Here is a 41,773-nt window from a genome sequence, read left to right on the forward strand (position 1 = left end):
ATCAGCCCCGAAAGCAAAGGCAGCCGAGAGCCAGCCCGAAGTCGGCTCGTTGCTGGAAGGCGCTGCGGCACGGATCCAGCACCGGGCCAGCCTGATCGCCACCCTGGCGGCTTTGAAGGGCAGCGAAGTGCCGGTCAGCGACATTGCCGCCTTTTTGTGGAGCGAGACCCCTGGCGACCTGTCGCTGCATTCGCTGGCAAAGGCGGTGCAAACCGCTGGACTGCAGCCGAAGATTCTGGACAAGCAAGGCCTGAACCCGGCGCTCTGGCCGGCATTGGCAGTCATGTCCGGCGGCCAGTGCGTGCTGGTGCTGAGCCAGACCGAAGATGTGCTGACCATTTACGACACATCCTGCGCCGACAACCGCACCGAGGTACCGCTGGGCGAGTTCAGCCCCTATTTCACCGGCACTGTGCTGTCGGCCCGCCCCTCGCTGAAACAAATGGCGGCCAAGCACACGCCGCAAATTGACCCCGGCCATTGGTTCTGGAGCGAGTTCCCCAAGTACCGCCGCCAAGTGGGCGAAATCATGCTGGGCTCGCTGGTCGCCAATATCCTGGCGGTTTCGGTGGCATTGTTCAGCCTGCAGGTTTACGACCGGGTGGTGCCCCATCAGTCGCATGCAACGCTTTGGGTGCTGGCCGTCGGCGCCTTCCTGGCGATTGCGCTGGAGGCGATGCTGAAGCTGGCGCGTGCGCGGCTGACCGATGCGGCAGGCCGCCAGATCGAGCTGTCGGTGCAGCACAACCTGATGCGCCGCCTGATCGGCATGCGCTCCGACAAGAAACCGCTGCCGCCTTCGGGCCTGTTTGCAGCGATGCGGGATTTCGGCTCGGTAAGGGAATTCTTCACCTCCTCCACCATTTCCACCCTCGCCGACATTCCCTTTATCGCGGTGTTCCTGCTGCTGGTGGCCTCGATTGCCGGACCGGTTGTCTGGGTGATCATTGCCGGCGGCATTCTGATGCTGCTGCCTGCCTACTTCATGCAGAAGAAGATGATTGCCCTGACCCGCCAGACTCAGGGCGCCAATGCCAAGGCCGGGCGGCTGCTGCATGAGGTAGTTACAGAGCTCGACACCGTGAAAACCCAGCGCGGCGAAGAGCGCGTGCTGCGGCTTTGGGATGAGCTGAACACGCTGTCCTCCCATTCCGCCACCGAGCAGCGCAAGCTGTCCAGCGCCCTCACCTACTGGTCCCAGGGCGTGCAGCAAGCGACCTATATCACCGCCGTTGTGCTGGGCACCCTGCTGGTGTTTGCCGGCGAGTTCACCGTGGGCACCATCATCGCCACCGGCATCCTGACCAGTCGCACCCTGGCACCGCTGACCCAATTTGCTGCAACCCTGGCCCGCTGGAGCAACGTCAAGGCAGCCCTGGAAGGGCTGGACGCCATTGCCCAAGCCCCGCAGGAGAAGGAAAAGGAGCGCACCTATCTGCGCCGCCAGAAGCTCGAAGGCCGGTTCGAACTGCGCGAGATCATGTTCCGCTATGACGACGACGCCGCACCCACCGTGGATGTTCAGGGCGTCGCCATAACCCCGGGCCAGAAAGTGGCGGTACTGGGCGTCAACGGCTCGGGCAAGTCCACCCTGCTGAAACTGCTGTCGGGCCTGTACGCCCCAGACCGCGGCCGCATCATGCTGGACGGCACCGATATGGCCCAGATCGACCCCCGCGACCTGCGGGCGGGCATCGGCTATCTCAGCCAGGACGTGCGCCTCTTTGCCGGCACCCTGCGCGACAACCTGAACCTCAACCAGCTGGAGCGCGATGACGAGCGGCTGATGGAGGCGCTGGAGTTTGCCGGCCTCGGTGCCCATGTGCGCAGCCACCACAAGGGGCTGGATCTGGAAATCAGCGACGGCGGCCACGGGCTGTCCATCGGCCAGCGCCAGTCGATCGGCTGGGCGCGGCTGTGGCTGCAGAACCCTTCGGTTGTGCTGCTTGACGAGCCCACCGCTGCTCTGGACCAAACTCTGGAGCGCACCCTGGTCAGCCGCCTGGAAGGCTGGCTCGAAGGCCGGACCGCGGTGATTGCCACCCACCGGATGCCGATCCTTTCGCTCACCAACCGCACCCTGATCCTGCAGTCGGGCCGGATGGTGGTCGACGGCCCGCGCGATCAGGTTCTGGCGCATCTGGCAGCAGGAGACGGCAAATGACCATGGCTCTGAATGACCCCTACGGCACCGCGGAGACCCCGCGCAGCGCCAGCCGCATCATCTATCTGGCGCTGGCGGCGGTGCTGACCTTCCTGATCTGGGCCGCCTTTGCATCCATCGACGAAATTGTGCGCGGCGAAGGCCAGGTGGTCTCCTCCTCCCGCGCGCAGATCGTGCAGAACCTCGAAGGCGGCATCCTGGCCGAGCTGCATGTGCGGCAGGGCGATGTCGTTTCCGCCGGCCAGGTGCTGGCCAAGCTGCAGGACACCAAGTTCCGCACCGCCGCGGACGAGCTGCAGAACCAGATCGACGCGCTGGAGATCAAGCGCTACCGGCTGGAGGCGCAGATGAAAGGCGCCTTTGAATTCGCCGTGCCGGACATGCTGGCGCAACGCTCGCCCAGTATCCTGGCCTCTGAGCGTGGCCTGCTGACCGCGCGGCAGACCGACTTCAGCAGCCGCCGCGACAGCGCCCGCCAGATTCTGGATCAGCTGAACGGCGAACTCGCCAATATGGAGCAGCTCTACAAGCAGAAGATCGTCGCGCTGATCGAGGTGAACAAGGCCCGCAAGGCCGCCACCGACGCCCGGGCCAAATACAATGAAATCGGCACCCAGGCCGAACTGGAGCAGGCCGAGGAATACTCCCAGACCCTGCGCGAGCTCACCACCCTGCGCCAGGAACAGCGGCTGGCGGTGGATCAGCTGAACCGCACCATCATCACTTCTCCCATGGCCGGCATCGTCAACAGCCTGGCCGTCACCACTATTGGCGGCGTGATCCGCCCCGGCGAGGAAATCCTGGAGATCATCCCGCTGGGAGAGGAGCTGTTTGTCGAAGCGCAGGTCAAGCCCGAGGACATCGCCAGCGTGCAGCCCGGCCAGGACGCCACCATCAAGCTCTCAGCCTATGACTACACAGTCTATGGCTCACTGCGCGGCAAAGTGGACTTTGTCTCGGCCGACACCTTTGAAGACGAGCGCAACCCGCGCGCCGAGCCCTTTTACCGGGTGACGGTGCGCGTGGATAAATCCGGCTTCACCGAACGCCAGCAGGCGATTGAGATCCGTCCCGGCATGCGGGCCACGGCAGAACTGCAGACCGGGGCAAAAACCGTTCTGCAGTATCTGCTGAAGCCGCTGTACAAATCCCGCGAAGCCCTCCGCGAGCCGTAAACAACCCGTAAACCAGTTCGCTTTTGCAGGCAGGCCGCGCAATCTTCACTGCCGGGGCTGTTAACCCGCCCGCCGCATCAGATCCCACAGCGACGCATCAAGTGCGGTTCCGATCGAGACCCGGCGGTTGCCCATTGCCGCTTTGGCGGAGATCACCGACACCAGCCGCGGCGGCAGGCCCGGACGCAGCTCCAGAACCGGCGAGCCCGAGGCCCCGAAATCGACCAGGCAGGACATCACCAGCGTCCGGCTTTGCCGCGCCAGCACGCTGCAGGACTCCTTCAGCCTCTGGCGGGTGGCGTGGCGCCGTGTGTAGGAGAGAACCCCCAGCACATCGCCGCGCGCGGCACCGTTCGACATCGCCAGCGGCTGGATCCGGCTGCGGCTGATCGGACGGTCCAGCTTCAGCACCGCAAGATCACTGCCAATCTGATGGCTGCCGCCTGGACGGTACCGGTATTGCGGATGCATGACCGCCCGCACCACTTGTCGCAATGCCACGGCCTCACGGCCCGACAGCCCTGCCTCGAACCAGATCGTGGCCGGATCAACCCTGCCGCCGGTCCGGGGATCGTACAGGCAATGCGCCGCTGTCAGCACCAGATCTGGCGCGACCAGCGCGCCCGTGCACATGTTCTTGTTACTGATGTTCAGCCGTCCAACGGCCTCCCACCCCTCAATCGACCTGACGCCTGACCGCGTGTCATCCGCGGCCGCGCCAATGGGCATGCCTAAGGACAGGCATGCCGCAATCGCAGCAATAAGAAGTCTCATTACTCACTCCAGCTTCCCACAAAGGCATCGTCATTCAGGCGTGTGGCTGGAATGAGGTCCAATATTGCAAGGCTGAGACGAATCTATGGACAGAATGCGGCAGTGTTAACAATTCCCTAACCCCCCGGTTATTGATGCTTAACCATGGCAAAAAAAACCTGCGCATTTCCAGAAAAACCCGAACAGTCCGGCGTTTTTTCTGGGAAATGCCTCGAAAGCAGGGGGAATTCGCTACGGGCGGCCAGGACTGCTTCATCAGCCCGGCGCAGGCTGCAGCGATTCGCAGCCGGATTTGCAGCAGGACAGCGGCTCGCCCAGCGGCCGGATCGGCCTTTCTGGCGCTGCCAGCCGCTCCGGCACCGCTGCCCAAATGGTTAATTTCTGCCGCTTCGGTTTAGACCGTTTCTGTCATCAGACCGCCGTCCCGCAGCTTTCCGTTCCAGGTCAAGCGAATTGGAAGGCATCATAAAAAATCGAAAACCCATCATAAAACCTCAGGCGTGTTAACTGATCACAAATCCATCTCAAGTTGTATGAGGGCAACTTGCGCCCATAGCATGCGCCGGGGGTCCACTCCGCCGTATGCCTCTCCGCAGAAGGTTAGGAAGCCGTGTTCAAATCGTTGAAGCTCTCCCACAAGCTGCCGCTGCTGATTGTCGGCACCACGCTGACACTTACCGTGATCCTGATTGCCCTCAGCACAAACTACTTCCGGCGCGGTGTGCTCCATGACACCGAAGTCTTTATGCAATCAATGGTGCGCGACCGGGAACTCGCACTGCAGGCATACTTGAAAAGCATCGATGCTGCCATTCTGACCCTTGCCTCGGTCCCGTCCACGGCCAAGGCGATGCAGGACTTGAGCGTCACCTGGGCGACGCGGAGCGGCGCAGATCAATCCGAAGTCCAAAACCTGTCAATGTTTGCCACGGCCGCCTCCCCCTACGACCTGCATTTCGAACGCAGCCACCCGGCGTTCAAAAAAATCATGACACGGATGGGTTTTTACGACGTCTTCCTGATCAGCCCGGAAGGCGACGTGATCTTCTCCGTCACCAAAGAAAGCGACTATGCCACCAACATGGTGTCCGGGCGCTACCGTGAAACCGGTTTGGCCAAGGCATTCCGGATGGCCGCTTCGGGCGAAGCGGAGCGGGTCTATTTCTCGGACATAGAAAGCTATGAACCCAGCCAAGATGCGCCGGCCGCCTTTGCAGCGACCCGCGTCCTGGACGAAAAGGGCCGGTTTGCCGGTGTTTTCGCCCTTCAGATCGCCATTGACGAGATCGCGCGGATTACCACGAATTTCGACGGCGAACTGGAAACACTGGACGTCTACCTGATCGGTAAGGACTTCAAGGCCCGCACCCCGTCCCGCCTGGATGGCGGCCACGATGTGCTCGAGGAATTGCCGCACCTGCCTTATATAGAATCGGCGTTCTCCAGCGGCCCTGAGGCGCAGCCGGACGGCGGCACAGATGGTCGCCACGCGGAACTGTTTCACCCGGAAGTTCAAAAGGAGGACGGCCGCACCGTCACCGCCGTAACCGGCCCGCTCAATTTCCATGGCATTCAATGGGCCGTGATCGCCGAGCTTGACCGGGCGGAAATCCTGGCCCCCGCGGCCCGGCAGCGCCAGGTGATGCTGCTTGTCTCGCTGTCCTGTGCCGCCGCGATCTCCTTCCTGGGCTGGCTGTTTGCCCGCTCGGTGACGAAACCGATCAATCGCATCTGTGAACATATGGAGGCGGTTTCCTCCGGCAATCTGAACACCCGGATTGAAGCAGCATCGCGGCAGGATGAAATCGGCAAGATCGGCAAGACCCTGGTGTCGATGCAGGCTGACCTGAAACAGGCCCGGCTGGCTGAGGAGCGCCGGGACGAATTGCAGCGGGAGCAGCAATTCGTTGTCGAAAGCCTGAGCGCCGGCCTGGTACGGCTGTCTGCGGGGGATTTCTCGCAGCCGATCAGCGAAACCTTTCCCAAGGATCACGAACAGCTCCGCCATGACTACAACCTGACACTGGAAACTCTGAACGAAACGGTGCAGCAGGTTGTCGACGCTGCTGGCAGTATCCGCAACGGCGCCGCTGAGATCAGCCAGGCCTCGGACGACCTCTCGCATCGCACCGAAAGCCAGGCGGCAACGCTGGAACAGACCGCGGCAGCGCTGGATGAGCTGACAGCTTCAGTAACCGAGTCCGCCGAAGGCGCCCGCAGCGTCGAAGCAACCATGGAAGAAGCCCGCGTTGAGGCACAGTCCAGCGATACCGTGGTGCAGAATGCGGTGTCCGCAATGACCGAGATCGAGCAAAGCTCGAACCACATCGGCAAAATCATCGGAGTGATCGATGACATCGCTTTCCAAACCAATCTCCTGGCGCTGAACGCAGGTGTCGAGGCAGCCCGGGCGGGTGAATCCGGCAAGGGCTTTGCAGTGGTGGCAGCCGAAGTACGGGCGCTGGCACAGCGCTCCTCCGATGCGGCGATGGAAATCCAGACGCTGATCAGCGAAAGCTCGCAGCAGGTTGAACGCGGTGTCGACCTGGTCGGCAAGGCTGGCAAAGCGCTGCAGAACATCGTGGCGCGGGTCACACATATTTCGGAGCTTGTTTCCGGAATTGCCGAGGGTGCAGTGAAACAGTCCACCGGTCTCAACGAGATCAATTCCGGGGTGACGCAATTGGATCAGGTTACGCAGCAGAATGCCGCTATGGTCGAACAGGCCACAGCCGCCGGGCATATGCTGAACTCTGATGCCAGCAAGCTTGCTGAACTGGTGGCTCATTTCTCGATCAGCGGCCAGCCGCCTGCAGCGGCAGACGCACCCCCAGCCCCTTCCGAAGATGCCCCCGCGGTGGCGGAGCCGGCCGAAGCATGGGATGATGACGGGAAAGGCCTAGCGGACAGCGACTCCGCCCCGCCCGCCGCCACAGGCACCGAAGGCCTGGTCCGGTGGGAGGACTTCTGACTCCGGCAAACAGGAGTTCGCAGCAGTCACGCCAGACCATTTCAAATAGTCACTCTATGGCCAAGTATTATTCGGCAAAGAACGCGAGGGGCCTGCCGGCAGTTCCGGGCTTGCCTGCTTCGTGGCCGAAGTGTCCGAGTAGAGGCTGCTTAGGTTTCTCTTTCCACCGGCGCAGACGTTTCCCGAACAGCAGCCTTCAATGGCATGGCCTTGCAACGGTGGCTCGCCACCCTCGCAAAAGTTCGGCCTGATAACCAAAGGCACCCTCCGCCCCAAGAGCTTTCTGCGCTGCGCTGATTGCACCGGCGTTTTCTAATAGCCGAGCGGGTTGGCGGATCGCGATCCTATGGGAGTTGAACGTCGTGGCTTTTTCCCGGCACGGCAGCAGTACCGGATCTCAGCGGCGGCGTGCCCCGGGACGGCAGCCAGGGCTGCTTGCCCGGCGTATCAGATCAGCCCCCCGTTCACATGGATAATCTGACCAGTCACATAAGCCGCATCCTTGCTTAGAAGAAACGCGATGGCACCCGCCACGTCTTCCGGTTCCCCCAGACGGGACAACGGAATGCGGGTTTCGATTTGCCGCAAAGTTTCGGCGTCCAAACTGTCTGCGGTTCCGGCGTCCTTGCGGATATAGCCTGGCACCACGCAGTTCACGGTGATCCCGTCCTTGGCAAGTGCCAGAGACAGGCTGCGCACGGCGGTTTCCACGGCGCCTTTGGAGGCTGCAGAAGCAGGGAACTGCGGCATATCGGTGCGAAAGACATGTGCCGTAAAGCTGCTGACTCCCACGATCCGGCCGCGGCCGGAGACAGCCAGCATCGGCTGCGCGGCCTGGGCCAGCTCAAAGAAGCTTTGGCTGTTGCCCTGGAAAGCATAGGCGATGTCAGCGGGTGTCATGTCCTCCAAGGGAACAAGCAATGGAAAACCTGCATTGGCCACCAGCGCATCAAGAGCACCGAACCGCTCGCGATGCGCCTCAGCCACTGATCTGCCGGTACCGGCTTCGGCAAGATCGCCAAGGACCGTTTCCACCTCGGCTCCCCTGGCGCGGGCCTGCTCTGCCACCGCTTGCAGCCGTCCGGCGGACGCCCGCGTGTGCAATGTCAGCCTGGCACCAGGGGCCGCCAGCCGCAGCGCCACGGCTGCGCCAATACCGGACGCGGCGCCGGTTACAACCGCTGCGGTTCCATCGCTCATGCCGGTATCTCCTTCCAATCCTGGCCAGTGACCCAATCACAGAAATTTCCGACTCCGCTGACCCGCCGGTGCGCCCGCGGCAGCACCAGGTAGAAGCCGGGAATCTGTTCCGGCGGCATCGCCAGCAGGGTATCTGTTCCCAGCGGCGCCACAAGGTCTCCGGCCCTGAGATCCCGCTCGGCATCGGCGCGGGAAATCAGGCCTACTCCCATGCCGGACAGCGTCGCCCGGCGCATGGTGGCGGCATCGTGAAAGGCGATCTCCGAGGCCTCTTCCGCCGCCTCCAGCCCAAAGAACTGCAGGATGTCCCGCCACAGGGAATTCTGCAGAACCGGATGCAGCAGAGTCTCGTTCAGAAGGTCGGCAGGTGTCTTGATCCGCGCCGCCACCTCCTGCGTGCAGCAGATCAGCTTGTGGTCTTTCAGCAGCAGCGTGGTGTCCAGATCGCCCCAGCCGCCGTATCCCCATTGCACCGCCACATCGATGTCATCGCGGGTGAAGTCGGGAGTGTCGACCATAGTGGTCATCCGCAGATCGCTTTGCGGCACGAACTCGCGGAACATCTCCAGCCTCGGCAGAAGATAGCGGGTGGCGAAATAGGGCGAGACGTTCAGGGTGATCCGGTCCTTGTACTTGCGGTTGGTAACCCGGCGCACGCCTTCGGCCAGTTCCTCGAACCCGGCCTCGACATAGCGGGCCAGCAGGATTGCGGCCTCGGTCGGCTCAATCGAGCGGCCGCGGCGCTCGAACAGGGTGACCTGCAGCGTGTCCTCCAGCAGCTTGATCTGCTGGCTCACCGCCTGCGGTGTCACCAGAAGCTCATCCGCAGCGCTGCGGATCGAGCTGTGGCGCGCCGCTGCATGGAACGCCTTCAAGGCGTTCAGCGGCGGCAGTTTGAGACGGCTTTGGGTCATGGCATTCTGCGCAAGCGGATCAGATAACAGCTTTTTCCAGGAAAGGTTCGTTTCTCACAACCCGATCATAGCCGATTTCGCTGAGGTCGAGGGCGCGGAATTCGCCATAGATGATCCATTCCGCCACCCCCCGCCCCACTGCAGGGGATTGCTGCAGGCCGTGGCCCGAGAAGCCGTTGGCGAAGATGAAGTTCCGCACTTCGTTATGGGGCCCGGCAATCACGTTGTGGTCCAGCGTGTTGAAGGCATAGTGGCCGGCCCAGAAATTCACCAGCTTGATCGCCTCAAACGCAGGCGAGCGTTCGGCCAGATCCATCCAGATGCGTTCGAATTCCTCGTGCCGCGGCTCGAAGTCGTCCCAGTCCACCGCCGGGTCCTCGGACGGCACGGTGCCGGAGAGGAAATACTTGCCCTCGGGGCGGCAGAAGCTGCCGGAGGGGTCGATCATCAGCGGCAGCCGGCCGTTGTTCACGGCAGCGGTGCCTTCGGGCGTTTGAGCGCAGTCAAAGACAAACAGCGAGCGCTTGCGCGGTTCCACTGGGATGGTGAGCCCCGCCATTGCTGCAGTTTGCGCCGCCCGCGGGCCAGAGGCGTTGACCAGTGTGCCGCAAGCGATGCTCTGGCCGGACTTCAAGGTGACACCGGTGATGCGATCGCCCTCGCGTGCGATATCCGTCACCTCATCAATCAGGTAATCCGCGCCCTGCGCCCGGGCCTTCTTGCGGAAGCCATTCATCAGACCGGTATTGGAGAACCAGCCCTCGCCCGACTGGCCATAGCTCGCCAGCTGCAGGTCATCCACGCGCAGGTGCGGGAAGGCCCTTTTGATCTGATCCGGGTTCCACAGCACCACATCGGCGCCGAGGGATTTTTGCACCTCGTGGTTTTCGCGCAGGATCTGCACCTGCTCGTCCGTCGAGGCGAGGAACAAATAACCGCCTTCGTGGAAGTTCAGGTCAGGCTTTTCCCCATCCACTTCCATGGTTTCGGCGAAGTTGCGGATGAACCGGGTGCCGAACTGGCCGATCTGCACGTTCACCGGATTGGAGAACTGGTTGCGGATCGCCGAGGAACTGAGCGAGGTCGAGGCCTGGGCAAATGTCGGGTCGCGCTCGATGATCAGCACCGAGCCGTCAAAATCCGGATTTGCGGTCAAGAAATAGGCCACTGCCGAGCCGATCACTGCACCGCCGACGATCACCACATCATAGGTGTCACGCATCACTTGGCCTCGTCTTCCGGGTGGCCCAGCTCGCAGAACCAGCCGCCGATGTATTTGACGCCGGGTGCGTTCGGGTCAGGCGTATCCGTCTTGGCTTCCATCGCCTCGCGGAAAGGTTCGGCGCTGTCCTGCGGGTGATAGCCAAGGTGGCCCGCCTTGCTGTCGTCCACCACCTTCAGGCGGTTGTCCGAGATACCGTGGCCGATGGTGTGGCCCAGCCGCGGTGCGGTCAGGCCGCGCTCGACATATTGCACGCAGTCGCGGAACGACAGCCAGCTCCACAGCATCCGCCGGTCGGCAGGCTCCGGGAAAGAGGAGAAGATACGCAGGCACAGGCTTTCGATGCCGAACTTGTCCCAGTAGAGGCGCGAGAGGCTTTCGACGAAGTTCTTGGAGACGCCATAGAGGCTGTCGGGGCGCACCGGGCTATCGGCGTCGATGTGCGCCTCCATTTCGTGATAGCCGATAGCATGCACGGAAGAGGCATAGATCACCCGCTTGGCACCATGTTTCCGCGCGCCTTCGTAGATGTGGTAAGAGCCGCGGATGTTGCTGTCTAGGATGGTCTCGAATTCCACCTCCAGCGGCGCGCCGCCAAAATGCACGATGGCGTCGACATCTTTGGTCAGCGCCATGACGGCCTCGTAATCGCCAAGCTCGCAGACGACGGCTTCTTCGTGCGGCTGCACATCCGCCATTTCGGCACGGTCGGAGATGCGCACATGCTCGGCCAGATGCGCGAGGCCTTTGCGCAGCTCAGAGCCAAGGCGGCCGGCTGCACCGGTGATCAGAATACGGTTGAATGGCTTCATGAAATCACTCCTTAGGCCAGCTTGGCGACCGCATCGGCAATGCGGTTGATGGCGGCGGTCAGCACATCGCCAGACGTTGCGGTGGACAGGCGGAAAAACGGCGACAGCCCATAGGCGCTGCCGGGCACGGCAGCGACGCGGGCTTCATCCAGCAGGAATTGGGTGACCTGGGTGTCATCCTCCAGCAGCACGCCGCAGTGAGTGGTCTTGCCCATGATCCCGGCGCAGTCGATGTAGGCGTAGAAGGCGCCTTGCGGGGCATCCAGCTCCAGCCCTTCGATAGAATTGATGCCCTCCACCACGAGGTCCCTGCGGCGTTCAAAGGCTTCGCGGAAACGCGCCACTCCACCCTGCGGCCCGGTCAGCGCGGCAACCGTGGCGGCCTGAGCAATGGAGCAGGCGTTGGTGGTGGATTGGCTCTGCACCGTGGTCATGCCCTTGATCAGTTCGGCAGGCCCTGCCCCGTAGCCGATGCGCCAGCCTGTCATCGCATAGGCCTTGGAAACGCCGTTGACGATCAGTGTGCGGTCGCGCAAGCCGGGGCAGGCCTTGCCGAAGGAGACAAACTCCAGGCCGTCGAACAGGATGTGCTCGTAGATTTCGTCCGACAGGATGAGCAGGTCCGGATGATCAGCAAGCACTGCACCGAGCGCCTGCAGCTCAGCCTCGGAATAGACCGCGCCGGAGGGGTTGCCGGGCATGTTCAGGATCAGCCATTTGGACCTGGGCGTGATGGCGGCCTGCAGCGCCTCAGGCGTCAGCTTGAACCCATCGGCACGGCAGCATTCGACCACCACCGGCTTACCGCCCAGCATCAGCGCCATGTCCGGGTAGGAGACAAAATAGGGTGCGGGCAGGATCACCTCGTCGCCCTCCTCCAGCGTTGCCATCAGCGCGTTGAAAATGATCTGCTTGGCGCCGTTGGCGACGACGATCTCTTCCGCTGCAAACTCCAGACCATTTTCGCGGCGGAACTTTTCGATCACCGCTTCCTTGGTCGCAGGCGCTCCGCCGGTGGCGGTGTAGCGGGTGTCGCCCTCCATCGCCGCGGTATGGGCGGCGGCGATAATGTGGTCCGGAGTGTTGAAGTCCGGCTCGCCCAGGCCGAGGTCGGCAACCTCCACCCCTTGCGCCACCAGCGCCTTGGCTGCCTGGCTGACCGCCATTGAGGGCGAGGGTTTCACTTGCGCCATTCGTTTTGCCAGCATGGTCATTTGTCTTCCGTCACATATCCGGCCAGCAGGTCGGCGGCGCGCTCTTCGTCGCTGCGCTCCTCAGCAGGGCCAAAGCCGCCACCGCCGGGCGCTTTTAAAATCAACCGCTTGCCTGCTGGCACGTGCTGCCAGCCCTTGGGGCGCAGCTGCGTGCCATCCTCCAAGGCCACCACTCCGGACGCGCCCGCGCCGCCGCCGTCGCGGCCGCGGGCCGGGTGGTTCACCCGGTCGAACATTGCGGAAAAGTCGAACTCATGGCCTTCGGCCGGTGCAATCTCGATGACCTGACCCAGGCCGCCGCGCAGCCGGCCCTCGCCGCCGCTGTCCGGGCGCAGTTCCTTGCGCCAGACCACGATCGGGCCGGTGTGCTCGGTCGCCTCGATCGGCATCGTGTGCACGCCCGAAGGAAAGGCCGTGGCCGACAGCCCGTCCAGCCCCGGCCGTGCGCCGGTTCCGCCGGAGTTGAACATCAGCACCTCTGCGCGGCGCCCCTCCTGCCCGGCCGCGGGGCGGACGGAGATATGGATGTTCCAAAGTGCAGCGGCGCCTTCGGCCATGATCTGGCCCGGCAACGCCTTGGCCAGCGCACCCAGCACCAGATCTGGCACCATGTGCCCCATCACGTGACGCAGAGAGACCGGCGCCGGGCGTTCGGCGTTCAGGATGTTGACCGGCGAGGAGACCGTGAAGGGCTCCAGTGAGGCGGAGTTGTTGGGGATATCCGGCGCCACCACGCATTTCACTGCATAGCAGGCATAGGCCTTGGAATAAATCAGCGGGCAGTTGATGCCCCATTTGCTGGCGCCATCGGTGCCGGTGAAATCGACATTCACCTCGCCGTCCCGAACCGAGAGCGTTGTGGCCAGCTTCACCGACTCGTCATAGCCATCAACGGTCATACTGTTCTGCCAACTGCCCTTGGGCAGGCCCGCGATACGCTCCAAAGTAGCTGCGCGGGAGCGGGAGAAGATGAACTCCCCCAGCTCAGCCAGGCTGTCCATGCCGGTCTCAGCCATCATATCGATCAGACGCCGGTGGCCGACCTCATTGCAAGCCGCCAGCGAGTAGAAATCGCCCACCACCTGGTTCGGCTCGCGCACGTTGCTGCGCAGGATGCTGATCAGGTCCCGGTTCACCTTGCCGCGGTCGGCGAACTTCATGATCGGGATCAGGATGCCTTCCTCATAGACCGACTTGCCATCGGCGCCGAAACCGCGGCCGCCGACATCCACCACATGAGCGGTGCAGGCAAAGAAGGCAACCAGCCTGCCGTCCTTGAACGAAGGCGCCACCATGGTGATGTCGTGCAAATGACCTGTGCCCTTCCACGGGTCGTTGGTCACATAGCAGTCGCCCTCATACATCTCCTCACGCGGGATTTCCGCCAGGAAATGCAGTACGGCCTCGGCCATCGTGTTCACATGCCCGGGCGTGCCGGTGACGGCCTGGGCCAGCATCAGGCCTTCGGGATTGAAGACCCCTGCAGAGAGATCACCCGCTTCGCGGACCGAGGTCGAAAACGCCGTGCGCAGCAGCGTCAGCGCCTGCTCTTCGACCACCGAGATCAGCCGGTTCCACATCACCTGCATGCGGATTTCTGAAATGCCAGCCATGGATCAACCCTCCTTCCGGGTCAAAAGGATGGTGCCGTCGCCCTGCATCACCGCGTCAAAGGGCGCCGTCACAACGGTGGAGGTCTCACGCTCCACGATCACCGCCGGCCCTGTCACACGGGCGCCCGGGGCCAGCGAGCTGCGCTCAACAATGCAGCTGTCGCGCAAATCGTCAGAGCTGGGATCGAACACAGCGCGCCGGCCGCCTTCCGTGGTGGTTTGACCGGCTGTCAGCAGGTCCTGGCGAGCCGGCGCAGGCCGTTCATCGCTGGCTTTCACCGACCAGGTCACGATCTCAATCTCCAGCCCGTCCAGCCCGTCAATTGCCCGGCCAAAGAACCGGGCATAGTTCTCGCGGAACCGTTCGCGGATCAGACCGGCGTCAGCACCTGCCAACTGCCGGTCGGGGATCGCCACCGGGATCTCCCAGCCTTGCCCCTGGTAGCGCATGAAGGCGATGATCTCGCGCTTGATTGCTCCGCCGGTGCCCGCGCGGACAAAGCCTTCCGCCGTCTCGCATAGCTCTGCGAGCATGGCGTTGACGGCGCCCGCGTCGAACTCCGACAGGCGCACCAGGCGGGAGGCCAGCGCCTCATAACCAAACGGCGCCTTGAGGAAGCCGATCGCCGAACCCACCCCTGCCCCCGGCGGGATCAGGCATTGGGAGACGCCCAGCTTTTCGCACAGCCGCGCAGCGTGCAGCGGGGCGGCGCCGCCAAAGGCGATCATCACATTGTCCGAGATGTTCTTGCCGTTTTCCACCGCATGCACCCGGGCGGCGTTGGCCATGTTCTCGTCCACCACTTCGCAGATACCAAAGGCTGCTTCCAGCGGGTCCAGGGACAGCTTGCCGCCGACATCCTTAGCAATCGCTGTGGCGGAGGCGTCCTTGGACAGTTTGATCGCACCGCCCGCGAAATTGTTCGGGTCGATTTTGCCCAGCATCACATCTGCATCGGTGATCGCAGGCCGCTCGCCGCCGCGCTGGTAGCAGGCGGGTCCGGGCTCCGACGCGGCGCTTTCCGGCCCGGTCTGAATGCGGCCCATGGCGTCGACCCAGGCGATGGAACCGCCCCCTGCCCCGATCTCGATCATCTCGATCACCGGGATCGAAATCGGCATGCCCGACCCTTTGCAGAAGCGGTAGGTGCGCGCGACCTCAAAGGTGCGGGCGGTCTGCGGCTCGTAGTCTTCAATCAGGCAGATCTTGGCGGTGGTGCCGCCCATGTCGTAGCTAACGACCTTCTCCAGCCCGAAGCGCGCGGCCACATCGGCGGCAAAGATTGCGCCGCCTGCGGGGCCGCTCTCCACCAGCCGCACCGGGAATTCGATGGCAGTTTCTACTGAGATCAGCCCGCCGCCGGAGTGGATCATAAAGACCGGGCAACCGGCCCCCTGCTCTTTCAGGCGGAACTGCAGGCGGGTCAGGTAGTCCTCCATCTGCGGCCGCACATAGGCATTGGCGCAGACCGTGTTGAAGCGCTCAAACTCGCGCATCTGCGGGCTGACCTCGGCGCTGATCGAGATCGGCATGCCGGGCAGTTTGGCTGCCAGAATTTCGCGGGCCCGTTCTTCATGGACGGGGTTCTGGTAGGAGTGGATAAAGCCGATGGCGACCGCCCCGAACCCGCCTTCGCGGATTTCCCCGGCCAATTCTTCCAGGCGGGCCTCGTCCAGCGCTTGCAGCTCGTTGCCCTGCGCATCGATCCGGCCTTTCACCGGAAAGCGGTCCTGGCGCGGGATCAGGGGCGCGGGCAGCTTCAGGTTCAGATCGTACTGTTCAAACCGGTTCTCGGTCCGCATTTCGATCACGTCGCGGAAGCCTTCGGTGGTGACCAGCGCCGTCTTGGCCCCGCGCCGTTCTATCAGCGCGTTGGTGGCCAGCGTGGTGCCATGGATGATGATGTCCAGATCAGCAAACCCGATGCCCGCCTGTTCAGTAACGATGGCAATGCCATCCAGAATGGCCTGCTCGGGGGCGGTGTAATTAGTCAGCACCTTGGTTGAAAAAATCTCGCCGCGCAGGTCCAGCGCGATATCGGTGAAAGTGCCGCCGATGTCGGCGCCCAAACGGATATCCTGGCGAATGTCCTGTTGGCTCATGCTTGCTCTCCTTTGGCGGCGGCGCGCATCTGGCTGAGGGTCTGGCGCGGGGTCAGCGCCTCAGGCGAGACCGCCAGTTCCAGCACCGCGCCGGTGTCCGAGGCCATGGCGCGTTCAAAGGCGGCGGCAAAGTCTTCGGTTCGTTCCACCAGCTCGGCGTGATAGCCGTAGGACTTGGCCAGCATCACGAAGTCCGGATTTTCCAGCGATGTGCCGGAAACGCGCTCCGGAAAGGTGCGCTCTTGGTGCATACGGATGGTGCCGTAGATGCCGTTGTTCAGGATCAGCACAACCGGCTGTGCGCCGGCCTGCATGGCTGTACCCAGTTCCTGGCAGTTCATCTGGAAATCGCCGTCGCCGGCAAAACAGACCACGCATCGTTCCGGAGAGGCCACTTTGGCCGCCACAGCGGCGGGCAAGCCATAGCCCATGGCACCGGACTGCGGTGCCAGCAGGCGCTGGCCAGGGCCGAATTTGAAGAACTTGTTGGGCCAAACAGTGAAGTTGCCCGCGCCGTTGGTCAGCACAGCGTCTTCCGGCAGCCGCTCGCGCAAGTATTCGGTGACCTTTCCCATGTCGACCGGGCCGGGCTGGTCCGGCAGCTCAAACGCCGCCTCATAATCAGCCCGAGCCTTGGCCCGCCAATCGGCCCAGGGACCGTTGACGCTCTGACCCGCCAGGGCAGCGGCAAAGGCGTTGGGGCCTGCGTGGATCGCCAGATCGGGCTGGTAGACCTTGCCCAGCTCGCGGTCGGAGGCATGCACGTGGATCAGCTTTTGCGCCGGAACCGGCACGTTCAGCAGGGTATAGCCATCCGTTGTCATCTCGCCAAAACGCACATTGATGGCCAGGATCACGTCGGCACTCTTGATTAGCGCCTTGGTGGCCGGCGTCATGCCAACGCCTGCGTCGCCTGCGTAGGTGGCACTGTGGTTGTCGTAGAGATCCTGGTAGCGGAACGCCGCCAGCACCGGGATATCGGAGGCTTCGGCAAAGGCTTGCAGCGCTTGGCTGCCGTCAGCGGTCCAGCCGCCGCCGCCCATCAGGATCAGCGGGCGCTCGGCTACGGCCAGCGCATCGAGAACCGCCCCCGCAGCGGCGGGTGCAGGGGCGGCCTCAAACACGGATACCGGGCCGGTGAGAGCGGGAACAGCCGTGGTATCGGTCAGCATATTTTCAGGGAGTGCGACAACAATGGGCCCGGGACGGCCGGAAACGGCAGCGGTCCAGGCCCTCATCAGGATCTCGGGGATGCGGTCCGCGTCATCGATCTCGGTGACCCACTTGGCAACGGTGCCGAAAGTGGCGCGGTAGTCGATCTCCTGAAACGCCTCCCGGCCCTTCATGTCCGTGCCGACCTGGCCGACAAACAGGATCATCGGCGCGCTGTCCTGCATCGCGGTATGCACCCCGATCGATGCATTTGTGGCACCCGGCCCGCGGGTGACAAAGCAGATGCCGGGAGAGCCGGTCAGCTTGCCATAGGCCGCGGCCATGAAGGACGCGCCGCCCTCGTTGCGGCAGAGGGTGAAATCGAGCTCGCCGCGGGTGTCGTGCAGCGCGTCCAGCACCGCCAGATAGCTCTCGCCCGGGACACCGAAGCTTTGGGTTGCCCCCAAGGCTTTGAGGCAATCTACCAGAAGCTGGCCACCATTTCTCTGTTGCATGTTCGGACCTGTCAGAATGTCGGTTTCTTGATTGAGGCTAGCTGCCGCTTGCGCAGGTGTCGGTGCAGAAAATCTTGGGACTGCCAAGAAATTCTGCCCCCGCCGGATCAGATCACCCCGGAGTAGGGTTTGCGCGCAAGGGTTTCGTGCACGTAGTTGATCATGGTGATGAAATCGAAGACCGGCAAACCGGTGGCGGCTTGCACCGCGTGGGCATAGGGCGGCAGGTCGGAGCATTCGAGCAGGATCGCGCCCAGATCGTCATGCTCCGCCTGCAGCTGCTGCGCAACCTCAATCACGCCTATGCGGATGCCGTCGTCATCCAGCTCGCCGATATTGGCGATGATGCCCTGCATGAAGGCCTCCTTGGTCTCCATTCCGCCGATGGCCAGCGGGATGTCTTCGGAGATGCCCGTGCCGGAGAAATGCGCAGGCTTCAGGCAGGTCGAGTCGGCGGTGATGATGCCGACCCGCTTGCCAGTGATCTGATGCACAAAGGGCACCTGCAGCAGCGAGGAGGCAAAGACCGGGATGTCGACGGCTGCCGCGATCTCTTTCTGGAACAATGCCATGAAGCCGCAAGCGCCGGTGATCGCCTTCACGCCCTCGTCCTGCAGCTTGCGGGCTGCGGTGATGAAGGGGTCGATCAGGGTGGGATCAGCCTGGTAGAGCAGCCGGTCGGCGGTGGCGCCTTCGACCACTGCATAGCGCACCGGGAAATCATAGGTCGTGGCGTTGGCCACATTTCCCGGCAGGAAGGGATAATGGCAGTCGAGCACCAGGATACCGATGGTCTCGCCAGCCCAGCTTTGGCTTTTCAAACGGGATTTGTAGATCATCTGCCGTCCCTTATGCGTAGATATAGCCGCCGGAGACGATGATGTTCTCGCCGGTCATATAGGTGTTCTTGGGACCGCCCGCCATCAGCACCCATTCGGCCATCTCGCGCGGCTCCCCGCCGCGGCCAAGCGGGCTGGCAGAAGCGAGTTCGCCAAGGAACCCGGCTTCGCGTGCCTTCTCCGTCGCCATGCCTGCGGGGGCGACCGAGTTTACCAGGATGTTGTCCGGCGCCACTTCATGCGCAAAGCTCTTGGTCAGGCTCACCACCGCAGCCTTGGTGGCGGCGTAATGGGCGTTTTGGGGATGCGCCTTGAAAGCATCGACCGAGGTGATGTTGACGATCCGCCCCTTGACCACGCTGTCAGCCTCCTGCGCCCGGAACTGTTTGATGGCGGCGACGCACATGTGAAAGGTGCCCTTGATGTTCACCGCGTTGGAGGCGTCCCAGTCGGCGTCGGTAATCTCAAGCATCGGTTTGCGCGGATAGATGGCGGCGGAATTAATCACCGTATCAACCCGGCCCAGACCCTCCGCCACCTGGGCGAAGGCTGCATGAGCCGCCTCGGAAGTGCGGATGTCGCAAGCCGCAAAGGCAGTTTTCAACCCTGCCCTCTTGGCCAGAGCCAGCGCCGCCTCAGCGGCCCCGGCATTGATATCGATGATACCAAGCCCGGTCGCGCCGGCCTCAACCGCCATTTCCGCCAGCAAGAGGCCAAGCCCGGCGCCGCCACCCACGATCACAACAGACAATCCGTCCATCTCAGTCTTCCTTTTTCGCAAAGCCCCCGCCGCCGGTGAACTGGGCGGTGGGCAGAATATCAAAGCGGGTCACATCCACGTGCTGAGGCATCTGCAGCACCGACAGCAGCATCTGCGCCACATCCTCGGGCTGTACCGCGTCGAAGGCCTGGTACATGCCCTTTCGCGCCTGATCGCTCAGCACATCGCGGTAGAGGGCGGTTTCGACCCGGCCCGCAACGATTTCGGTCACCCGCACATTGGAGCCGCACAGATCGCAGCGCAGCGCGGCGGCAAAGCTGGAAATCGCGGCCTTGGAGGCGCCGTAGACCGCCATATTGGGAAACGGCGCCTGCCCCGCGGTGGAGCCGGTGAAGAACAAGTGCCCGCGCTTGCGGGCCATCATTCCCGGAAGCACAAGCCGGGTGACGGCAATGGCAGCGCTCAGGTTCACTTCCAGCGTGGCGTCAATATCGGGCTGCGCCATGTCGGCAAACCCAACCACCGGAGGAATGATGCCGGCATTGTTGACCAGCACATCAATCTCTTCGCCGTCCAGCGCCGAGGACAGCGCCTCGCGGTCGGTCAGATCCACCGCCAGCGGGCGCACGCCTGCGGTGCTTTGCATCTTTTCCAGCGTGGCGGCACTGCGGCCGAGGGCGATGACCTCGTGACCGGCACCAGCCAGAGCGAAGGTGATCGCCTTGCCAATGCCGCTGGTGGCACCGGTGACAAGAGCAAGGGGTTTCTTCTGTGTCATGCTTTCACAACCTTCAAAAGGCGGCCCTCGACAAGGCTGACGGCGCGGGTCAGCGGGAAGCCAATGGCGAAATAGATCAGCGCAATCGCGGTCAGGATTTCGATGGGCCGGGCAACGTTATTGGCAATATTCTGGCCAACATACATCAAGTCCGCCATGCCCACGGCCGACACCAGGGCGCTTTCCTTAAACAATGACACAACGTTAGACAGCAGGTTCGGGATCGCCCGCAGCACAGCTTGCGGCAGGATGACAAACACTGTCTGCACGCCCTGCGGCAGACCCAGCGCCGTGCAAGCATCAAACTGGCTGGCTTCAATGGACTTGAGTGCGGCCCGGAAACTCTCGGAAGTGATCGCTCCGCTGTAAAGCGACAGCGCAATCACCGCCGAGGTGAAACCGCTAAGCTCAACGCCGAGAAACAGCGGCAGGCAAAAGAAGATCCAGAACAGCTGCACCAGCACCGGAGTGCCGCGGAAGAACTCCACATAGATGGTGGTGACCCAGTATAGCCCCTTGTTTGCGGAAGTGCGTCCCATACTGAGGAGAAACCCCCAGATCAGCCCCAGCACGACGGCGATGCCGACAAACTGCAGAGTGGTCAGCAACCCGCGCCAAAGAACACCGGAGTACTCTGCCAGAAAGGAGAAATCGAAGTCCATCTTGAGCCTCCTCAGTTCGCCAGCAAGCGCTTGGTGCGCCGCTCGATCAGGGTGACGGCCTGCGACACCGGAAAGGACACCGCGAAATAGATCAGTGCCACGGTGGTCAGTGTCTCGATGGGGCGGAAGGTCTGGGTTGAGATGTAGCGGCCCTGGTACATCAGGTCCTCTACCGAGATCAGCGCCACCAGCGCCGACTGCTGGAAAATGCCGATGCCATTGGTGATCAGCACCGGCAGTGCCAGGATCAGCGCCTGCGGCAGGATCACGTGGATGATGCGCTGCAGCGCGTTCAGCCCCAGCGCGGTGCTGGCGTCGGTATGGGCGTGCGGGATCGCCTGGATCGCAGCGCGATAGGCCTCGGCGTTGAAGGCTGCGAGGTTCAGGCCGAGGGCGAGAATGCCCATGAACTCGGCGCTCCACCAGACATTGAACAGGATCGGGATGCAGAAGAAAAACCAGACCAGCTGAATCAGCGCCGGGGTGCAGCGGAAGAACTCGATATAAGCGGTCAGCGGCCAGACAACGGCTTTGACCTTGGAGAGCATGCCGATGGCGACGAGGAAGCCCAGAACCAAGCCGATCACATTGGCCCAGAGCGTCAGCTCCAGTGTCAGCCACAAGCCTTCGATCAGCTGCGGAAGGCCCTTTTTCACATAGAACCAGTCGAATTCGTAATTCATCCCCTCACCCCGCGATATGCAGCACGTTGCGCAGGAAATCCCGGGTGCGCTCCTGCTGGGGGTTGCTGAACAAGTCGTCCGGGGCGGCGGCCTCGATCACCTTGCCGCGCTCCTGGAACACCACTTTGGTGGCGATGCTGCGGGCAAAATGCATGTCGTGGGTGACGATCATCATCGGCATTCCCCCCTCGGCCAGCTCCATCATGGTGTTTTCCACCTCGACCACCAGCTCCGGGTCCAGTGCTGAGGTCACCTCGTCAAACAGCATCAGCTTGGGGTCCAGCATCAGGGCGCGGGCGATGGCGACGCGCTGCTTCTGGCCGCCGGACAACTGGCTTGGATAGAAATTCGCCCGCTCCGCCAGGCCGAAGCGCTCCAGCAGGCCCAGCGCCTTGTCCTTGGCCTCGGATTTCTTCACCCCGCGCGAGCGGACCGGGGCCAGGCAGAGATTGCCAAGCACCGACAGATGCGGGAACAGGGTGTAGTGCTGGAACACCATGCCCACGTCCTTCTGCACCCGTTTGTCCAGCGTCATGCGGCCATCTTCTGCGCCTTGGATATAGCCGTCACCGCCGAGCCGGATGGTTCCCCCTGCAATGTCCTCCAGCCCCATCATGCAGCGGAGCAGCGTGGACTTGCCGCACCCCGAAGGGCCGATCAGCACCAGCCGGTCGGCGTTTTCCATATGCAGGTCAAAGCCTTCGAAGATCGAAAGCGATCCATAGCGCTTGACCAGCCCGTCAATCTCCACAAAGGCCATAGTGCCCTCCCCGTTCGTCCCGGCTTGCAAATGCCGCCCCAGGACCAACCGGGGCGGCACAGAAAACCGGGTTTATTCGGCAGTCATGGCCTCGACGGCAGCGTCATAAAGGCGCTGAACGTTGCCGGTTGCGACCTGTTCCTCCAGGTAGATGTCGAGCACCTGCACGTCCTCCAGCGGCACCGACTTGCGCAGGCCGAATGCGATGCCCTGTTTGGCAATCGCAGGCTGCGGCAGCACCTGCGCGGCCCAGTCAGGGTTCTGCAGGATGGTGATGCGGTGAATATCGCTGTCGGTGGCAAAGACATCGGCGCGCTTGGAGATGATCGCCAGGCGGCCCTCATTGGCCCCGTCCAGGCGGATGATCTTGGCATGTTTCACCTGCGGCGTAATCGACAGGTCGCCCGCGGCGCCCTGCATCACGGCGATGGTGATGCCTTCCTTGTCGAAGTCCGCCAGCGACGTCATATCCGGCGTGATCTTGGGGTTGCGGGTGTCGTGCAGCAGGCCGATCTCATAGCTCCAGATCGGCATCGAGTAGTTCACCGCCAGCGCCCGCTGCGGCTTGCGGTTCAGGGCCGAGGAGATGTCCCATTTGCCAGCCTGCAGGCCAGCAACCATATTGCCCCAGGTGGTTTCGACCACTTCAACCTCAACGTCGATGGAGCTGGCAAATCCATCCATCACATCCAGGAAATAGCCGGACCAGTCACCGGTTTTGGGGTCACGCACCAAGAGCGGCGGCGCCTCGGCCACGCCCACGCGCAGGGTGCCGCGTTCCTGCACGTCAGCCCACAGGTTTTCCTTGTCCTGCGCTGCAGCCGGCTGCATCAGCCCGGCAACGGCCAGAGCCGCAACAGCGGCAAAAGTCTTCATATTGGTCATAAAGGACATGGTTTTCCTCCCTTGGGGTCCCTGCGCCGGGCTGGCAGATGCCCCTGCTCCGGCCTGGCGAAAGCCTGGCCGGCGAAGGGCCCGCCAAAACATCAAGAAATCCCGTACTTTGGTAAGTTATTCTTGCGGATCCGCCGACCCGGTCAGCACGCCGGGATTAAGCAGCCCTTGCGGGTCTACTGCCTGCTTCAGGGTCCGCATCAATTCACGCTCCTCCGGGCTTCGCAGTTGATCTGCAAAAGAAACTTTCGAACGCCCCAGTCCGTGCTCGGCTGCGAAACTGCCGCCTGCAGCCTCTGCCTCCTGGTAAATCAGCTGTGAAAGTGCAGCTTTGGCATCCCCGAAGTCCCGCCTGCCGTCCGGCGGGCTGAGGTTGTAGTGGATGTTGCCGTCGCCCAAATGGCCGAAGGGGTTAATCCGCACGCCGGGCAGAACTGCGTTCAGCTGCGGTGCCATCCTGGTGATGTACTCCCCCAGGCTGGCCACCGGCACCGCAATGTCATGCTTGACCTGCGCGCCCTCCAGCCGCTGGCCCTCCGGCATTTCTTCGCGCAACCGCCACATTGCCACCCGCTGCGCCTCATTGGCGGCCACCGTACCATCAAGGATCAACCCTGCTTCAAAAGCCTCGCCCAGGGCAGCCTCCAGCATTGCATCCAGATGCAAGCTCGGTGCTGCGGTGGAGAGCTCCACCAGCAGATAGGCGCTGCCGCGGGTTTGCAGCGGGCAGCTCACGCCTGACACATGGCGCAGGGCCAGCTCAAGCCCGGTGCTGCTGAAGAACTCAAGCGCCGACATGAATTCGCCCAGATCCCGGCGCAGCTGCCCGCCCAGCCGGACCAAAGCGTCAAAATCCGCGACAGTCAGCAGAGCCGAGGCCCGCGACACCGGCGCCGGAAACAGCCGCAGCGCGGCGCGGGTCACCACGCCCAAAGTGCCTTCGGAACCGCAGAACAGGCGGCGCAGCTGATAGCCGGCATTGTCCTTGACCAGTGGCCGCAGCCCGTTCCAGACTCGGCCGTCGGGCAGCACCACCTCCAGCCCCAGCACCAGGTCCTGCATCATGCCATAGCGCAGCGCATGACTGCCGCCGGCATTGGTGGCAATCAGCCCGCCGATCTGGGCGCTGCCCTCAGCGCCGAGATGCATCGGAAAGATAAGATCGTGCTCTGCGACGGCCTGATGCACCGAGGCCAGAACTGCGCCCGCCTCGACAGTGACGGTAAAATCCAGCGGGTCCACCGCGCCGATCCGGTTCATCCGCGACAGCGACAGGATGACATGCCCCGGCGCCCCCGGAACCGCCCCGGCGCAGAGGCTGGTGTTGCCGCCCTGCGGTGTTACCGGCACGCCGGCCGCATGAGCCAGCCGCATGACCGCCGAAACTTGTTCAGTGTTCTCAGGCCGCGCCACGCCCAATGGCAGATGCGACTGCATTTTCAGCCAATCGGTCTGCCAGGCCTCCAGGCCCTCGGTCAGCCAGCCCTTGGGCCCCAGCAGCGCGGCAAGATCCTCTGTCAGTGCCATGACTCAGCCCGCAAACGTATAGGCGGTCTTGACCGAGGTGTAGAACTCCACCGCATAACGCCCTTGCTCACGCGAGCCCGCCGAGGAACCTTTGCGGCCGCCGAAGGGCACGTGATAGTCCACCCCCGCGGTGGGCAGGTTGACCATCACCATGCCCGCCTCGGACCGCCGCTTGAATTCACGCGCGTGGCGCAGCGAGGTGGTGCAGATCCCGGAGCTGAGACCGAATTCCGTATCATTGGCCAGCGCCACCGCATGATCGAAGTCCTGCGCCTTGATCACGCTGGCACAGGGGCCGAAAATTTCCTCCCGGCTCACCCGCATACCGTTGGAGGCATTGAGGAACAGCGCCGGAGCCTGAAAGTACCCCGGCCGGTCAAGGCGTTCGCCGCCGAGCACTTCGGCACCTTCCTGCCGGGCCAGTTCCACATAGCCCAAGTTGCCGCGAAGCTGGCTGTCCGAGGCCACGGGCCCGATCTGCGTTTCCGCCTCCAGCGGGTCGCCCAGCACCAGTTCTCCCATCGCTTGCTGCATCCGGTCCGCGAAAGTATCGTAAATACCCTCCTCGACAATCAGCCGCGAGGACGCGGTGCAGCGCTGGCCGGTCGAGAAGAAGGCGCCGTTGATGCAAGCGGGCACCGCCACGTCCAGATCGGCATCCGCCATCACCACCATCGGGTTCTTGCCGCCCATCTCCATCTGCAGCTTCTTGCGGGTGCGGGCGCAGCCTTCGGCGATGCGCCGGCCAACGCTTTCCGAGCCGGTAAAGGAGATCGCCGCCACATCCGGGTGCCCGACCAGCGCGGAGCCGATCACCGAGCCTGGCCCCATCACCAGATTGAACACGCCGGGCGGGCAGCCGGCCTCCTGCAGGATTTCCGCCAAGCGATGCGCCGAGGCCGGGGTCAGATCGGCGGGCTTCATCACCACCGTGTTGCCAAAGGCCAGCGCCGGTGCGGCTTTCCAGGCCGGGATGGCGATCGGGAAGTTCCAAGGCGTGATCAGCCCGACCACACCCAGCGGCTCGCGCAGCACTTCCACATCCACCCCAGGCCGGATCGAACTGATGGAATCGCCCGTCAGCCGCAGCGCCTCGCCAGCAAAGAACTTGAACAGCTGCCCTGCCCGCACAGCCTCCCCCGTGGCCTCGGCCAGCGTTTTGCCCTCTTCCCGTGCCAGCAGGCGGCCAAGCTCCGCGCTGCGCGCCAAAATGAGGCTGCCTGCCCGGTCCAGAACATCCGCCCGGATTTGCGGAGACACAGCAGCCCAAGATGGAAAAGCCTCTGCAGCGGCTACAACCGCCTGATCCACGGCCTCAGCATCGCCCCGGGCGAACTGCCCGATCACATCATCCGGGTCAGCCGGGTTAAAGTTGTCCGAATACTCCCCGGAGCTGATCCATTGCCCCGCAATCAGGTTCTGCTTTGCCATGCTGCCCTCACTGATCTGTCTGCGGTGAGTATGGGCAACAGCAGATGGCGGGGCCTGCAAGAATTTCTGCGGAATGCCAACAAATGCTTGATCCGACAGAAACCCGGCGCGGCGGAATGAACAAGGGCGCGGCCGTGCGGACCGCGCCCTCATCCTGAATGCTGTCCCGGGGCCGGGTTAGCCGTCCTGTCCCAGCTCTTTCACCGCTGCCAGCATCTTGGCGATTTCGGCCTCGGTGTTGTAGTGGCAGAAGGATATCCGGATGCAGTCCGGCAGCCCCAGCGGGTCCAGCACATTGCCGGAATAATGGTCCGCCTTGCGGGTGTGGGTGCGGATGCCTTGGGCGTTGAGGATCTCGACCACCTCTTCCGAGGCGATGCCGTCCACCACAATCGACACCAGCCCTTCGCGCGCCGGATTGTCTGCTCCGGCCAGAATGGTGACATGCGCCATGTCCCGCAGGCCCGGCAGGTTGCCGGTGCCGTTGATGGCGGCATTGGTCAGATGGGTCTCATAGGCGTGGATGGCGCGGCCTGCGGCTTCGATCCTGCCGCGGCGGGTGGTCTCGGAAGACACCTCGCCGCCGAGCCATTCGAAATACTCCACCACATCCGACAGGGTGGCATAAGAGCCGGTGTCGCGGGTGCCGAACTCCCAGCCGGTGGCCGGGGCGCCGATCAGCATGTCGTGGGGCAAGGCGCTGAGGCGGTCCGAGATCCAGGCTATGCCGTAGCCATGGCGCGAAAACACCTTGTAGGGTGAGACTGCATAGCCGTCGATATCATAGGCAGCCATGTCCAGCTGGCCGTGGGCGGCGTGCTGGATGCCGTCAACGATGATCAGGCAGTCCGGCGCCACCGCGCGGATGGCCTTGGAGATCGCCTCCACATCCATACCCATGCCTGTGACTGGCGAGGCGTGCAGGATAGTGGCCACCGCCACATCCGGGGTCATCAGCGCGGTGTAGTCTTCTGCCGTGACCAGACCGGTTTCGTTGTTATGGGCAACGTTCACATACTCCAGCCCGGCGATCTCCGCCCAGCGGCGGGCGGCGCTGCGGGTGGCCGGGTGCTCGATCGAAGAGCCGATCACCTTGGCGCCCTTGGGAGCGTTCACACAGGCGGTGCGGATCATCCGGAACAGCAGCTCCGTGCCGCTTTCGCCGGCAAAAAACTGGCCGGACTGGGCGTTCATGAACTCGGCCAGGTCTGCCTTGGCCTTGTTGATTGTGGTCTGGGTAGCTTGGCCCGCCGGATTGATGCGGCCCGGGTTGTCGGGGATGGCGGCGTAGAAGGCCGAAGTCTCCACCACAGATTTCAGCGTCAGCGCACCGCCTGCGTTTTCAAAGAAGATGCGCTCGCCCTGGAACGGGCAGCTGTCCACATGGGCAAAGCGGGTGCGGATGGCATTGATGAGGGCGGGATTGTCCTGGATCATGTCATTGAAATCCTGTCAGAAGTCAGAGCGCGCGGCTCACGATAGTACGGCACAGTTCAGCCACCGCAAGATGGCTTTGCCGGGGGAAGCCATCGACGCTGTCGTCGACGATCCCGTGGGTGGAATTGATGAGGCCATTGGCCACCATAGTGTCTAGAAGCAGCGCCTCGCGTTCGGGGGTGTGCAGCAGCTTGGCGTTGTCCGCGCGGGCAGCCATGGCCGCAGCAATCGCGGTGCAGCCCCAATTGGAACAGGCGGCCGTGACCAGCACGTCGCAGGAGGTAACCGCGCCGATACCGCCTCCGCAGCCGCATTGGCAAGTATCGCCGTAAGGCACATACGCCTTCACGTGATCCGCCACCTTGCCCATGCCGATCTCATTGCCGCCGTCGCCGACCGCGACCACGGGAATACCGCGGGCCAAAGCCTCGTCGAACAGAAAGTCCACCCGCGCCCGGCCCATGCCGTAGTCGATGCCCTTCATCGAGTGGTAGACGCCGTGCTCATTGCGCCCGACCCGCTCGGTTGAGAACAAGAGGTCGGGTGTCAGCGCGTCCAGCATCTGCACGGCCTGCGCCCGGCCGGCTTCGTCTTCGGTGGCATAGGGCAGCATCACGATGGTGGCGAGGCTCTTGTCGGCGCGCGCAATGGCTGCCTGCTCCAGCGTGACCGGGAAAAGCCCCGCCGCCTGGCAGGTGCTGCGGATCGCGGGCAAGAGCGTCTCCTCGCAGAGCATCACGCAGGTCGCGTTGCGCGCCAGCACCAGCGCCCGGGCAACCGCCGCGGCGCCGGAGGGGCCGTCGTTCTCGCCCAGATCAGGTGTGATCCAGGCGCGCGACACCGAGCCGGTGGTCAGAATGACGGTACCGCCTTCGGGCACCGCCATCAGCGCATCCGCCGCGGCGCCCACCAGCGCGCCGCCCTGCAGTTCGCGGGCGGCCTCGTACAGATGCTCGACACCGCGCTCGCCCATGTCGATATTCACCAGCTGGTCCAGACGGTTGTCGAGCCGGGTGATCAGGTCCTTGTCCGCCATTCACGTATTTCCATATTGGTTGGCGCGGCGCAGCCCGGCTTGCAGCCGGGCGGTGCGTATCATTGAAAAGATCATTTACCCCTCCCCGAACAGCAGGTTTGTGAACCACGCCGCATCGTCCAGATGCGCCGCCGTCTCTTTCATTGCTGTAACCAAGCAGCCTGCCACCTCAGCAGCGCCGCCTGCCCGCGCAACCGCACCGGAGGTCGGCTTCAGACGGATCGAGACCCGGCCTCCGGGCTGGCCATGCGTGTTCACGGTGACAATGCCCTTGTCCCGCAGCATCAGCATGCCAATGGCCGCGGTGACCTCAGCTGGAACCCTGGCAGTTTCAGCTTTGCCCGCCATTTCCAGCACAGTCTCCATCGCGTCCTGCTCGTCAATCTTCGGCCCCAGCGCCGATCGGCTCACGCACTGCGTGCCAAGTGCTTCCTCCAGCGCGGCGGCCAGATCCTGGCCGTCCTGCGCCTCTTGGATCAGCAGATCCGGGGTGAAGCCCTGCAGGCTGCGCATCGCACCAACTGCGACCGGCGCACGCGCCTCCATGCCCAGTTCGCTGGCCTTGGCCTGCACCGGCACCAGCGCGGCGGGATCACCGCACAGCACACCGGCCCGCGGGCCCGACAGCCCCGCCTTGTCGGCATTAGTGACGACCAGGTCGGCCCCGAACGACAGCGATGTGCCGCCGCCATGCAAGACGGGGCGGAACCGCGCACCATAGGCGTCATCCATAAAGACAACGCAGCCCGCTGCCTTGCCCGAGGCTGCCGCGGCGCGGATCAGCTCGTCAGACAGCATTGCCAGTTCCGAGGTCACCGGCGTGATCACCAGCAGCGCCGGCGTATCTGACGCCAGCGCTGTTTCAACGCCGTCAAGATCATGGACTTCCTTCACCGGCACATTGGCCAGCTTGGCGCCGCGCATCACTGAAGCATGGCTGCGGTCGCCCGCCGGCACCAGTGACAGCACAGGCTTGCCGCCCGCATGGGCCAGAACGGTGGCCACGATACCCGCGCTGGTGCGGTTGACCACCGCTGCCGCCTCACCTCCCTGACCGCCCAGATGGGTTATGGCCGCCTGGCGCAGCTCCTCGCCAAACAGACCCGGACCAACCCACTCTTCGCATAAGACGCTCAGGTCTTCGGGCGAGGCCGGATAAAAGCGCAGATTGCCTGTGCAGATAGCAATCTTTTCAATCCCTTGCCGCGCCACGAATTCCGCTGCCACCCGGCCGGCACGGGCCAAGCGGCGCACTTCATCCGCCGACCCCTGCAGCAAGACCCCCCGGGCGTAGCCAACACCCGGGTCAATCATGTTGCCAAAACGGTCCGTGCTCATGCACCTGCCTCTATATTTATGGTGATGCATTTGCGGTAGGTATAGGCTTCCAGCGCGCCCTCGATCGAGTATTCGCTGCCCATGCCCGATTGCTTGGTACCGCCATAAGACATGCCCGGGATCTGGCCACCGCCCTGGTTCACCTGGATCCAGCCCGCGTCAATGGCGCGGGTCAGGCGGGTAATGCGGCTGACGTCATGGGTGAACAGGAAGGCAGCCAGCCCGTAATGGGTGTCATTGGCCATCTCGATGACTTCGGCTTCCGTTTCAAACGGAATTGCGACCATGACAGGGCCGAACACCTCTTCACGGGCAATCCGCCAGCTGTTGCCGACGCCGGTTATGATGGTCGGGTTCGGACAGAAGCCTGCCGGATCCTCCGCCGGGGTTTCGCCGATCAGGAACTCGGCCCCCTGCGCCTCGGCTTCCGCCACAAAGCCGCGGATTTCGCCGTAGCGCTCTGCGTTCACAACCGCGCCCATATCCACATCCGGGTCCAGCGCATCGCCCACTTTCAGGGCCGCAGATTTCTCCGCGACCTTGGGCATCAGCACGTCCCAGATGTCCTTGTGCACAAACAGGCGGGAGCCGGCGGTGCAGCTCTGCCCCTGGCGGGCAAAGCGCATGGCATTGGCCACCTGCTGGGCGGTGGCGTCCAGACGGCCGTTGTCGATGGCATCCGGGAAGACGATGGTGGGCGATTTGCCGCCCAGCTCCAGCGTCAGCTTGGCAATGCGGTCAGCGGTGGCCTTGCCAATCAATTTGCCCACTTCCGACGAACCGGTGAAAGACACCTTGTCGATGCCGGGATGGCTGGCCAGCGCCGCGCCGGCTTCCTCACCCAGCCCCGTTACCACGTTGAACACGCCCGGAGGGAACAGCCCATCCGCCAGCTCAGCCAGCTTCAGGATCGCCAGCGGCGCGTCTTCGGCCGGTTTGAGGACCAGGCAGTTGCCGGTGGCCAGCGCCATTGAGATCTTGACGCAGCCCAGCTGCAGCGGCGAGTTCCAAGGAATGATAGATCCCACCACACCGTGAGGTTCCCGGGTGGAATAGCTGAGCAACCCGGGTCCCAGGGGCAAGGTCTCGCCCTTCTGCTCCACCGCCACGCCGCCATAGTATTTCAGCACACCCGCCGCGCCCATCGCCTCGCCGCGCGACTGTGTCTTGATCGCGTTGCCGCTCTCAGCCGCCAGCACCCGCGCCACTTCCTCGGCGTTCTCCTCCAGCCGGCGCCCGAGTTCCGCAAGCAGCTTGCCCCGCTCGGCAGCCGCAAGAGAGCGCCACGCCGGCAGGGCGGCACGGGCGGCCCGCGCGGCCAAATCGACCTCGCGTGCCGTGCCGCGTCCAACCTCGCATATTGCCGCGCGGCGGGAAGGGTTCTCGATCACCAGCGTCCGGCCGTCCTCCGGCCAGTGCCAGGCGCCGTTGATATAGCTACCTGCAAGGCCCGCTTGGGGCAGCTTCGGTTCCAGCAATTCCGCCATCTATCCCTCCCTTACATCTTTGCCTTGACCACGGCCCAGGCATCGTCCAGCGCGCCCTTGAACCGCTCAGTGGCAATGTCGATCTCATCCTCATTGATGATCAGCGGCGGCATGAAGCTCATCCGGTCGCCAATCGCCCGCAGGTACAGCCCGCGGTCATGGGCAAAATTCTGCACCAGCTCGCCCACCTTCCAGGACGGGTCAAAGGGCTCGCGCGCCTTTGCATCTTTCATCAGCTCAAAGCCGCAGAACAGCCCGACGCCGCGCACCTCAGCCACCAGCGGATGATCCGCCATTGCATGGCAACGGCTCAGGAACAGGTCGCTCACCTTGCGCACATGACCAACCAGATCGATCTCATCATAGATGTCCAGCGCCTCCAGCGACACCGCTGCGCCAACGGGATGGCCCGCATAGGTATAGCCGTGGCCAAAGACGCCGACCTCGTCGGAGTTCTTCATCATGTCGGCATACATGCCGTCCTTGAACATCAAGGCCGAGACCGGGAAGAAAGCCGCCGACAGCGCCTTGGCGCAGGTCACCATGTCCGGCTTCATGCCCCAGGTCTCCGACCCCCACATGTTGCCGGTGCGCCCGAAACCGCAAACCACCTCATCGGCCAGCAGTTTGATATCGTACTTGCGCAGCACCGCCTGCATCTCGCGCCAGTAGCCTTCCGGCGGCATCAGCGCGCCGCCGCCCGAGATTGCCGGCTCGGCAAAGAAGGCCGCAATGGTTTCCGGGCCTTCCGACAAGATCAGCTGTTCAAATTTCGCCGCCATCCGGGCCGAGAACTCCTCTTCGCTCTCACCGTCGATATGGAAACGGTAGTAGTTCGGCAGCTCGGTGTGCTTGAACTCCGGCAGCGGCAGGCCGAACTTGGCATGCATATGCGGCTGGCCGGACAAGGATACGGTGGCCACGGTATTGCCGTGATAACCGCGCACCCGGCCAATCACCTTACGCCGCTCCGGCTCGCCGCGGGCGGTGTTGGTGTACCACAGCAATTTGATCGCGGTGTCGTTTGCCTCAGAGCCCGAACATTGGAACATTGCCCGGGTCATGCCATTCGGCGCCATCGCCGTCAGGCGTTCACCCAGTTCTGCCACCTTCGGGTGCGAGCGGTTGTAAAAGGTCGGTGCAAAAGGCAGCGTGTTCATCTGCCGCACCGCGGCGCTGGCCAGGCGCTCGTTGTGATAACCCAAGGACACGCACCCCAGGCCCGAGAAACCATCGATGATCTCGCGCCCATCGCTGTCGTAGATGAACACGCCCTTGCCATGGGTGATCATCGTGGGCCCGTTTTCGGCATGCTGGCGCAGGTTTGACTGCGGGTGCACATGGTGGGCTTTGTCCTGCTCGATCGAGCGTTTGGCATCGGCGTTCATGACTGGCTCCAAAGGAAATCTTTGAACGCGATTTCACACCTGGCTTGACTGAAAACCAATCTCGAAGTTTTCTCTCTTTGTTGAATTTTTTTCAGGCACTTAATCTATGAAACCTCTCCTAGACCTGCGCCACCTGCAGCTGATCCAGGCAATCATCGAAACCGGCCGCATCACCGATGCAGCCGAGAAGCTGGGTGTGACGCCCTCGGCTCTGTCTCACCGGCTGCGCGAGGCGGAGCGGCGGCTGGATGTGCCGCTGTTCACACGGATGCATAAGCGGCTGCGGGTCACCCCTGCCGCCGAATACCTTGCGGTGGTGGCGGAGCGCATCCTCTCCGACCTGAGCCGCGCCGAAGAAGACGTGCGGCGGATGAATGCCGGCATCCAGCATGTGGTGCGGCTGTCGGTCGAGGCTTACAGCAACTACCGATGGCTGCCGTCCTTCATCAAATTTCTAAAAACCCGCGCCGAAGGCATCGATCTTCAGATCATGGCCGGCGCCCGCAGCGATCCGCTGACCGGGGTGCTGAACCGTCATATCGACATTGCTGTGATGTCCGGCGATGTAGCGCAGCCGGGCCTCTCTACCTTGCCGCTGTTCGAGGACCCGCTGCTGTACATCATGGCACCATCCCACCGGCTGGCAGAGCGTCCGTTTGTCGAGGGCAGCGATATTGTCGGCGAGCCTTTCATCACCTACACCAAGGTGCCTGAACCCGACCGCGAGTTTGCCCGCCTGTTCCGCCCAACCGACAGCTATCCGAAATGGGCCGCAACAGTGGAGCTGCCAGAGGCGATTGTGGAACTGGTGGCTTCGGATCTGGGGACCAGCGTTCTGTCCAGCTGGGCACTGCAGACAGCGCTGGCCGAAGGGCGCATAACCGGCGCGCAAGTGACGGAGGACGGCATTACCGTGCCCTGGTGTGCCGTGCTGCGCACAGAGGATATGGGAGAGGACGACCCGATCCACCTGGTGGCGCGGCTGCTGGCGGAATGGTGCAGCCTGCCGGACGCCGGGTTTCATGTCACCTGATGCCGCTGAGAGCGGTGTCTGACTGCGGGTGGAGGTGCAGCCTCCGCCCGCCATGCTCAAGCCTGGGCGACGCCGGAACCATAGCTGACCGGCGGCACCTGATTGTCAGCTCCGCATCCTGGCATTTCCCGGATCATACAGCGCTCGCAAACTGGCGGTGGCCTTCACTGGTTTGCCCGCCACCACAATCTGGTAGTTTCCCAGCTCCAGTTCCTTCAGCGCAGCTCCCTGGGGCCGGGCCGCATACCCCATCGCAACCGCGCCCCCAACAGTCCAGCCATAGCTTGCAGAGGTGAGCCGCCCAACAAGCTCCCCATCCCGCAGAATGGGCTCCTTGCCAAAGACCAGCGCTTCGGGATCATCCAGCCGGAAACACATCAGGCGGCTGGCGGCACCCTCGGCCTGATTGGCTTCGATGGCCGCCTTGCCAGTGAACTCCGTGGTGAAGTCGCAGGCAAAGGCCAACCCGCTTTCCACAGGGCTATCGAAGGGGCCGATGTCATGGCCCCAATGCCGGAAACCTTTCTCGATCCGGCAGCTGTCCACCGCCATGCCGCCGCACAGGCGCGGAGCTCCCTCGGCCGCCATCACGGTTTCAAAGACAGCTTGGGCAAACTCCGCCGGAACATGCAGCTCCCAGCCCTGCTCGCCCACATAGGTGATCCGCTGCACCCGCACCGGGCAATGTCCGACGTGCAGCTCTTGGAAGCTGGCAAAGGGGAAAACCCCGTTTGACAGGTCCGCATCGGTCAAAACTTGCAAGAACTCCCGTGACCGCGGCCCCATTACCGCCAGCGTCGCTTCGGCAGAAGTCACATTCACCACACTGACACCGCTCCCCTCGAGCTGGGTTTTCAGCCAGCTTTCGGTCTGCGGCTCAGCCCCGGCCGAGGACATCACCATGAACCGGGTACCCGAGAGCCGCGCAACGGTGACATCCGCCTCGATCCCGCCCTGTTCGTTGAACATATGGGTATAGACCAGCGCGCCCGGGTCCACCGCCATATTGGCCCCGCAGATCCGCTGCATCTGTGCTTCGGCCTCGGAGCCATCAACAATGAAGCGGCCAAATGTCAGATCGATCATCCCAAGATCGTTCCGCAGCGCCTCATGCTCGGCCTTCCAGTCGTCAAACCACGGCTCGCGGCCGAAGCCATCGGTCATTTCGCAGCCATAGCACAAGGGCCGCTCCCAGCCGTTGGCGCTGCCGAACTGGGCGCCTGCGGCCTTCAGATGGCCATAGTATGGCGTGCGGCGCAGCCCGCGGGCCTCGGTCTTGCGCAGGTAGGGCCAGTGCATAGCATAGGCATGGCCCAGCGTTTCCGCCGCTTTGGCCGCCGTATAACTGCGCGCATTCAGCCCTGGCACAATCCGCCTGGAATCGACATCCGTGAGGTCCACGGTCATATGCCCGGCCATGATCCACTCCGCCAGTGCCTTGCCGGCACCCGGCCCGTTCTGGATACCGGTTGAGTTGAACCCGGCAGCCACCCACAGGCCTTTCACATCTGTGACTGGCCCCAGGTAATGCTTGGCATCAGGAGTAAAACACTCCGGCCCGTTGAAGAACTTGCGGATGCCGCTTTCCGCCAGCGCCGGAACCCGTGCCATCGCCGCTTCCAGTACCGGGTAGAGATGTTCCTCGTCGCAGGGCAGCTCATCAAACTCAAACGCCTCCGGCAGGCCGCCCTCGGGCAGCCAGGGGGTGGCGTTTGGCTCGGAACAGCCGATCAGCAGTTTGCCGGCATCTTCCTTGTAATAGGCGTATTCATCCATCACCCGCAGCACCGGCAGGTCGCCGGTGACGCCTTCAATGGGATCGGTCACCACGTAATAGTGGTTGGTGTAATGCAGCGGGATCTGCACGCCATGAGCCAGCCCGAACTCCCGCGCCCACATGCCGGTCGCATTGACCACATGTTCTGCCCGCACCAGCCCTTGCGCGGTTTCCACGCCAATGGCACGGCCGCCTTCAATGACCACCCGCTCAACCTTAGTGTCCTCGAATATCTGCGCCCCATTCATGCGCCCACCTTTGGCCAGCGCCATGGCCGTGTCGATCGGGTTGGTATAGCCGTCGCCGGGGAACCAGAAGGCGCCCTTGGCGTCATGGGCAGACAGCAAAGGCCAGCGCTCCAGAGCTTCGCCCACGCTGATCTCTTCCGCCCGGACGCCGCAGCCGTGGGCATAATCCACCTTGCGCCGCAGCTCCTCCATCCGCGCGTCCGTCAGCGCCAAGGTCATCGAGCCATTGCGCTTGAAGCCGGTGTTCTGGCCGGTCTCGTCCTCAAGCGCCTCCATCAGGTCGAGGCCATATTTGGCCAGCGCCGTCATCACCGGAACGCCCTGGGTCTCACTGACCAGGCCGGCGGCGTGCCAGGTTGTTCCGCTCGTCAGTTTCTTGCGCTCGTACAGCGCCACCGACCACCCCGCTTTGGCGAGGTGATAGGCCGTTGCACAGCCGACGATGCCACCGCCGACGATGGCGACCTGAACGTCCTGGGGAAGGGATTTTGCCATGGAATTAACTTTCTGTGTCGCCAGTTGTTCTGGTGAATCGCCCGGCCGTAGGCCGGGCTGCGCCGACCCGCCCCCATGGGGCGGCGCATCTGCGCCACCCCGCGGGTCTCTGCAGCCCTTCGCGTGCCGATCTCATGCGGTTCATCCCCGCAGCCGGTCGTTTTCAGGATCGTAGAACGGCACCGTGGCAACGGTGGCCTTCACCGGCAGGCCCAGCACTTCGATGTCAAAGACATCGCCCGGCTGCGCCTCAACCGTCAGATACCCCAGCGCGAGGCGCTTGCCGATGCGGAACCCGGTGCCGCCCGAGCTCACATAGCCCACCGGCTTGCCATCTCGGCAGATCGGGTCCGAGGACAGCGCATCCGCGCCATAGCCTTCCAGCACAAAGGCGGTGAAGTGATAGTCTTTCGCCTGCTCCGCCTGCGCTATAAAGGCATCGCGGCCGACAAAGCTGTCTTTCTTCTTGCTGACAAACCGGTCCAGGCCCGCATCAAAGGCGGTGTATTCGATGCCGAAATCCGACCCCCAGCCGTGATAGCCCTTCTCGATCCGCATCGCGTTCAGCGCATAAGAGCCGAACTCTACCATGCCTTTGTCCGCGCCCTGCTCCATGATGGCGCTGTAGACGGCAACCAGATCGGCGGAGCGCATATGCAACTCCCAGCCCAGTTCACCCACATAAGAAACCCGCAGGGCAATTACCGGTGCGCCGGCAATGGTGATCTCGCGCACGGACATCCAAGGTGCTGCCTCTTTCGACAGATCGTCCTCAGTCAGAGGCTGCAGCACATCGCGGGACTTCGGCCCCATCACCATCAGCGCCGCATCAAACGCCGAGCCGCGCGTGAGGCTCACGCCCTCTTCCGGCAGGAACTGCGACATCCAGTCGTGATCGCGCTGATCCGCCAGAGACGGGCCGCACAAGAGGTATTTGTTCTCGTCCAGCCGGGCGATTGTGGCCTCGGACCAGATCTTGCCCTTGGGCGTCAGCATGTAACTGAGCTTGACCCGGCCCGCCGCGGGCATCGCGCCGCAAAACACATGGTTCAGGAGCTCGGTTGCCTTGGGGCCCTCAACCTCGTAGCGGGTAAAACCGCCGTGATCCATCACGCCGACATTGTCGCGCACGCCTTCGCATTCGGCTTTTACCGCATCGTGCCAGGCCTCGTGATGGAAGCTCAGCCCGCCATCGTCCTTGACCGTATCACTTTCAAACCAGAACGCCCGCTCCCAGCCGGCCACCTGGCCGAACACCGCGCCCTTCGCTTTCAGCGTATTGTAGAGCGGAGTTGTCTGCACCGGACGCCCGGCTTTCCACAGGCGGTGCGGATAGGGGATCGCGTATTGGTTCTCATACAGCTCGCTGGAGCGTTTGACAGTGTAATCAAAGGTTGCCCATTCCTCCCCAAAACGGCGCGGGTCCCACATCGACATGTCCCACTCGGGCTCGCCTTCGGTGATCCACTCGGTCAGGGTTTTCGCCGCCGCCGCCGAATGGGTGATGCCAACCGGGAAACAGCAGGCGTGATAGAAGTTCGGCAGGCCGAAGGCCGGGCCGCACAAGGGCGCGCCATCAGGGCTGTAGGGGATCGGGCCGTTCACAAAGCGGCTGACACCGGCCTCGCCCAACAGCGGCACATGCTCCAGCGCCGCTTCCAGGATTTCCGCGATGTCGTCGACGCTGTCGGGATAGAGCTGGTTGGCAAAGCAGTCCGGCATGCCGTCGAGCCAGGCCGGGCGGCCTTCGTGGCCGTAGGAGCCCAGCAAAAGCCCGTTCCGCTCGCGGCGCAGATAGTACATGATGTCCGGATCCCGCACGAGCGGGAAGTTCTCCGGATTGGCTTCCAGTTCCGCGATGCTTTCTGTGACCAGGTACTGGTGCTCCAGCGTCACCACCGGCAGCTTTTGCCCCGCCATCTCACCCACCTGGCGGCCATAGTAGCCGCCTGCGTTGATCACCACATCGCAGCGCACATTGCCCCGGTCGGTTTCCACTTCCCACTCGCCGGACGCGCGGCGTCTGATGCCGGTGACCTTGGTGAACCGCTGGATCGCCGCGCCCTGATCCCGCGCGCCCTTGGCCAGGGCCTGGGTGAGCTGCGAGGGGTCTACATCCCCTTCATAGGGGTCATAGATGCCGCCGATGATGCCGGACCCTGAGCTGAAATAGGGATGCATGCCGTCCATTTCGGAGGGCGTTAGCATGGCCATGTCATAGCCCAGCCCCTTGGAGATCCCCACAAGGTGCCGGAACAGGTCCATCCGCTCCTGTGCGTGTGCGGGCCAGAACGCCCCGGTGTGGCGGTAGGTGATCGGGTAGTCCACCTCCTCCGCCAGATCCTTGTAGAGCCGCCAGGCATAGTTGCCTGCCCGCATGCCGCCCCAGCTGTTGGCGTAAGTCGGGATATTGCCCGCTGCATGCCATGTGGAACCGCTGGTCAGCTCGTTCTTCTCGATCAAGATCGTATCTGTCACGCCTGCCTTGGCCAGGTGGTAGAGGGTTGAAACACCAACGGCACCGCCGCCGATAATGACAACTTTGGCTTGGGTTTTCATAAGGTCAGGCTTTCTGAATTTCGGGCAGATGAATGGGCAGACGGGCACGGATGGCGGCCTCGGCGCCAGCAGGCAGATGGTCCGGTGCAGGCATGGCTTCGATCTCGGCCACCCGGGCCACCGCCCGGTCCCAAACCGTCAGCGCTCCGCTTTCCAGCCAGTCGTTCACGCTTTGGCGGTCGCCAAGCGCCGGGTAAACATACTCTCTGGTCATCAGCTCCAGGGTCTGCGCGGTGCCGAGGTAATGGCCTTCGCCGGTCACCACCCGCTCGATCATCTCCAGATCAATGGCCCCATCGAACATCTCGACCCCGCGCACCGATCGCAGGATGGCGCCGCACATGTCGTTGTCGATCACCAGCGCCTCCTTGCTGGCCGCCATGATCGACCCCAGCATGCCAACGCTGAGGTTGATCATGTCGGCGCCGCCCTGGGCTGCCAGCGCGATGGTGTAGCCCTTTTCATAGCCCGACTGCGCATCGGCAGTTTTGGCATCGGTCATGCCCGCCGAGACAGTGGACGGCAGGCCCAGGTTCAGCAGCAGCTGTGCTGCAGCGGCATTGGCCACCGCAGCTTCACCCGATCCTCCGGTCATCGCGCCGGTGCGCAGATCCGAGATGAAAGGCATGAAGGCCAGGATGCAGGGAAAACCCGCCTTCATCATGTTGACCAGCACCAGCCCCGCCAGCGATTCCGCCAGCCCCTGCGCCAATGCGCCTGCCAGAGACGCCGGGCTGGTGGCACCCGCCTGCGCGGCTGAGCAGATCTGCAGAGGCATTCCCAGCCGCACGCATTCCTGCATCACGCCGCAGGCTTCCTCGGCCAGGGTCAAAGGCGGCACCACATGACAGACGGAGGCAAAACAGAAAGGCTGCGCGGCAAAGGAGGCATCGCCCAGCGCCGCGTCCAGCATCTCCACCACCGGCGCCACATTGGCGGGCTCGAAAAAACTGGTGCCAATAGGTTTCGAGGTTGCCTTCATCGCTGCGAAGGCAGTGTTGATGTCCAGTGTCAACGGATCCTCGAGGTCCCGCGCCACCACTGGCCGCAGGCTGTAGTGAATACTGTCGCAGGCGTCGACGATCCGCATCAGCCCGTAGAGATCCCGCAGGGTCGAGTCGCGGAAGGTCCGGGTCTCCGCCTCCAGCACCTGCACCGCTGCGCCTCCGGTGCCGATATGCACCCGGCCGCCGCCGATCTCGATGCCGCGGTCGCGCTTGAAACCCGGCAGCTCCGCCCGCTTGCAGGCCTTGGCGATCATGTCCTCGACCAAGCTGCGCGGGAAGGTGATCCGCCCATCGGCCCGTTCTTCGGCCCCATTGCCAAGGGCAAGCTTCCGGATCGTCTCCGGTGCACCGGAAACACCGATTGTCTCCAGAATTGTGAAAGCCGTGTCTGTGATTTCTGCAGCCTTGGCTGCGGTCAGCGGCTGGAACCGCCCGCCTGCGGGCGGCGGAGTAGCGGTCAGCGGCTGTCCAGTGGCAGCCCGTTTCTGTCTGGCTCGGCGCATGGGCACCCTCTTGGCAGATGATTTTTCAGTAGCCTAAGAACTCCAATCCATTAGAACAATTTCATTAAACGCCCATTTTAGTGAATTTCATTCACGCAAGTCCAAGGCGGCCCATATCACCAGCAGCAAAAAGCGCCGGGACCTGCCCGGCGCTTTTCTTTTGGTTCATGCAACAGCTCATTTCTTTTCCGCGGCGTCCCTGACCAGTGCTGCCAGACGGAAGAAACCATGCGCCATCTTGGTGTAGGGTGTTAGCAGAAAGAAGGTCAGCACCGAACCCAGATGCAGCGGCAGCAGGACTGCAACTGCTCCGGTTCCGGTGGCGGCATAGAGCAGCAGTCCGCTCAGCGACACGAACCCCAAGAGCAGCACAAACCCCATCTCCCCGGACCGCATCTGCTTGGCCCCTAAGGCAGGATCAGCCTTCCGCTTCAACCGGGCCAGTTCGGCACAGCCCAAGAACAGAAGAATTCCGCCCGGCACCCCCAGCAGCTTAGGCAGGCTGAACAGCCCGTAGGGTGCAGGCCAGTCGAACGCGTAATGCATGATTGTGCCCGAGGCGGTGGAGCCAAAGCACATCAGAAAGCCCCACATCACCGCTTGATGGGCAAAGCGGCGGGCGTTGGAGAAACGGTCTTCGTCCTCGAAATTGCAGCCCTGCCCTTGGCCGCCCGACAGGTCTTTCATCTGCGCCGCACGGCCCAAAGCGTGACGGATGTGAGACAACCGGATCTGCCCGCCGCCCACATGGCGCCAGTAGCTGCGCAGGTAGACAATCAGCGCCAGCAGCGGCAGCAGGAAAGCCGGCATGAAGACCGAGACCATCAGCCCATGGCTCATCACCGCGTAAAACCCGTCGCCGCTTTCGGGGCGCAGGGCCTGCGCCGCCCAGAACAGAACCGCAAACCCCAGCATCAGCGCCAGGGCCAGCGCGGTGCCGCTGCGTTGGAACAGCCGGGCCAACGGACCGGGCCAGGCAAAACGCTCCCAGCTGTCTGTGCGCACCTCGGCCAGGATGCCGGGCAGGTTCAGCTCGAACTCATGCGGCTCGGTGTATTGGCAAGCGTAGTAGCAGCCGCGGCAGTTGTGGCAGAGGTTGGCGAACTGAGTGATATCCGCCTCAGCAAAGCTGCGCTGGCGCATGATCGCCGGAAACACCGAGCAATAACCCTCGCAATAGCGGCAGGCGTTGCAGATTTCGATCTGGCGGCGGGCTTCATCGATGCGGGTCGAGGGCTTGCTGTCCATGTGGCTCTGATCAAACATGTGTGGCACCTGATCCGGGCATTACAGAGGGATGCGCCCGTCCGAGGAGGGGGCAGAATGCACCCGCCTGGGGGG

At 63.3% G+C, this 41,773-nt stretch carries 31 protein-coding genes; 4 read left to right on the forward strand and 27 right to left on the reverse strand.

What is annotated here, in order from left to right:
- The coding region (locus RA20_RS04970) for an ATP-binding cassette domain-containing protein (RefSeq protein WP_039125267.1) at positions 1 to 2,164 on the forward strand (2,164 nt) is incomplete at its 5' end.
- Positions 2,161 to 3,339, forward strand: coding sequence for an HlyD family type I secretion periplasmic adaptor subunit (locus RA20_RS04975; RefSeq protein WP_039125269.1), 1,179 nt, complete (start codon positions 2,161 to 2,163; stop codon positions 3,337 to 3,339). The genes RA20_RS04970 and RA20_RS04975, both read left to right, overlap by 4 nt.
- 60 nt (positions 3,340 to 3,399) lie before the next feature.
- Here the strand turns inward: RA20_RS04975 and RA20_RS04980 are convergent, their stop codons facing one another.
- Positions 3,400 to 4,113 (reverse strand): trypsin-like serine peptidase, encoded by a 714-nt coding sequence (locus tag RA20_RS04980; RefSeq protein WP_082017914.1) that lies wholly within the window; start codon positions 4,111 to 4,113, stop codon positions 3,400 to 3,402.
- A 610-nt stretch (positions 4,114 to 4,723) separates the two neighbouring features.
- Here RA20_RS04980 and RA20_RS04985 point away from each other — a divergent pair.
- The gene (locus RA20_RS04985) at positions 4,724 to 7,084 is read left to right on the forward strand and encodes a methyl-accepting chemotaxis protein (RefSeq protein ID WP_039125273.1); all 2,361 of its coding nucleotides are present in this window, start codon (positions 4,724 to 4,726) and stop codon (positions 7,082 to 7,084) included.
- Between the two features lie 447 nt (positions 7,085 to 7,531).
- Here the strand turns inward: RA20_RS04985 and RA20_RS04990 are convergent, their stop codons facing one another.
- The 22 genes from RA20_RS04990 to RA20_RS05095 form a co-directional block, all read right to left on the reverse strand.
- On the reverse strand, positions 7,532 to 8,284 hold the full coding sequence (locus RA20_RS04990) for an SDR family NAD(P)-dependent oxidoreductase (protein ID WP_039125275.1): 753 nt from the start codon (positions 8,282 to 8,284) through the stop codon (positions 7,532 to 7,534).
- Entirely contained in the window at positions 8,281 to 9,198 is a 918-nt protein-coding gene (locus RA20_RS04995; RefSeq protein WP_039125277.1) for a LysR substrate-binding domain-containing protein, read from the reverse strand. Before RA20_RS04995 ends, RA20_RS04990 begins: the two co-directional genes overlap by 4 nt.
- A gap of 19 nt (positions 9,199 to 9,217) precedes the next feature.
- Positions 9,218 to 10,420: an NAD(P)/FAD-dependent oxidoreductase gene (locus RA20_RS05000; protein WP_039125279.1), complete on the reverse strand. Its 1,203-nt coding sequence runs from the start codon at positions 10,418 to 10,420 to the stop codon at positions 9,218 to 9,220.
- A complete protein-coding gene (locus RA20_RS05005) occupies positions 10,420 to 11,232 on the reverse strand; it encodes an NAD-dependent epimerase/dehydratase family protein (RefSeq protein WP_039125281.1) in 813 nt (270 codons plus the stop codon). The genes RA20_RS05000 and RA20_RS05005 overlap by 1 nt, the downstream gene beginning before the upstream one ends.
- 11 nt (positions 11,233 to 11,243) lie before the next feature.
- On the reverse strand, positions 11,244 to 12,446 hold the full coding sequence (locus RA20_RS05010) for a pyridoxal phosphate-dependent aminotransferase (protein WP_039125283.1): 1,203 nt from the start codon (positions 12,444 to 12,446) through the stop codon (positions 11,244 to 11,246).
- Positions 12,443 to 14,059: a hydantoinase B/oxoprolinase family protein gene (locus tag RA20_RS05015; protein ID WP_039125285.1), complete on the reverse strand. Its 1,617-nt coding sequence runs from the start codon at positions 14,057 to 14,059 to the stop codon at positions 12,443 to 12,445. Before RA20_RS05015 ends, RA20_RS05010 begins: the two co-directional genes overlap by 4 nt.
- Positions 14,060 to 14,062: 3 nt before the next feature.
- Complete coding sequence (locus RA20_RS05020; protein ID WP_039125287.1) at positions 14,063 to 16,162, reverse strand: hydantoinase/oxoprolinase family protein; 2,100 nt, start codon at positions 16,160 to 16,162, stop codon at positions 14,063 to 14,065.
- Complete coding sequence (locus RA20_RS05025) at positions 16,159 to 17,829, reverse strand: thiamine pyrophosphate-binding protein (protein ID WP_039125289.1); 1,671 nt, start codon at positions 17,827 to 17,829, stop codon at positions 16,159 to 16,161. The genes RA20_RS05020 and RA20_RS05025 overlap by 4 nt, the downstream gene beginning before the upstream one ends.
- A gap of 107 nt (positions 17,830 to 17,936) precedes the next feature.
- Positions 17,937 to 18,668: an aspartate/glutamate racemase family protein gene (locus tag RA20_RS05030; protein WP_039125291.1), complete on the reverse strand. Its 732-nt coding sequence runs from the start codon at positions 18,666 to 18,668 to the stop codon at positions 17,937 to 17,939.
- Positions 18,669 to 18,678: 10 nt separating this feature from the next.
- A complete protein-coding gene (locus tag RA20_RS05035; RefSeq protein ID WP_039125293.1) occupies positions 18,679 to 19,428 on the reverse strand; it encodes an SDR family NAD(P)-dependent oxidoreductase in 750 nt (249 codons plus the stop codon).
- 1 nt (position 19,429) lies between these two features.
- Positions 19,430 to 20,167, reverse strand: a complete 738-nt coding sequence (locus tag RA20_RS05040; RefSeq protein WP_039125295.1) for an SDR family oxidoreductase — start codon at positions 20,165 to 20,167, stop codon at positions 19,430 to 19,432.
- A complete protein-coding gene (locus RA20_RS05045; protein ID WP_039125297.1) occupies positions 20,164 to 20,829 on the reverse strand; it encodes an amino acid ABC transporter permease in 666 nt (221 codons plus the stop codon). The genes RA20_RS05040 and RA20_RS05045 overlap by 4 nt, the downstream gene beginning before the upstream one ends.
- 11 nt (positions 20,830 to 20,840) lie before the next feature.
- Complete coding sequence (locus RA20_RS05050) at positions 20,841 to 21,512, reverse strand: amino acid ABC transporter permease (protein WP_039125299.1); 672 nt, start codon at positions 21,510 to 21,512, stop codon at positions 20,841 to 20,843.
- Positions 21,513 to 21,516: 4 nt separating this feature from the next.
- Positions 21,517 to 22,272: an amino acid ABC transporter ATP-binding protein gene (locus RA20_RS05055; protein ID WP_039125301.1), complete on the reverse strand. Its 756-nt coding sequence runs from the start codon at positions 22,270 to 22,272 to the stop codon at positions 21,517 to 21,519.
- 72 nt (positions 22,273 to 22,344) lie between these two features.
- Positions 22,345 to 23,166: a transporter substrate-binding domain-containing protein gene (locus RA20_RS05060; protein WP_039125303.1), complete on the reverse strand. Its 822-nt coding sequence runs from the start codon at positions 23,164 to 23,166 to the stop codon at positions 22,345 to 22,347.
- A gap of 117 nt (positions 23,167 to 23,283) precedes the next feature.
- A complete protein-coding gene (locus RA20_RS05065) occupies positions 23,284 to 24,693 on the reverse strand; it encodes an FAD-binding oxidoreductase (RefSeq protein WP_039125305.1) in 1,410 nt (469 codons plus the stop codon).
- Positions 24,694 to 24,696: 3 nt separating this feature from the next.
- Positions 24,697 to 26,124, reverse strand: coding sequence for an aldehyde dehydrogenase family protein (locus tag RA20_RS05070; protein WP_039125307.1), 1,428 nt, complete (start codon positions 26,122 to 26,124; stop codon positions 24,697 to 24,699).
- A gap of 177 nt (positions 26,125 to 26,301) precedes the next feature.
- Positions 26,302 to 27,561, reverse strand: a complete 1,260-nt coding sequence (locus RA20_RS05075; protein ID WP_039125309.1) for an aminotransferase class V-fold PLP-dependent enzyme — start codon at positions 27,559 to 27,561, stop codon at positions 26,302 to 26,304.
- 22 nt (positions 27,562 to 27,583) lie between these two features.
- Positions 27,584 to 28,597: a glutamate cyclase domain-containing protein gene (locus tag RA20_RS05080; protein WP_039125311.1), complete on the reverse strand. Its 1,014-nt coding sequence runs from the start codon at positions 28,595 to 28,597 to the stop codon at positions 27,584 to 27,586.
- Between the two features lie 75 nt (positions 28,598 to 28,672).
- Positions 28,673 to 29,935 (reverse strand): selenocysteine synthase, encoded by a 1,263-nt coding sequence (locus RA20_RS05085; RefSeq protein ID WP_039125312.1) that lies wholly within the window; start codon positions 29,933 to 29,935, stop codon positions 28,673 to 28,675.
- Entirely contained in the window at positions 29,932 to 31,422 is a 1,491-nt protein-coding gene (locus RA20_RS05090; RefSeq protein ID WP_039125314.1) for an aldehyde dehydrogenase family protein, read from the reverse strand. The genes RA20_RS05085 and RA20_RS05090 overlap by 4 nt, the downstream gene beginning before the upstream one ends.
- Positions 31,423 to 31,433: 11 nt before the next feature.
- Entirely contained in the window at positions 31,434 to 32,810 is a 1,377-nt protein-coding gene (locus RA20_RS05095; RefSeq protein WP_039125315.1) for an aminotransferase, read from the reverse strand.
- 106 nt (positions 32,811 to 32,916) lie between these two features.
- On the opposite strand from RA20_RS05095, the gene RA20_RS05100 reads away from it, so the two are divergent.
- Positions 32,917 to 33,843, forward strand: a complete 927-nt coding sequence (locus tag RA20_RS05100) for a LysR family transcriptional regulator (protein WP_039125317.1) — start codon at positions 32,917 to 32,919, stop codon at positions 33,841 to 33,843.
- A 105-nt stretch (positions 33,844 to 33,948) separates the two neighbouring features.
- Here the strand turns inward: RA20_RS05100 and RA20_RS05105 are convergent, their stop codons facing one another.
- The 4 genes from RA20_RS05105 to tcuB form a co-directional block, all read right to left on the reverse strand.
- A complete protein-coding gene (locus RA20_RS05105) occupies positions 33,949 to 36,363 on the reverse strand; it encodes a GcvT family protein (protein WP_039125319.1) in 2,415 nt (804 codons plus the stop codon).
- Between the two features lie 141 nt (positions 36,364 to 36,504).
- Positions 36,505 to 38,922 carry a GcvT family protein gene (locus tag RA20_RS05110; RefSeq protein WP_039125321.1) on the reverse strand — a complete coding sequence of 806 codons (2,418 nt, stop codon included), beginning with the start codon at positions 38,920 to 38,922 and terminating at the stop codon, positions 36,505 to 36,507.
- A gap of 4 nt (positions 38,923 to 38,926) precedes the next feature.
- Positions 38,927 to 40,432 carry a trimethylamine methyltransferase family protein gene (locus RA20_RS05115; protein ID WP_052248842.1) on the reverse strand — a complete coding sequence of 502 codons (1,506 nt, stop codon included), beginning with the start codon at positions 40,430 to 40,432 and terminating at the stop codon, positions 38,927 to 38,929.
- Positions 40,433 to 40,609: 177 nt separating this feature from the next.
- On the reverse strand, positions 40,610 to 41,698 hold the full coding sequence (gene tcuB / locus RA20_RS05120) for a tricarballylate utilization 4Fe-4S protein TcuB (RefSeq protein WP_241482213.1): 1,089 nt from the start codon (positions 41,696 to 41,698) through the stop codon (positions 40,610 to 40,612).
- Between the last annotated feature and the right edge of the window lie 75 nt (positions 41,699 to 41,773).

The organism is Leisingera sp. ANG-Vp, from assembly GCF_000813725.1.
Classification (GTDB): domain Bacteria; phylum Pseudomonadota; class Alphaproteobacteria; order Rhodobacterales; family Rhodobacteraceae; genus Leisingera.

Excerpts from the sequence above, each read along its gene's own strand:
- RA20_RS04975 (WP_039125269.1), top strand. The coding sequence starts at position 2,161 with ATGACCATGGCTCTGAATGACCCCTACGGCACCGCGGAGACCCCGCGC.
- RA20_RS04980 (WP_082017914.1), bottom strand. The coding sequence starts at position 4,113 with ATGAGACTTCTTATTGCTGCGATTGCGGCATGCCTGTCCTTAGGCATG.
- RA20_RS04990 (WP_039125275.1), bottom strand. The coding sequence starts at position 8,284 with ATGAGCGATGGAACCGCAGCGGTTGTAACCGGCGCCGCGTCCGGTATT.
- RA20_RS04995 (WP_039125277.1), bottom strand. The coding sequence starts at position 9,198 with ATGACCCAAAGCCGTCTCAAACTGCCGCCGCTGAACGCCTTGAAGGCG.
- RA20_RS05000 (WP_039125279.1), bottom strand. The coding sequence starts at position 10,420 with ATGCGTGACACCTATGATGTGGTGATCGTCGGCGGTGCAGTGATCGGC.
- RA20_RS05005 (WP_039125281.1), bottom strand. The coding sequence starts at position 11,232 with ATGAAGCCATTCAACCGTATTCTGATCACCGGTGCAGCCGGCCGCCTT.
- RA20_RS05010 (WP_039125283.1), bottom strand. The coding sequence starts at position 12,446 with ATGACCATGCTGGCAAAACGAATGGCGCAAGTGAAACCCTCGCCCTCA.
- RA20_RS05015 (WP_039125285.1), bottom strand. The coding sequence starts at position 14,059 with ATGGCTGGCATTTCAGAAATCCGCATGCAGGTGATGTGGAACCGGCTG.
- RA20_RS05020 (WP_039125287.1), bottom strand. The coding sequence starts at position 16,162 with ATGAGCCAACAGGACATTCGCCAGGATATCCGTTTGGGCGCCGACATC.
- RA20_RS05025 (WP_039125289.1), bottom strand. The coding sequence starts at position 17,829 with ATGCAACAGAGAAATGGTGGCCAGCTTCTGGTAGATTGCCTCAAAGCC.
- RA20_RS05030 (WP_039125291.1), bottom strand. The coding sequence starts at position 18,668 with ATGATCTACAAATCCCGTTTGAAAAGCCAAAGCTGGGCTGGCGAGACC.
- RA20_RS05035 (WP_039125293.1), bottom strand. The coding sequence starts at position 19,428 with ATGGACGGATTGTCTGTTGTGATCGTGGGTGGCGGCGCCGGGCTTGGC.
- RA20_RS05040 (WP_039125295.1), bottom strand. The coding sequence starts at position 20,167 with ATGACACAGAAGAAACCCCTTGCTCTTGTCACCGGTGCCACCAGCGGC.
- RA20_RS05045 (WP_039125297.1), bottom strand. The coding sequence starts at position 20,829 with ATGGACTTCGATTTCTCCTTTCTGGCAGAGTACTCCGGTGTTCTTTGG.
- RA20_RS05050 (WP_039125299.1), bottom strand. The coding sequence starts at position 21,512 with ATGAATTACGAATTCGACTGGTTCTATGTGAAAAAGGGCCTTCCGCAG.
- RA20_RS05055 (WP_039125301.1), bottom strand. The coding sequence starts at position 22,272 with ATGGCCTTTGTGGAGATTGACGGGCTGGTCAAGCGCTATGGATCGCTT.
- RA20_RS05060 (WP_039125303.1), bottom strand. The coding sequence starts at position 23,166 with ATGTCCTTTATGACCAATATGAAGACTTTTGCCGCTGTTGCGGCTCTG.
- RA20_RS05065 (WP_039125305.1), bottom strand. The coding sequence starts at position 24,693 with ATGGCACTGACAGAGGATCTTGCCGCGCTGCTGGGGCCCAAGGGCTGG.
- RA20_RS05070 (WP_039125307.1), bottom strand. The coding sequence starts at position 26,124 with ATGGCAAAGCAGAACCTGATTGCGGGGCAATGGATCAGCTCCGGGGAG.
- RA20_RS05075 (WP_039125309.1), bottom strand. The coding sequence starts at position 27,561 with ATGATCCAGGACAATCCCGCCCTCATCAATGCCATCCGCACCCGCTTT.
- RA20_RS05080 (WP_039125311.1), bottom strand. The coding sequence starts at position 28,597 with ATGGCGGACAAGGACCTGATCACCCGGCTCGACAACCGTCTGGACCAG.
- RA20_RS05085 (WP_039125312.1), bottom strand. The coding sequence starts at position 29,935 with ATGAGCACGGACCGTTTTGGCAACATGATTGACCCGGGTGTTGGCTAC.
- RA20_RS05090 (WP_039125314.1), bottom strand. The coding sequence starts at position 31,422 with ATGGCGGAATTGCTGGAACCGAAGCTGCCCCAAGCGGGCCTTGCAGGT.
- RA20_RS05095 (WP_039125315.1), bottom strand. The coding sequence starts at position 32,810 with ATGAACGCCGATGCCAAACGCTCGATCGAGCAGGACAAAGCCCACCAT.
- RA20_RS05100 (WP_039125317.1), top strand. The coding sequence starts at position 32,917 with ATGAAACCTCTCCTAGACCTGCGCCACCTGCAGCTGATCCAGGCAATC.
- RA20_RS05105 (WP_039125319.1), bottom strand. The coding sequence starts at position 36,363 with ATGGCAAAATCCCTTCCCCAGGACGTTCAGGTCGCCATCGTCGGCGGT.
- RA20_RS05110 (WP_039125321.1), bottom strand. The coding sequence starts at position 38,922 with ATGAAAACCCAAGCCAAAGTTGTCATTATCGGCGGCGGTGCCGTTGGT.
- RA20_RS05115 (WP_052248842.1), bottom strand. The coding sequence starts at position 40,432 with ATGCGCCGAGCCAGACAGAAACGGGCTGCCACTGGACAGCCGCTGACC.
- tcuB (WP_241482213.1), bottom strand. The coding sequence starts at position 41,698 with ATGTTTGATCAGAGCCACATGGACAGCAAGCCCTCGACCCGCATCGAT.